The organism is Sulfolobus islandicus Y.N.15.51, assembly GCF_000022485.1.
Taxonomy (GTDB): domain Archaea; phylum Thermoproteota; class Thermoprotei_A; order Sulfolobales; family Sulfolobaceae; genus Saccharolobus; species Saccharolobus islandicus.
The window spans coordinates 2086724-2144394 of the sequence record NC_012623.1; the positions used below are offsets into that span (position 1 = coordinate 2086724).

Here is a 57671-nt window from a genome sequence, read left to right on the forward strand (position 1 = left end):
TCGATTTGATATGATAACTCTGTTATAAGTTCTTAATGAACTAATTCTTTTTTATAATATGACGTATAACTAGATAGAAATTATTAACTATCGTTAAAGCACTATTAGTATTTAGCGTCTGGGTTTAATAGTGCAACTTCTAACGAATGTATTGTCTGAAAAGTTAATATTTTCGTAAAATTCTAGCTTTTTTCTGTTGCAGAATCCTACCAGCAGAAAGCTAGAAGCCTATCAGATTTACTAACATTAAGTTAAAAAGAGCTAATGTGAGATCGCTTATAATATGTTATTTACGGGAAACAGTTACTAAGAAACTAATAATACTGCGTAAAAACTCATATTAACACCTCTGACTATCATGATTTAGTCTAACCTCTAATATAAACTATGATATATCTAAAAGCTCTTATATTGATTTAAGATAGTTATATCTAATGTTAAGGTGTGAACATATTTATTACAACCTTTTAAAAGTTTTTAACATTTCTGTCAATTAGATATGTATTACTATAATTTAGCATATATTAGTATGATTAAATATTATATATAAATTTTCATTCTAGTATATCCTTTATAATCATCACTAATCTTCTACATTATCTATAAATTTTCCATTACTTAGTATAGATTTCAGCTCTATACTAGAGTGTGTAGATAGTGCTCTCATTTAGGTATAAATTCTGTCTTTAACGTAAAAGGTACTCCGAGAATCTTAGCTAGACTATACTCCATTTAGAGGACTCCTCATTTAACAATTTGTAACTGAATGATAACACTTTCTTACATAAAACATTTTAGTCAGATCCGACTGGGGTGTAGGCCGTTGAGAATACTGAGCGTAAAGCCCATCGAGGAACTTCACACTCAATTTTAAGGCGATACCTAACATAAGATCCTATAACTACTATTAGATGAATGTTTATCTTAAAAATAAATATATATCTGAAAGCTAGTTGCATCTTAATTTTATTTAATATTTCTCTATATAGAAGTAATAAAGTAAATACTATAATGTTATTGAAATCTATATAAGCCTTAAGTGACTTTTGAAAAATTTAACTATATAATTTGACGTTTTTGATACATAAAATCTATTTCTTTTTACACAAAATGCTTAAATGTTAAGGCTTATATTTATATCTGATGTCGAAAGAAGGATCTAGTAATGAGAATATAGAGACAAATATATCTAAAGATTTAGTTACCGTTGTTTTATGTACTTTAAATGAGGAGGAAGGAATAGGGAAAGTTTTAGATGATCTGAAAGCTAATGGGTATAAAAATATTTTAGTGATAGACGGATACTCAACTGATACTACTGTAAAAATAGCTAGAGAAAGGGGAGCTAGAGTAATTTATCAACATTGGTCTGGAAAAGCAGGTGCAGTAAAAACGGCTCTTGATTACGTCGACACACCATATGTAGCATTTTTAGATGCAGATGCAACTTATCCTCCTAAAGAGTTAGATAAGCTGATTCTACACGTTCCAAAATACGTTGAAGTAATAGGTAAGAGATCTAAAGAAAATATTCCATTATTACATAGATTTGGAAATGCGCTAATTAATAAGTTATTTGCCTTGATATTCTCAGTTGATGTAGGGGATGTTCTTTCTGGTATGTATGTTCTTCATACTAATTTAGCTAAAACACTTAATCTGAATTCTAAAGGGTTTGAAATAGAAATCGAAATAGTGTCTCAGATGATACAGAGAGGGAAAGTAACATATGTGGATATAAGATATGAGAAGAGAAGAGGGAAAAGAAAACTATCTAGCTTTAAAGACGGTATGAAAATAATATCTTATCTTATAAAGATGGCAAAAGATTATAACCCAATCTTATTCTTTTCTATAATTGCAAGCATATTCTTATTTCCAGGATTAATAACTTTAGGATACACATTCATAGACTATTTACTCCACGGTATTTTCCATAGTGGATATGCACTTATGGGAACAGCACTAACATTAGTTGGAGTTCAAGGATTTTTAACTGCGGGAACAGCAACTATATTAAAACGAATAGAATATCATATTTTACATAATAATAGTAGAGTACAATAATATAATTCTACTATTAAGTTAGAGTGGAACATTAGCTCATACCCAGTTATAACATTTTGTGCTCTTGTAAAACATCAAACAAGAAAAATTTATTTCAATTATGTTTCAAGGGCGATAAGTGGTATCATCTTGATCTTGTTATCCATAAAGTTAATTAGTTATACATTTTAACATTTTAGATACTACACATGTTAATAACTACATTTTATACTATTATTATATAATAATTCGTTATAATGCTTATATGCAAAATATACATAATTAGCAAAATTTCTGAAATTTCTAGATATTCCCATATTATTTATACCTACTCCAAGACTTCTGCCCTTATAGGAGCCTTTTCTATATCTTATTACTTTTACCGGTACCTTTTCTATCATAAGTTTAAAAGAGAGATCATAATTTTCAACCCCATTTATAAAAGTTTCATCAAAAATTACGCTATTATTCTTGTTCAAAAAAGTTCTGCTAAATCCTCCAAAATCACCAAATTTTTTAATAATAAACGTATTTATGTATTCATTGAATAAATTTTCAATTATTTGTCTTATTTTATATGTTAATTTCTTATCAACTACTCTTAAATCAACGTAAGGCAAGTTAAATCTTCTTAGCAATTTATTATAGTAAATTTGAGCCCTAGCTAAAAGTAATATCAAAGATATATCAATATTCTTAGTTGACTTTCTAAATATCTCACCATATAGCAATGATAAAGAACCGAGGAAAAAACTCCTATAACCTTTTATAAATGTTGGTTTCAAAATTCTAAGTTCATTATAATGAAACTGATAATTTCTATCAGAAGGAAGAATTGCAGATACGACCTTATAATCTAGTTTTTTTAGTTCATTTCGCAAAATATAAGGTTCATCAATCTTGTATACATCATCATTCGAAAAGATAACCCATTCTGGATTATATTTCATTGCTTCCTTAACACATATATTAATGCTATGAGCATAATTAAAATATCTTCCAGAACTCTCACAGAAAATTATTTGAAATCCTTTATATATGTTCAAATCCATTTTAGCATAATCACTATTAACATTTGCGGTAGGAATTACAATTACTATATCAGTATCACCTTCCACTTCATAAATATTAACATCAGCCTTAGGTCTTCTTTTCATCCAGTCTATTAACTCTTCTGCTGAATCAAACATTTCATAAAAACGTAATACGTTCCTAGGATCATTTGAGTAATATAACTCGTCGAGTTCTAAATGAATAGTACACATTTGCGATTACATATCTTTTAACAAGATAATAAGTATTATCCTAGATTTTGTTTGTTGATTTTTTCAATTTATTTCATAAGTATAATACAACATAAGGAGAATTTTCAGTAATTAATATTTATTTCAACGTTATTCGCAAGCTCACACCCTAATACCCGGAGCTCTACCGACTAAAGAATTAGCCAAGTGAACCATCCATGCGTAAGCCCAGAACTTGGCCTCAACCACTTGCCCTAAAAAACTTGTAGCCCTAACTTGTATGTGGTTCATTTTTCTTGTATCTTTCGAAATACACTAGTTTTAAATACAACAGTTATTAAGTTTTTACCTTGATTTTTAAGGCAATACTTAACGAAAAAATCCCATAATAATTGCTACTTTCATATTAAAATGGTTATTCGACTAATATATAACCATTATAATTGAGGCTAAAATAGTAGATATATTTTTAAGCTTAATCAAGTAAGGGATAGATAATGGTAAAACTTAAAAGAAGGGATTTTATAGGCTTAACTATAGCAGGAGGCACAATTGCTGGATTAGTAAACTTCTTAGAAAACAAACCTAAAAGTAATCTAGTGCAAATAACTAATAAGAAAGCTTTTTTATATGAGTATTTTGCCATAGTCTACGGCAATCCTGAGATAGGTTACAAAGCAATTGACAATAACGGAAAAATATTATTTAATGGAAAATGTAGTGATGGAACAGGAACTTGCGGTATATATGAAGCATTAGAGTATGTAGAATCGAATTATGGATATGGAAAAATAACTATTTTTGGTAATTTCTATCCAGTCAACTCACCACCTTCTATTTCAAGTGATGTAGAAATTGAAGGAAACGCAACTATCTACGTTAATCCCAATAGTCTCCCATTTGTCTTATCCTTACGACTAAGAAAGATAAGAGTATTATGGTATAAAAATATAGGCATAATAAACAATATGTTAGCTAAAAGAAACATATTTTCTCTGAACCCCTATGTACTCTTTACCAATACATATGAAAGTCTCCTATTAAGTAATGGAGAACAAACTATTGGTGAGCCTAGTTCATTTACTATCTCAGTATGGGTATATGGAGAACAAAACCCTTATGGAGGATATATCTTGTCGTATGGCTCTCTCGAAAGGGGAATAGTATGGACTCTGCAAAGCACTCAAAACTCTATAATTTTTAGCGGAAGTTCAGGGAAAGTTTCCAGCATTGCTCCTCAATCTACGCCTTTTCACATAGGTATAACATGGAATAACGGATATACAGAGTTATATATTAATGGAAAAATGGTTAACTCAGCTGAAATTCAAATAGAATATAAAAGTCCTGCTTACATATGGATTAATAATTTTCCAATTCAGTCACAACAAAGTGGACTTAATTTACCTTCCTGGTTTTCATATGTAGAGAATATACAATTATATAATTCAGTATTATCAGAGTCACAAATATCACAATTAGCTTCATCGCCAATCCAAGATCCAGTAGATCAATCAATTATTTTATGGGCCCTTTATAGATATGTAATGTATTTAGGTGATCTTATAACCGGTAAAGGTTTTCAGAGAATAGGTGCCCTATTTTATAATGGTCCTATGTAGCAATTTGTTAAAAATCCAATTTTTATATCTTCTGATAAGACTGCTTTGAATTTTCTTAAGATATTCTACAAAGTATAAAATACCTAATTAACGTACAAAATATTTTTTAGGTAAATTTAAACTATACTTTCTAGATAAAAAGTAAAAATTTTCGAGCAATAATTAGCAATATATGGAAATTTGAAGAACTAATACTATCCTTTATTTCAATATGTATTTTTTAATGTTAGTTATAGAGATAATATATAAATTAGTATGCTAGATTATACTTTGTTGAATATCTCAATTTTCTTAGATATTAAGCTCATTAAATTTTCTTAAATTCAAAAATTAAGCGTTTATTTGAAAGTAAGTTTCACGTTAGTTTTGATAAAAATTAAAACAATCCACAAAGTAACAATTATATATATATCTATAAATTGCTTAATATCGTTAAATTTTTATAATGAAATATGATAGTTAGACCTAGTCTTCTAATGAATTCGAAGAAAAACAATATGTTAAAATTTTCAAATGTACACTAGATTTAAAAATACTAGAAACTTACGTAAAATTAGTGAGAGCGTGAATACAAAACTCATAGCTGCAATCTCAATAGCTACAGCACTAGCGACTCTATTAGTCTATCAAGCATTTGTAGTAGGTTTCGTAGTAAGCAATCAAACTACTGGATCAGTAGTTCAAATAAACGCTGAAAATGCCTTATTACAGATAGATCCAATAGAATTTACTACATTCTCTGGAAATGGAGGCCTTACTATAACATTACCTCCGATAGCACCAGGTACTGCAGATTATGCTGCAGAAATAGATCCAGGTGATTCCACTCCGACAGTGATGTATTCAGCAGCCTATTTGTTTGCAATAGCTGAAGTACAATTCAATTATCCTGGTAACAGCAATGCACAAGCAGCACTGTTCGCAAGCTTAGAAGATGTTCAAGCAAACAACTTGCCAATAACAATACTAGTATTAGCAAATCCAAGCAATAACCTAATACAAAAATTAGCAAACTTCCCTAATAACGAGATCCAAATTCAAGTAGTTAGTCCTGGTAAGGTTAATATTAATGGCCAGCAATTTTGGGTATTAGCAGCTTATGGTTTACCAAGTAATATTGCAAGCAAGATAGGAACTACATCAATTACTATAGGATCTGAGGGTGCTGGTGCAAACATTTACTTCTTAATATTGCTAGGAAGTTCTGGCACATTACCACCTCAAGGCGTAACATTTAGCGCAGCTCTAAACCTATATGGCTATCAAAGCTAGTTAGGAGGTTAGGAGTCGTTAAGTGCTTTGTGGGCTACTTCAGAATTATACAAAGATTTATAACTAATTATATCGAGTATTACCCATGGGAAAGAGTAAGTACAAGAGGGATTGGCACAAGTACGACGAGAACGTCATAACGAGATATACCCTAATGTTCCCCTTCTACGTCTTCGAACACTGGTTAACTAGCAGAGGAGAATAGGAATGCCAAGAAAACCTACAAGGCACCAAAGGAGTTCAACGAATTCCTAGCATTCCTCCACACCTACCTTATAGGGCCATAGAAGGAGTATTGAGAGCATTAGAAAGACTGAAAATCATCCCAACAAGCCTAGACTACTCAACAATATGGGAAAGAGTAAGAAACACGAACATAACATTCCCAGAGGCAAATGACGAACTTGAAGTAATAGCAGATACAACGGGAATAAGCACAAACAAGGGAGGACAATACATTATTGCCAAGTGGGGAAAAACCAAGGACTCAAAATTCCTCAAGATTGAAATAGTAATTGATAAGGACCAATTCAACGTAATAAACGCTGAAGTAACCAGCAACGAGGTTCAGACTGCAGTTAAGACGGTTAAGGATTTACAAGATAAGGGAAAGAAGGTCAAGAAGTTTTATGGAGATAAAGCTTATGATGCTAATGAGGTTTACAAGACCGGGGTTGAGGTTGTTGCCCCACCTAGGAAGAACGCTTCTACTAGGCGTGGCCATCCTGCTAGGAGAAAGGCTGTAAGGGAGTTCAAGAAGTTGGGTTATAATCTTTGGAGGGAGGAGAAGGGTTATGGTGTTAGGTGGAGGATTGAGTCCTTGTTCTCTGCTGTGAAGCGTACTTTTGGGGAATCTGTTAGGGCTACAAGGCACTACATGCTGACGCCTCTAACAAACCTATGGGGATAACGAGTCTAGCGCGTCTCCCACGTCGAAGTCCTTGACATTAACTTCCTTACCCCTAGGAATCCTAAAACTCTTCTTGACAACTCCCTTGTAAACACCGTCCTTTATAACATGATAACAAATGCTTGCAAGCTTTCCGGCAAGAGCACAAGTAGCTTGAGTAACACTCTTCCCCCTAGCAATAAGCCTCTCATAATACCCTTTAAAAGGCTCAAGACCCCTAGCAACCTTGGCAACCAAGTAGAGAGCTCTACGCAAATACTTATTACCCCTAATCATACCGGAGTGAGACTCGCTATCACCACTCTGCTTAGTTTTGGGTGCAAAGCTTGCATAAGCCCTAGCAGCCTTAGAACTGGAAAAACGGGAAACATCACCGAACTCAGCGTAAATAGTTGCAGCACTAATCAAACCAATTCCGGGGATCTTACTCAACTCAATTACTGGTTTTGGAATCTTGGAAATTATCATATCCTCAACCTCCTTAATCATTTTCTCCAAGTTTTTTAACAGTTCAACTAATTGTTTTAACGCTAGTTTTTCCGCGTCGTTTAAGTTTCTCCCTAGTTTTTCTTTTAGTTCCTCCTTCTCTTCCTTGCTTAGTCCCTCCCCCTTTACTAGCTTTTCAAGTAGTTTTCTTCCCTTCTTGTCGAATGGTTGTATTTTATATCCCGCGAATTCTAATATTTTCCTTATCTCGTTCTTTACTTGTGTTGTCTTCTCTACTAAGCTTTCCCTATATCTCGTTAGTTCTCTTAGCTCCATTATTTCTCCTGTTGGTATGTATGATCCCTTGATTACTCCGGTCATGTGTGCTACTAGTAACCTTTGTGCGTCGAGTTTGTCTGTCTTTTTCCCTAGTATTTCTGTTAGGTGTAGTGGGTTTATTACTGTTACCTTGTATCCTTTTTCCGTTAGTTTTTCGTGTAGGTAGAAGTAATATATTCCAGTTGCCTCTATTATTCCTTCCTTATATTCTCCTAGGAATTTAATTAGTTCCTCTATTCCCTCGTTGTCGTGGTTGAATTCCTTTACCTCCTTGACGTATACTGCTGATTTTTCTTGTTCTACTACTAGTTCTCCCTTTGCTGCTGTTAGTTTGCTTTGTGAAATATCAATTGCGAAGGCCTTGTTTGTAACTTTTAATTCCATGCTTGTGTATTACGCGTTTCTCGAGATATTTTTTGTTCTCATAATACCTTGTTTTCTTTGCATAGTGTTAAGTGTTTCAGCCCCTAGAGTATTTTGTTACAACCTCCTACTCGGGGGTTTTTATCCCCTCTTGTTAGATCGTTCTAGGGGCTTCACAGCTAGCCTTGTAGATGGGGTTTTATCCCCATGTTTTCTATGAGCTTATGTTGTTTTTCTCCTTACTTGTTTATTTCCTTTTCTCTTGTAATACTTGGTTTTATTCGTTCTCTTGTTTTGCGTGGATTGCCCCGTAGGAGTTTTTTAGGACAAGTGGTTGAGGCTAAGCTCAAGTTCTGGGCTTATGCATGGATGGTCCACTTGGCTAATTCTTTAGTTGGTAGAGCTCCGGGTATTAGGGTGTGAGCTTGCGAATAACGTTGAAATAAATATTAATTACTGAAAAATTCTCAGTGTATCATATCATGCTTATGAAATAAATTGAAGAGGTCAACAAAGCATGGTCAAAGAGCTTAGGAAGTTCGGAGGGAGTATTAAAGAAAGAAATGACTATATTTATACCTAATTTTAATTATTATGAAAAATTGATAAATATTACTGATAAACAATTGCAAATTCAAACGGGGGGTTATACTATAATATTAAATATTAGTTTTAATGGTATCATGAGTTATCCTTATGGTAACATACCTTTTAATGCTAATAATTCAATTCTAATATATATATATATATAGGATATCCTAACATAACTGTTAATGTAGTTAATGATCCTAAGATATCAGGTAATTTCTATAAACAAGTATATGTTAATCTTGAAAGTGGATATAATTACGCCTATTTCTATTTTGGTGGATTTCTTTTACTTCTAGGTATTGCTGCAGTTTTTATCAGATTACCCAGTATTTACGATGTTATAAGGAGGCAATCAGTAAGAGGACCTTCACCACCATCTACAAACATGTTAATAGAGATAAACAATTTGGAAGATTTCCTCAGAGTAGTTAAGCAATATGGTAAAGTTCCAATAGCTTTTGACAACGGATTTTATATAATTGATAATGACGTTGTTTATGTGTATTATAATAAAAAATCTAATTAATATTTTAAATATTAAATAATTTTTCTAATAAATAAAGATATTATAGCTTTTAATCTAATATGATTATTATAATTCTTTAAAATATTTATTTTCTATTAATATTTTCTTAATTTAATCTTAAACTTTAATATTCTTTATGAATTTGGCCTAATATGTAAAGCCAACTTTAAATGTAGTCAGTAACCTATAATATAGTAAGTCAAAACGATCTTCAGACAAAATATAATAAGATGAAGGTTGAGCACATTGTGAATTGCGTTTAAACCGTTACACTGAAGTTAGCGGAAATATCTTGACTCATAATTTATATACATTTCAGTTAGTAGGAAATTGACTTTTGCATTCGAACGTATATAAACTTACAAGTTATACTATAAAAAAGGAATTCATGAGTAAAACATTTATACATTTCAATTTTTTAGGGCTCAAGATAAATCCTCAACGGGAAAATTTCTTTCTGGTTGTTAGGGGAAATAAATGGTAACGCCAAACAGTTAATTTAAAACCATTAGAGGATTAACGTTACCTTCTACAAATGATCTAACAATTCTAACGTTAAGATAGTAACGCACTAATTAGCGAGTACAGTACATCCTAAAAATTAGCATTAAAAAGCTCAATATCACTCACTCTATTGAAAGAAAGGATAACATTTCAGACACAAATTAACACATTATTAAACTGAAAAAAAATGCATACAAGCCTTTCTAATCTTTTTTTCTTTTTTTTTTCTTCAATTCTATATAAATTCACTGAATATAAACTTTACTCTTTTCCGATACTTTTATACTAGCCTACTATTAGCTTGTATCAACCTGCTATACAATGGTAATATAGGAGCAGAAATCTATTTATAAAAATAAAGCGTTTTATACTATATGAGTCGAAAGAGAAATAGAATGGAGATAATAGCCAATATTTTAGAAGAATGTAAAGGAGGAATTAAGAAGACTAGATTAATGTATAAAACTAACTTAAGCTATGGACTATTCTGTAAATATACTAGATTACTAGAAAAAAAGGGTTTAATAACTTTTGTTGATAATGAATATAGGCTGACCGCTAAGGGATATGATTACCTAAATAGAGTAAAAGAATATATTAATCTCTTGAAAAAGCTTAAGGAGATGAGGGAATCTTTAGAGGATTTAAAGGATGAAAAACAATTAATTAAGAGATGATATATAGTAAAGAGGCTAAAAATTTTGTTTAATATATTACCTCTGACTACTTTTTTGCTTGCAATTATTTTTGGAATATTAACAGAGATAGCTATGAGAAAATATACAAAACAGATAGATAGAAAACAAAAGGAAATCAGCATGAAAAAGACTTTAGATTTTTTGATTTTCTTAACAGAGTTAGTAAGTGATAGCAACGTTACTGATTTACTCCAAGAAATAATGATATATATTACTAGTATGAAGGGAAAAGATTGGGATCAAATATATAATGCTACAATGAAAAAACTAAAACCAATTCAAGATCAATTGAATCAAATTTTAAATCAAATTGAAGAACTAATGAATATACAAAGAATAGCAAGAAAGATAAGATTTTACAATAGATTATTTAGAGAATTGCTTATCTTATTAATCTTAACTATTGCTATTTTAATACCCTTTTCAATAATTAGGAGCTTACTAAACTTCTATTTCTATGCAATATTATTAGCTATTGGTGAGTTCATAATTACATTAATAATATTTTTATTATTAATAATTAACTATAATAAATTAAATATAAATATAATTAAGGAAAATTCTAAGAAAAACACTACAATGGTATACAAGAACAGCAGTAATAATATATCATATTTTATGAATTAAATTCATTTTTCATATTTAGAATCAACACTGGAGCATAGAGTAGGAAAATAAATTAATACGCCATTCCAACTTTCCTTATGCTTTCATTTTTCACGTAATTATTCAGATAGAACCCTAATTAGTGTTACCTTCCAACTCTTTTACCTCTGTAACTATAATGAAATATATCTGGAGAAGATAAGGCAATCTTACGTACTAGGAATCTAACTCCTCGTTAATCTTCCAGAACGTTAGTTTAAAATGAGAATTTTACCTTAGGAAAATAGTAATACTACGAAATATCAATTATCGGAAATACAATTCCTTTTACTTCGTTTTTCTAGAACATAAAAGCTGACTTCTCATTTTAAGACTTTATAATCCTAATATTTCAGGAAAGTTATTAGACTTAACTAAACTCTTCATAGCCCTAGACACAGTTGTTATATAGAATCTGATCTAGGTGGAGTCCTTCAATTAATAATGATAATAAGGCTTAAGAAATTGCTGGAAATACTAACATAAATTATCTTAACACACACAAAAAACCTAACCGTTTACGAAAGGTAATACTAACCTTTTAGGATGGTATACGAATTAAAATTTATTGAATCAATTATTTCCATTTAACAGAGTAATGTCCAGTGCTAAACGGAAAGGATAGATTTAACTTAAGTGTATTATTGCTATTAAATGGACATTTTATTCTCGTATCTTCCCCATTTATTGAATAAAATATTCCATAGTCTTTGGGATTAAAATGAAATTTAACATTAAGACTAAAATTGAATATATTCGGATATAGATTATATTTTATAAATTTCCAATTATTATCTGATTCAATCAAATGAAAATATTTACTTTTAACCGATACTGTATTCCACGATGGTAAATCGTGATCTAAGCTAAAATTTTTAGTATACTTAGAATAGTTTATAATAGATTCCTTAATTCTTATTTTCTCATATCCTATTACTCTTGCTAAGATCTCCTTCACTTCTACTAGATATAATTTAGTTGTTGTGGGTATTATATTTATTAAGATTTCAGATTGAGCCCCTTCATGATCATTGGTAATATTGGTTAGTATTGAAATGTTGTATACAAAGTACTTAGGAAAATCACCTAGAAGTAATAAACGATTTCTTCTTCTTTTAACTATCTCATTCCTCGTCAAGAATTGAATAAATTTATGTATATTCTTAAGATTTTTTTCTTTAAGTTCAGAAATATCTAAATAGCCTCTCATTTTTAATTCTTCAATTGTTAGTGCACAATCATAGAGGTTCACCATAACTATATCTACTCTCGAAATATTATAAGCAATATAGTAAAACTGTCCAGAAATAGTTTATACCAAATCTCAAAATCATACATGTAATCTATTATTACATGATATAGCTTTCTATCTAGTAAAGCCAGAATATTATAAAGCAGTTATATATAGAATTTTTATTAATGAAATAAATAATTTTGGCTGTCATGCGTATACTATCTTAAAATGTAGTTAGCTTTTTCAGAAACATCTTAGCATTATTTTTAACACTGGTCCTTAGATATTATCTCCCATTTATTTATGATAATACAGGGCTTAACAATTTAGATTTTTATTACAAATTATATCTAGTTGATAAAAATAATTATAAGCAAAACGACGTTAATGTTCTTGTATAGTTCCATTAAACTACTGTTAAAAAGAGTAAATTCGAAATGAAACAAGAATTGGCTCTTCCTTTATTATTTTATCTAAATATATTAATGTAAAATTTTGTTATAAAATTATATATGAAACCAGAATTTAATTGATCTACAACTTGACAATTTGATAATCTTCACTTCATGAAATGTTTTTCCTTGCTTTTCTTCTATTATTTCGACATCAGGTGGATACTCTAGCCTAACTGATTTTATTACTCTTTTCTCGTTTTTAGTTAAGTAAGTTTTAGCACTATATGTCATAACATAATTTATAGATTCTGTGATAAAGTAATCCATAGGAGGAAAATACTTTAGATAGAACTCATATTCATAATTATAAGTTTCTCCTGGCTTAATCTCAATATCACTATCAAGGTAAAATATATAGTACTTATCTGAAATATTCTTAGTTAAATCTATTTCATAATTATTCCTGCCCTTAAATATAAACGGCATATCTAAAAGTACGTCTCCGAAAATTTTGACTATAATCCCTTTTAAAGGTAATATCGAGTTGTTATATAGCCTATTCTTGATTAAATGCTTCATTATTATATGATTATCAGTAATTTTAATTATTTCATTTATAACGCTATATTCTAAAGAAACTACAGTATTTTGTAATATTGTATAACCATTTTCTCCAAGACCCAAATCTTTACACTCAGCTATCAAACCAATTGTTTTCCCTTTTTCCAATAAGTTTGTAAGAGTTTGAGGATGAAACATTGTCTCCCTTCTTATTTGGGAAAAGGTCACACATAACGAACCATTACGATAAATTAATTTACTAATTACCTCAGCTACTTTCATCAGATTTGGCTCAACCTTTACGTAGCTCATAAATATTAATTTGTTAACTGACTATTTTTAATTTTTCGGTTATTAGGGTTTTTCTGATTGTTGATTAATCATTTTGCTATGTGACTCAATTTACCGTCTTTAAGATTGGCAACTATCTGTACAATAATCAATTTCTTGGTAATAAGAGTTAAGTTTTTATTATAAAAGTAATTTTCCAAAGATATATGATATTTCGAATTTTCTTAAAAGCAATAAATTAAACTTATTGGTAGTGTAATTATTACGCTATACATTTTGTTTTTATTTACAGGGTATATAGAAATCTTATTTTACACTTATATACTGAGAATTTATACAATAAATATATAGCTAAATGCTAAACGCTATCAAAATCAATAGTAAAATTCGCCTTATCTATACTTTTTATGGCCTACATGTTTCAGTTATAAAAATACGTACTATTATCGTTAAAGGTAATAACACGTTATTTAAAATCCTAGTTTATAACGACTTATGGTTGATTACTAACTGGTAGTACATAATATCTGAAGAATTAACGTTGCTATTCATTTTGATAAATTAATTGATATTAAGCTTTTTAGTGATAGTTCTAGAGATACTACGTACTAAGTAATTGTAGCACATTAATTTTTCCTTGAATTAGATATATATATTATTAAGTCAAAAGTATAATCTAGCTGGTAACAATTACATGATGTACTTACTATCAAATCTTTAAGGCTTCATGCGAACGCCTCTAGCAAATGTGAGGATTTGTCACCGTAGGAGTAAGTCTAAACTTCCCTACATATTCTCGTCAATAATTCACCTAAATCGAGAGGAGATATTTTATTCTAATAGCTAACGGAATTGCGTATACACTCTTGACTAATAAAGTATAAATATTTAACTAAATCTATATCCTTTTACGCTAGATTATATATGCTTAAGAGAGTCTTTGAAATATATATTATAGGAGGAAACATGTAGGTAATAAGTGGTTAAGATCTCTATTAATCAAGCTATTGATTGCTTCTATCAATCTAGTAATAGAATCGTAATAATAGTGAGATCTGGTGAATTTCAAATGAGTTCTTAGGTAATGGTATTAGAATAGTACCTATTAGTTAATATTTGGTCTAAGAAATTTCAACAATAAGACTAATTAACTTAGTGTATATTTTTATCTACATGCTTTCATCTTAGATATTTATTGGTAGTATATTCGAATCTACATGTTTGAAATACATAGCATTATAAATTGGGAGTGTTCTCATTTAGTTATCCTATTCGATATCTTATAGTAAAATTATAACAGGTTAGGAATTCTGATATTAAGAGAGCCTAAAGATGTAGACCTTAGGCGAGAAGAAACTAAAGTCTAAATTCAATTTTAATTTTTATTTAAGGGTAAAGGATTAAGTGTGATTTCATGAAAAGATGAAACCCAAATCCCTAATTTATATACCTTATAATATATTCCATTATGTAAATATATGCACATAACTAAGATAATTCTATATTTTAAAATAAAAATGTTAATTAAGTTAATATGTGTGGAAGACCTCTTATCTAACCTTTTATTTCAATACTTTCTGTTTTGCCTCTACAAACTGTTCAGCTTCAGTAGAACCTTCCATTGCAGTAGTGGACGCTTCTCCCCCAGATGCTATTGTTAACACTAGGTCGAAGTAATCTGTTCCAACCTCTCTCTGATGACTTACGGCCGTATATCCTTCTGCTTGAGCCTGGAACTCTGACTCCTGTAGTCTTACATATGCTGGCATTCCTTCGTTTCTATATGCTCTCGCCAATTTGAATGTATGGTAGTTAATTAAGTGCCAACCTGCAAGGGTTATGAATTGGAATTTATAGCCCATTTCTCCTAATTCGTTCATGAACCTACTGATTTTGGAATCATCCATAAATTTCTTCCAGTTAAATGAGGGGGATAGGTTATACGCTAACAACTTACCGGGGTAATGAGTGTGGATAGCCTCTGCAAATTGTCTAGCCTCTTCCAAATCTGGCTTAGAAGTCTCAAACCATAATAGGTCCGCATAGGGTGCATAAGCTAATCCTCTGGCAATAGCGTATTCGATACCTCCCCTAATCTCATAATATCCCTCTGATGTTCTTTTTCCAGTTAAGAATTGATTATCAGTCTCATCTACATCGTTAGATAAGTATTTCGCATTTAGTGCGTCTGTCCTTGCTATTAGTATTGTGGGTACTCCTAATACGTCAGATGCTAGTCTTGCAGCGTTTAGTACTCTTATAAATGCACTTATTGGAATTAGAACTTTTCCTCCTAAATGTCCACATTTTTTCTCCGATGCTAATTGATCTTCAAAATGTACGCCCGCAGCCCCTGCCTCTATTAAGGCTTTTGTTAGTTCGAAAGCGTGAATTGGACCACCGAAACCAGCTTCAGCATCTGCAACAATAGGCAGTAAGTAATCGATATCGCGTTTACCCTCACTCCAAGATATTTGGTCAGCCCTTAAAAGAGCGTTATTTAACCTCTTTACTAAGTTTGGAACACTGTTAGATGGATATAAGCTCAAGTCTGGATAAGTTTGATTTGATAAATTGTTATCAGCAGCTACTTGCCATCCACTTACGTAAATTGCTTTAAGGCCCGCTTTTGCCATTTCAACTGCTTGGGAACCCGTTAATGCCCCAAATGTTGCTATATAGGGCTCAGTATTTAGCAAGTTCCAAAGTTTATGAGAGGCTAATTTAGCTATACTATACTCAATTCTGATAGATCCCCTTAATTTTACCACATCCGAGGGCTTATAATTTCTCTTTATTCCTTTCCACCTTGGATCTTCGGACCACTCGTATTCAAGTCTTTTTTCCTCTTCACTCCATTTATCTCGGATGTTCATTTTTATATCCTAATCTATATACACATATTTTAATATATAAACTTTAACGTTAAAAGTATATATTCTCACGTATTTTGTTTAAAGATATTTTATTAACTTCCTGACATAGTTTAAAAAGTTTTCATATTAAAAGGGATTCATAGTTGACGTTTCCATGTAAAATTGTCAGGAAAAAAAATTTTATTACGCCCTAAAAACTGAAATTAACCCGAAGTTTTTAGCGTGATTATTAGAATTTTCTTTATCTCCAAGTGTGAAAATTAAACAGTTTTTAACTGGCTTAAAGTCATAACATGTGTCAGTCTTAACTTATGAATTTCCTTAACATAAAATTAGGGAAAATAAAAAGTATTCAAATCAAGAAGTAATGCACTAAGATAGACTTATGTAGATTTCAAACTTTATTAAAAATTATATTTACTTTAAAAAGAAAGAAAAGAAAGAGAAATTAAACTGCTTATCAGTAATTATCATAAACATAGTCATATAACTCCAATACCCACTTATCTAGTTCTCCTTTTCTTACCTTATCTTCAACCATTTTTCTAAACGAGAATATACTATCCATGACCTTTGACCTCCTCTCTGGATCTAACGGCGATAGTATGAAGAGAATCTTCCCACTATTCATAATGTACTTGGGATATAGCATCTGTTTCATTAAAATTTCCATTATTACTGGAGCCATAGCTCTGTCAAACCTTGGGGCTAAATTAATAAGCTCTTCCTCGATCTCAGAGGCGTCAGCGTTAAGAATTTTTGCCAACTTCTGTGCAGCTTCTTTAGCCGACATTTCTCTAAACGGACCTGACCTATAAGCCTCGGAAACTACCTTATATACCTCTTCTACTGTGGAAGTATTATTTGTCTTTCCAAAGGTTTCCGCTATTTTCCTAGCTGCTCTCATATCTTGTTCTTTGTAAAACTCATATGTCCAATCTAAGTGTAACTCCCATAACTTCTCGAATATGTCCTTTATCTTAGTCCCCTTTGTAACCTTTAGAACATCTTCAGCTGGAATTACACCGTCCTTAGTTAACTTTGATCCCTTAATATATCCATCCTTTGTGAAGCTAGCGTCTCTATTTATCACACTCCATAGCCAAGAAGTGAATATTCTATAGGTAGCTAGATCATTCATGAATCTTTGCTTTAATTCATAATCATCTATTGCTGCAGCTAAGTTACCATTAAGCAATTGGAAACCATAATTTGCTGCCATATAGAATGCGTGTTGAACATGCTCCGGTGTAATGTCTCCCTCTGGGATGTCATATAACGAATGCCATAGGTCTTTTCCACCCCATAATTCCTTATTAAATAGTAACTTTTCGGGAGTGTTAATCATTTCCTTAGTTATAACCCAAGGTGTTATTTTTCCTCTTTCATTAATTAGACCAAGTTTTTGGAATAATGCTCTCTCCTCTGGTGTTAGTCCACTATCCACAGTAGGTAATTTGGTTCCCTCTACTTCAATATAGTTAACTGGTGCATCAATTATTTTCTGTAATTCCTCTAGGCTTACCCTTAAAGGTTTACTCCCCGCCTCTACGTAAGCCTCTTCCTTGGTTGCAACCCAACTCTGTCTAAACATATCATAAAGTTTACCCTTTACTTTGCCATTAATTACCTCCTCTAAAGTAACTTTACCTTCAACTTTATCCTCTGCTACAAAAATAAGCCCTATTAGCCTCTCTCTTAACTTATCTAACTTCATTCCCCTTAATGCCTTTAAGTTGTATCTATTTCTCCCGAACGGATCAGTTTGAGGATAAAGCATTACTGCTGCCATACCACCTACTGGAGCTGAATCGGCTTCACCATTCTTTGCCCCAGCCAATAGCATCATAAGTGCGTTATACTTTTGATAAGCCATCATGTTTGGTGAGGTCATGGTAATGTTTTGGGGATCGGGAAGTACTTTCTCTTGTAACCACATCTCAATTAAACTTCCCAAGTAGTCCCATCTACCGTTATTTGATTTAATGAGCCTCTCACGAAATATCCACAGTATTATAGGGAAAAATCTTCCCGCATTAACCTCTTCGTAAAGGAGAGCGATCTTAAGTGTACCTATCTTAAGCCCTAGTTTAGACTCAATTCTTCTCAAGATCTTTTCTATTACCAATGCCTCATCCGGTGTCTGTGTTTTAGGCAGATAGAAATATACCCCAGAGCCTGCGCTCTTTAGGCTATTGTAATTATTTAGGGTATATATGACGGCAGAAACAATTATAGCCGGTACTGGTTTACCATTTAGCGTTATGTCAAAATCCAAGAGGTGCAATCCAGGAAGTCTGTGAAAAATCACAGGCCACTTATCTCTAGGTTTGTTTAGGCTATACGTTTTCCCCTTCTCGTAGTAAGGATTTGGAGCCTTACCGGAGAGAAAGAGTTTTACGTTCTTTCTTCCCTCCCATACGTCAGCAGTTGTTTTACCAGAACCAAAGGGAATATACCATGCGGGTGAAGCATCTTCCTCATCTTCCATAACACATGCCACGTCTGAATTTATTTGATTATATGCCCTACTTAGAGGATACCAAGGTCCAGTGATTTCTAATCCCGGGTTATTAAGGGGGTGTGCGTCTTTTGGTATAGGTACATTTTCATTTAACCTCCACCTCAGCTTCGACTGTACTCCTAGGAAATTGTCTATCATCCCTTGAATGATTTCCCTAAAGGTTCTCTTATTTCCATCAGCGTCTACAAAAACTTCGTCGAAGGATGGGAAAGCACCCTTAGAGGTAACGGGATCTTTTGATTCTAACCATTGTCTCCTTTTATTAATAACCCTTCTTATCTCATCCGAGAACTCAACTGCAAGCTCTTCAATGAGTTTTTCGACACTTACAATCCTATCGTTTATGGTCTTTTCTCCGAAGAGGTCACTATACTTTTGATATACCTCTTCAGAGATTTTAAGGCCAAAAGACATTTGATCCCCCAAATTTCAAAAGTTAGAGTATACTATTAAATTTTTCTAAAAAAGTTTCAATTAGACATATGAAGTACTTTGTGGAAGGATTTATCTCCTTTTTAAATGCGCTTCTTAAGTTTTAAAGTAAAAATTGTATCTTGCAATCTGAAGAAAACACTTTTCCTTATCGTTTGGTTTTATGCTAGCTAAATAAATTAAGAGGAAAATGGCTTCCTTGTTATCATAATTATTTATTTGGGATTTGGGCTTCATAGGATTTCATAATATTTAATATCAATCCTCAACCCTTGGGCTTCACCAAAGTCACGGGAAAACCCGCACATACTCCTCCACCTCTTTAGCGGGATAACCCCAACCCACACCCGTGGTATTTCACGGATGTGGGCTGAATCCTTTCTCACGTTAATAGAAATCTTTTTATATTTATTTATTATCAACTAATCTTGTGGAGAGACTACTGAGACCTAAGGAGGCTTGCCAACTACTCAGCATTTCATACTCAACACTCCTACGGTGGATTAGAGAAGGAAAAATAAAGGTGGTAACGACTGAAGGAGGGAAGTATAGGATACCTTACAGCGAGATAAAGAAGTACTTAGAGAAGAGGGAAGAGACGAGGGCTGTAATTTACACTAGGGTCTCCTCTACCGATCAAAAAGAGGACTTGGAGAGACAAATAAACTACCTAACAAATTACGCAACGGCAAAAGGTTACAAAGTGGTTGAAGTACTGAAAGATATTGCAAGCGGGTTAAACACACAAAGAAAAGGATTGCTTAAGTTATTCAAACTTGTTGAGGGAAGGAGCGTAGACGTCGTATTAATAACATACAAAGATAGGTTAACAAGATTTGGATTTGAGTACATTGAAGAGTTCTTCTCAACCATGGGAGTTAAGATTGAAGTAGTTTTCGGTGAGGAGCCCAAAGATGACGCACAAGAGCTAGTTGAGGACTTAATTTCCGTCGTTACATCATTCGCAGGGAAAATTTACGGAATGAGGAGTCACAAGAAAACACTCCTAGTTCAAGGCGTAAAAAAGCTAATAGGTGAGTTGAGTGGAGAGGACAGTGAAGTTAAGGGTTAGGGTTGACTATTCTACATACTCAGCACTTAAGGAGGTCGAGGAGGAGTACAGAGAGGTTCTAGAGGAGGCAATAAATTATGGGCTGTCAAACAAAACTACCTCCTTCACCAGGATTAAAGCGGGAGTTTACAAGACTGAGAGGGAGAAGCATAAGAACTTACCCTCACACTACATCTACACAGCTTGTGAGGATGCAAGCGAGAGATTAGAGAGTTTTGAGAAGTTGAAGAAGAGAGGGAGGAGTTACACTGAGAAACCGTCAGTGAGGAGAGTTACTATTCACCTCGACGATCATCTGTGGAAGTTCAGCCTCGACACGATTTCAATTTCCACAAAGAGGAGTAGGGTTTTCATTTCACCAACCTTCCCTAAGATCTTCTGGAGATATTATAACAAGGGCTGGAGGATTGCGAGTGAGGCCAGGTTTAAATTGTTGAAGGGGAATGTTGTAGAGTTCTACGTCATTTTTAAGAAGGATGAGCCTAAACCTTACGAGCCTAAGGGTTTCATCCCAGTTGATCTCAACGAGAATTCAGTCTCTGTATTAGTTGATGGAAAACCGATGCTTTTAGAGACTAACACTAAGAAAATTACTCTGGGCTATGAGTATAGGAGGAAGGCAATAACTACTGGTAAGTCAACTAAGGATAGGGAAGTGAGGAGGAAGTTAAAGAGGCTGAGGGAGAGGGATAAGAAAGTAGACATTAGGAGGAAATTAGCCAAGCTGATCGTTAAAGAGGCTTTTGAAAGTAGGAGTGTCATAGTTTTAGAGGACTTGCCAAGGAGAGCTCCGGAGCATATGATAAAGGACGTGAAGGATAAACAACTTAGGTTGAGGATTTATAGATCTGCATTTTCCTCAATGAAGAATGCTATTATTGAGAAGGCTAGGGAGTTTGGTGTCCCCGTGGTCTTAGTTAACCCATCTTATACTTCTACTGTTTGCCCAATTCATGGGGCGAAGATCGTTTACCAACTCGATGGGGGCGATGCCCCAAGGGTTGGTGTTTGTGAGAAGGGGAAGGAAAAGTGGCATAGGGATGTAGTTGCACTGTACAACTTAGCGAGGAGAGCTGGAGATGTGAGCCCCGTGCCGTTGGGCTCGAAGGAGTCCCATGACCCACCTACAGTAAGTGGGTGGTTGAGGGCTAAGTCCCTACACTCGATCATGAATGAACATAAAATGATTGAAATGAAAGTGTAGGGACAAACGGAAACCCTAGTACTTCCAGTAAGTTTTTGTATTATTACTTCTTATTTTATGATATCCAAACGAATAAGAACTTTGTGGAATTATTACCGCACGTCTTGAGGAAAATATTAAGGGATACGTTCAATTGTCTATCCAGAGTTAACCCACACTTCTCATACCTAAAAGTCCTACCTACCTTTCGGCTTAAGATTTAGGGGAATAACTTCATCATTGCCTAAAATTGTTGTGAACACAATAAATTTGTCTTAACAGTTGAATTCCATTTCAAGTTTTTCGTCGGGAAACATAAGTATTTAAATTTTAAAATAATATATTTATTTACCATGTCAAATAGTGGAGGAAAGGACTGGAGAACAGCACTAAAGGTAGCAATATCAGCCAATTTGGGTTGGGGATTTGAACTATTTGATTTAGTAGTTTACCTATATGTTGCAACTACAATATCTCCTCTATTCTTTCCTTCTTCAAGCAAAATAGCTAGCTTATTGCTTTTTTTATTAACTATAGTTATTGGATATTTTGCTAGACCTTTAGGAGGTATATTCTTTGGACACTATGGAGATAAGATAGGAAGGAAGCGAATATGGTTTGTTTCACTGCTTGGAATGGGTATTGCCACTACGCTAATAGGATTTTTGCCCACTTATAATCAAGCTGGTATACTTGCCACCTTATTACTGATTTTGTTACGAATATTACAAGGCTTTTTCTTGGCAGGAGAATGGGGAGGAGGAATGACGTTAGTTAATGAGTTTTCTCCAAGTAATTTAAGGGGATTAATGAGTGGTATACAGCAAGGAGGAGCAGCCTTGGGTTTAATATTTGCAGTAATTGCTAGTGAAATAGCTTCATCTTTAGCTCCTGGTGCTGCCTTTACTAAATATGGTTGGAGAATTATGTTCTGGTTTGGTATTATTCCATTAATAATAGCTTTAACTGTAAGATGGAAGGTTGGGGAAAGTATTGAATGGCTAACTAAGGTAGCAGATAAACCTGAAAAAATTCCTATTGCAACTGTTCTTAAGAAATGGTGGAAGCTGGTTATAATAGCTGCTGTAGTGCTGTTTAGTAGTGGATCCATATATTACGGAATTATAGCTTATATGCCCACGTTTTTTGAACTTTACACACATTTATCGATATATGAAATAGATAATATTGTATTGGCAACCAATTTAATATGGTTATTCCTATCTCCATTGACTGGTTATTTGAGCGATGTATTGAAGATGAGAAAAATACTAATAGCAATACTAGGATTCGTAATTGGTATCCTAATATATCCAATAATAAATTTGCTTTATACCGGCTCATATATCTTAAGCATCTTAGTTGGTATGCTAGTAGGATTTTTATTCGCATTTCAATATTCAATATTTCCTGCTTGGTTATCTGAAAACATAACTACTAATGTGAGATATTCATACATAGCTTTCTCAATCAATTTAGGAGTAGCACTTTCGTCTTTTGCACCGTACATAGTAACAGCGCTAGGGTTAATTTTTCATAATCCAGTTTTAGGTATTGCAATTTTTGATATATCTGCCTCAATATTGGGAGGAATAGCTGCCTTACTATCGCCCCAAGATAAAGTGGGAATGCAACTTAGTTGAAAAAGTCAACTTTTTTCTTCTTCTTTTTTTCTTAGCTCAAATCTCTTTAATTTACCAGTCTCGGTTCTAGGTAATTCCTTAACGAATTCTATTTCTCTAGGATATGCATATAAAGCTAGTCTATTTTTGACAAATTCCTGAATTTCTTGTACTAAGTTATCAGATGGCAAATATCCATCCTTTAGTACTATAAATGCCTTAATTATATTTCCTCTCAACTTATCTTGCTTACCTATTACCGCAACTTCTTGAACTGCGGAATGTTGTAATATTACGCTCTCTATCTCCTCCGGTCCTAATCTATATCCAGAAACCTTTATTACGTCGTCTCCTCTCCCTTTAAACCAAATATACCCATTTTGATCCATTAAACCTAGATCTCCCATTAAGAACCAATATCCCCTAAACTTCTTAGCAGTAGCTTCTGGATCCTTGTAATATCCTAGAAACAATACTGGGTCTTCCATCCTTACTGCTATTTCTCCCACTTGATTTATTACCTTATTGCCTTTTTCATCAATAACTGCTATCTCATGACCAGGAGTAGCTTTGCCTATAGATCCTATCTTACGCCACATGGAGTTATTTACGGTAACTAAATTAGCCTCTGTACAGCCATAAAATTCATTAACATTAGGAGACAATTTTTTGATTGCCCACTCAAGCAGATCCTCTCCCACAGCCTCTCCAGCACTACTAATTGCCCTTAATCTTAAGTCATAATCTCTCCTTGGATTAATAACTTCCCTTCTAATCATTCTTAAAGCAGTAGGAGGGATGAAAGCACAAGTAACTTTATATTTCTGCATTATGGCTAGTGCGTCTTTAGGTGAGAATTTCCCTAGCCGTCTATATGCTACTATTGGCTTCCCAAAATAGAGGCTAGGCAATAGCACGTCACCTATAGCTCCAATCCAACCCCAATCTGCGGGCGTGTAAAATACATCCTCTTCTTTTGGTGCCATTTCAAAATAGAGCTGATAAGCTGGAATATGTCCCAACAGAAACCTGTGAGCATGAAGGACTCCCTTTGGTGCCCCAGTACTACCAGATGTATAAAAGAGCTGGGCTGGTTCATCGCTCTTAGTATCTACCGCATAGTACACTCCAGAGGTCCTTTTAACCTCATCGAAATTAATTTCACTTTCATCTCTAGCACTATCAGCGACTATGATCTTAGTTATATTCCTTAATTTCTGTCTAACCTCTCTTCTTGAACCTTCAATTATTATGGCCTTGGCATCACTTTGCCTTATTCTATATTCAACAGACTCTACACCCATTAATGGTGAAATCGACAAACTAATTGCTCCAAGTCTATATAGCGATAAAATACTTATTACAGTTTCCACCCTAGGCTGTAAGTAAATACCAACGACATCCCCTCTTTTTACTCCTATTTCTCTTAAAATTGTTATTAAAGAATCGCTAAGATTCTTCAATTGAGTGAAAGTATAAGCAAAATGATTACCTTCCTCGTCTTCATAGTATATTGCGATGTTATCTCCTAACCCTTCCTTAATCTTTCTGTCTAATATCGATTCTCCTATATTAAAGTGTGATGGAATATTCCATTTGAATGTTCTTACGAGCTCATCATAACTATGAAATCTAATTTCTCTCAAATCTACCTCGAGCATAAGAAGATTATCTCAATTCCAGTATATAACTATTATTATTTATGATAGTATTAAATTGATGGCAAGTTAAGTTTATAAATATAAATTGGGAAAAGGCTTTATGTATAGGGTTATTGAGTTAGGACATGTAATTTCAGTACCATTTGCAGGAGAGATTTTGAGGCATTTAGGATTTGAGGTAATAAAGGTGGAACCACTACTAGGTGATCCAAGCAGGGCAGATGATGTTTTAGGAGATTCGATGTTTATCTTCAATAATAGAGGTAAAAGATCCATTTCCATAGATTTAAAAAAGGATAAGGGAAGGGAAGTTTTCCTAAAACTAATAGAGAACTCCCACGTTTTGATAGAGAACTTATCTCCTTATGCCATGGATAGACTAGGATTATCGGATGATGTTATATTTTCAACTAATCCTTCCTTAATATATTGCTCTGTGAAGGGATATCCTAAGGGAAAATACGAAAACTTGCCTGCTTTTGGTACTGTAATTGAAGCGGAAAGCGGAATCATGGATGCTAATGGAAAAGCTAGACTACCGGCTTCAATAACCGATATGAATGCGTCCACATATTGTGTAATTACGATTTTATGGGCACTGCTTATGAAGAAACCCGGACACTATAGGGTAGACATTATTCAAACCAATACAGTTTGGTTAGGATATTATTTCATAGCATTTCAGAAATATGGTAAGCTCTTTGAAGGAGGAAAAGACGAACTTCCCTTCTGGGCTCCTTACGAGCTATTCAAGAGTTCTGAGGGAAAGGAATTTTATCTAGCCGTAAATGACAATATAAAATTTACAAAACTTTGTAAGGCATTAGGATTAGACGATCTATTAGTTGATGGAAGGTTTAAAACTAATGCGGATAGGGTTACGAATAGAAAAATATTACATGAAAAGCTTCAACAGAAATTCAGCTCAATGAAACTGGAAGAGATAATAAACATTTTACGCTATAATGATATACCCATAGGTAAACTAAATAATGTAAAAGATCTAGTTAGTAATGAATTAGTGGAATGGGATATATTTGGAAACGTTAAGATTCCTAGCCTTCCTCTACCGGGGAGTCTGAATAACCAAGATGTACCATATTTAGGGGAAGATACTTTAAATATATTAAAGGAGCTTGAGTATTCAGAAAATGAAATAGAAGATATGATTAAGGAAAATATAATTATGCCAAATAGAGGAGAAAAGAAAGCATAAGCTAGCCAAGATGAAATCTAGGCTACAGACAAAAGGAACGTCATTTCAAGATACCCAGAAGTCAGTAGTTTCAAATAAATCGTAAGGTTTAAATTAGTTCATCACAAATTTTTATAAAATATGAAACGTAAAGAAATACGAATACGTTTAGGAATCTCATACTTACTGCTGAGAGAATACGTTAAGAAAGCTCACATAAAACCAGTTATTATCTTAAACTTTCACTTTCCAGTAGATGTAAATCCACCGTTTGTCCCTACACTTTCATTTCAATCATTTTATGATCATTCATGATCGAGTATAGGGACTTAGCCCTCAACCACCTTATAGGTGGGTCATGGGACTCATTTGAGCCCAACGGCACGGGGCTCACATCTCCGTAATCCCCTCACCCTTTTGGGCATAACCCACATCGGCGTGAGAGATCATCATTTATCAATAATTTTTTGTTATAAACAGATATAAAAAGATTTCTATTAACGTGAAAAAGGATTCAGCCCGACTAATAAAACCTATATAGGTATTAGGGGATATTGTTGAAATCAAGAATAGAAGTGAATGTAGAGAAGAAATAAGGAAACCTATTATGGTTTAATTATGCAAAACGCTAGATCAATAGAATTTGAAATTTAAATTTGTATGAAAATGTCTTTGTTCTTTACCTCAACTTTGTAAATCCTTAAATTGGATGAAAAGTACCATCCTGACGACTTTCCGTAAGGATTTAATACTAATTTCCCGTTTTCAAGACTATACTCATATCCATGTAAATCACATCTTATTTTATATCCGTCCACATCTCCATACTCCATATTTCTTCCCTTATGAGGGCAATAGGCATCAATAGCAAACACTTTATCACCAACCCTTACTATGGCTACTTCTATGCCATTTATTGAGAATTTTCTGGGTTTTTTATCTTCTAAGTCTAATAAGCTACAGACTCTCACTAACATTAAATAATCACCAATGTGGAAATAGAAACGAGAAAAAACAGTTATTATACCTTTTATTTTTTAGAATATGGAGCGTTACCTGGTGAGCTTCTTCTGAAGTGACCCGATGGCCTTCCGTATAGTAATTCTAAGAACCACGCTTCGTGTTCTATTTCCTCCTGAAGTATTCTCTGCGCTAGATCATAAGTTCTAGGATCTTTTCCGTAGGTCATATCGCACACTTCTTTCCAAGTTCTTATCGCACACTGTTCGGCTTCTAACAAAACCTTTAATATTTCTTTAGGGTCTTTCCAATTCTCTGGTAGATATGCATCAGAACAAGCCGAAATATCGGCAAGCTGCCTTATGTCTCTAGGTAAACCCCCTCCTAGTTCATAAAGCCTTTGAGTCATTAGTTCGAAGTGAAGCCTATCCTCAAGCCTAGCATCCTCAGCTATTTCCTTAAGACCCTCTCCTTCCATACCAGTTAGGTGCATTCTCAATATGGTATAGTAGTAATATGTAGTGAACTCTGCAGCTGTTGCTTTAACAAGTTTATCTACTAACTTTTTCACATCTAATCCAGATTTTTCCAGTATTTCTACTCCGACTACCTTTGGTTCTTGGGGTTTTTCTTGCATACAGACATCATCCTAATAGACTATACTCACTTCAAATTTATAAAGCTTTCTATTTGATACTAATTATAACTTGTAGTTAGAAATAACTTTAAAGTTAACTAAGCCAAATCAGAGTCTTACCTCTTAAGGTGTAGAGAAAAGATCTAGCAAAGACTCTATGAAGAAGCTACTAATTAAGAATTACTTTGAAATCAAAATCTTTATAAGTTAGGGCTCATTAGAGTATAACAGTGGTTACATAATGAATACAGCTTTTACGTTTAATCTTCATTATAATAGCTTTTTACCCAAAAAAAGAATTTATAATTACTTATGCGAGGTGTTTTGAGACGAGTATAAGAGATTCTGCAAAACTCTTTGGACCAGCCTGGATAGCATTGTTGGCAGATGCTGATGCTGCGAGTATATTAGGAGGGTTATCCACCGGAGAGGAATATGGATACAAACTAATATGGTTTGTGATGCTATTATCTCTTCCTCTCTTCATAATACAAGAGGCTTCAGGGAGATTAGGTGCCATATCTGGGAAGGGTATTGGAGAACTTATCAGAGAATACTACTCTAGGAAAGTATCAATTTTATCTATTTTCCCAATATTTTTCGTTGATTTCTTTACATATCTAAGTGAGTATGCGGGAATTGCAATTGGATGTTACTTAATTGGTATCATTCCCCTATTCGGCCTGGTAATATTTTTCATCCTTCACGTTATAATAGTGTTAACTAAAAATTACGAAATAACTGAAAGATATCTAGTAGTAGTTTCCGTAATTCTATTATTGTCAGCCTTAATTATAGTTGGGCCTAAGCTGAACTTTACCGGACAAGAAGTCTTATACTTCTCTACCTCAAAGAACTTCCTATTCTTCATTGCTGTAAACATTGGTGCAGTAGTAACTCCACCTTGTATGTTGATTTATCAAAGTTCTGCTACAGCAATTAAATATCCTAAGATAGATATTAATAATTCTAAAAAGATATCATGGATAACCATAGAGACGTTACTAGGAGCTATAATAACTGAATTGATAATAGTATTATCTGAGATGATAGGAACTTCAATTGGTAATATAGATCCTACTGATCCAGCTCAGTTACTATATATTTTAGGAAATTTTCATTATATATTTGGAATAACGTTAATAAGTGCCGGGTTCTTAACGCTTATAGTTGTATCTCTAAGTAGTGCATGGGGTCTACTAGAAGCTTTAGGGAAAAATAACTACAAAAACTCCGTGAAGATCTACATTATGGAGTCAATACCAGCTATGTTAATAGTTTCCTTAATGCTGGGTAACTATTCTTCCGTTATTAACTTCGCTTTAACTCTATTATCATTATCACCTATAGTGATTGCCATACCGGCAGTAATGGTGGGTATATTGATAAGCAATAAAAAGATCATGGGTAAATACACTTATACTAGGACTAGATTAGTAGCGTATTTCTTTACAATAGTTATGATTGTAGTAGGAGGATTTGTGGGAACACTACACTTGTAGACAATATAACTAATAGTTTAGCCCAATTATCTGAATGGCTGAAAGAGTAGAGTGTGAACTACTTCCCATTAAGGGGCATCTCCACCTCACGATAGAGATTTCCTGCTTCTCAGAGAGATCTTGATTCGTAGCTGAGGTTCCATCGAACGGAACCGTTCTTTAATGTCCCTTGTGGAAGAGAGGTTACGGAGGGGCGTTCAGTAATAAATCTTTCGATTAATTTTCAAGCATAGTGACAGTTAAGATTGGCACGTGACGTTATTCAATTTGATAGTGTCATTATTAAGCTATAAATTTATACTTTAACGTAAAAAAGGCGTCTCTGAGAATCTGAACTAGGTTATACTCTATCGGAGAATTTCTCTATTTAATAAATTTGTAACTTAATGACGATACTGTCTCCATACTCATCTTTCTTCACAATTCTCATAAGTATATGTTTGCTACTGGAGTTACAGAGGATATGCTAATTCCTCGTCATTGAATTTTGGAAAATTATAATGAGCGGAGGAATTGCACTTATGTTAGAATTTCGTTGGGCGATTCACGGATCCTAGATAAGTTTAAAGGTTTATTTCCTTGCTATACGGGGTTTGGGCTTCATTGAATTTTCATGAATTTGTATCCAATCCTCAGCCCTTGGGCTTCACCAGAGTCGCGGGGCAACGCCCCGTTCATACCCCTCCGCCCCTTTAGCGGGATAACCCCAATCCACCTACTCCCAGTGGGAGTAAGAAAGAGGTGGGGAAACCCGCACATCTTGAGGTAAATATTGAGAGATGCGTTTAGTTGCCTATCTAGAGTGAACCCACACCTCTCACACTTGAAAATCCTGCCGACCTTTCGGGAAACCCATCCACATCTGGGGCAGGACTTAGATGTGAGGTGTGGGTTCACCTCCTTAACGAAAGAACCATAAAGGGGAGCCTTGTATTTAAGCACGCGGTGTATAGTCCTCCATACAGTCCTTGAAACCTTCTTAGACAGCTTATCATCAGCGTCTTGGAACATTGACTGCTTATTCAACTTCTCGACAGCAAACATAGTGAGAGGATACATTCCCAACAGTTTGTTCACAAACTTGTGAACATAATCAAGCACGCGGTTCCTTTCACGGTGGGAGTACTTCCTCAACAATACCTTCCCCTTCCTACCGTGTTTAGAAGCGAAGGACTGTATTTTACTCCTCTTCAACTCCATACCGAACTTCAAACTATACAACTCCTTCAAAGAAAATGTGACGAACTTCTCCCCATCGTAAGCGTCTAATGTGTACAAGTTACTATCAATAGATAGAAAGTCAAGGGGAGTAAACCAAGGTAACTTATAACGAAATGGTAGGTGAACTTTATCCTCCTTTATTACTGGCTCACCCAACTCAAGCCCTTCAACCCTCCTTGAAAACCATTTGTGAGACCATGAGAAGGTGACGTATTCGTAAGGTCTTACTGTAATCCTTACACTCTCACCCTCAACCTTTCTAAGTGTCGACTTTACCCTAACGTAAACCTTCTTCAATCTAGGTTTCCTTAATGACGCTTGTCCTTTTTCAGCCCTCCTCCTCCAACTATTCAAGATTGAGTAAGCATCATTTATTGCTTTGTCAACGTAATGTGAAGCTAGATTGTTAACCTTCTCTAACTCATCCCTCAACACCTTGTAAACTTCCTTTTTCTTTGGCAAGGTTACTTTAACCTTAGCGAAAATTTTCTTGCCCTTCTTGACCTCCTTCCTCTCTATCTTAGTCCTCTCCCATAACCAGTCTAAAGCCTTCTGTAGTAGGTGTTTATAGTTCTCTAGTAATATCTTGCTCTTCACCTTCTTATTATTCTTCAGGGAGTAAGTTAGGTAAACGTATTCCTCCTCCGGTTGGAATGATTTAAGCCTTAAGCTCTTCGACACACTTCTTCACCTTCTCATATTTATGGCTCCTCATACCATACAACTTTCCGCTAAATGATACCAGTATAGAGATCAAATCTTCGATTAGTTCCTGCTCTGGTGTTTTGTCCTCCTTATTTAATACCACGAGCTCGCAGTTGTGTGCTTTGCATGCCTCCTCTATTATTTCAAAGCCGAACCTAACTAGTCTGTCTGGGTAGGCTATGACAACTTTCGATACTTCGTTGTTTAGTATCATTCTCAATAGCTTGAGGAATCCTTTTCTCTTCATGTTCAACCCAGAACCAATGTCTGTTATTACTTGGTCGTAGTCCTTAACGTTCTCCTCCAGGTACTTAACTTGGTTTATTAAGTCGTCTTTCTGTGTGTTTGATGATACCCTAGCGTATAATACTACTTTCCTCTTCCTAACAACCCCCATGAGTCTTTCGACATCCTCTTCTTTAAACCTCCATTTTCCACTCTGTAGTATCACGGGTTTTATGTAACCCTTCTTAACATAGCTCTGTAGTGTGCGGTATGATATTCCTAGTTTTTGGCACACTTCCTTAGGTTTCAGCATTGTAGTTAAACTTACATACAAAGTATATAAACTTCACGGTTTATCGGAAACTGTTGACGACGGCGTAAATCTATTTGTGGATATAAGAGATTAAGATCTTGCTACTAGTAAGAGAGCTACAACTTGCAATATCCCTACTATCAATAAAGTATAATCGTATCCATAAAACGAGTAAAGTAACGGTAGTAATAAGCCAGCCACACCATAGCCACTATCCCTATATAATCTGTAATAGCCTAACGCTTTTCCTCTTACACTCTCGTTAATCCTATCATTAACAAAAGCTATTAAATTAGGATAAATCATCCCCATACCAATACCTTCTACTATTGAAAATAAAATCGGAAATTCGGAATATTTTATGAAACCTAAAAACATCAACAAAAAACCTATTACAAGTATTAGTCTTCTTTTATTGTAAGCATCTGCTAGGTACCCGAATAATGGTTGGGAAAGTGACCAAGTAAACGTATAGCTAGATACGGTTATTCCTATCAAAAATAGTGTATAATGTTGTAATAATAGGAATGTGGGTATCAAGATAAAGAACGCAGAATCTACAAACTTCTCTAAAAGTCCTGCTATGCTTATTTTAGTAATAGAAAAGTAATTTATACGATTATTTTCCTTTTTTGATAAACCGAAATTTGATATTAATAATTTAGTCTCCATTACGTTGAAGGAAGAAATTAGCGCTATCAAGCAAATTATTCCAATGAAAATATAACTTAGCTTAAACAAATAGCTAGCGAAAAGACTTCCAAAGGAGACTCCCAAATATCCAGACATTTCATTTATTCCAGTAGCTAAGCCTGCTCTCAATTTACCGCTAATGTCTATTTGTGAAGTCATAGTAGTAGTCCACGTCAAAGCTTGAATTATTGCAAGTAAAATCGATATTATGACCACAGTATATATGTTAATTGATAAAAATAACGGGACTGACATCAACGCCACTATCCAGCCTATTATGAGTACTCTTTTTCTTCCCAAGTCATCAGAGAGTTTTCCAGCGAGAAAGTTAAACGCACCTTTTACAAACCCAAAGGCTACTAAGGGTAATAATAGGCTAAGTGTTATTGAAATGTTTAGTTGCTTCTCCAGTACCGGAATAACTATTCTTAGAGTTCCCAGATATAATCCTGTAAAAAAGACCAATATTGTAAACATAACAAATTGTCTGTTCATTAATAGCTACTAAGATTTAAAAGTAATAAAAACGATTATTCACTGTGGATAGTGAATTGGAAATTAATTTGAGAAAGTTAGGGTTTTCAGTGTATGAGGCTAAAGTTTACCTAACATTATTAAATCTTTGCAATTCCACGATGAAAGAGCTTTCAGAGAAGGCTCAAATACCTTATCAGAAGGTTTATGAAGTTGTAAAGTCTTTAGAAGATAAGGGTTTAGTTAGGGTAATTGAAGGAAGGCCGAAAAAGGTCAAACTAATAGATCCGTCAATGTCTTTAAAGGTATATAGGGACAAAATTGTAAGTGAATTAGATTATGCAATAGGTAATATTATTTCATTCTGGAATGAAAAGAGAAAAGGAGAAGCTGATCGTAGCTTGCACATCAAGGGTAAAAAGACTGTAATAAGGATGATAAGGGAGTTGACAGAGAAAAGCAACAAGATGAAGGTAGTCTGGGATAATTTGCCAGAGTGGTTAATTAAGACTCTTAAAAAGTATAAGGGTAGTTTAACTTTGATAACTTCTTCCAATAATTTAAATCTAAATGGCGATATTAGATACGTAAAAGACATGAAATCTAAGTTTATTATATTTGATGATTCAGTATTGGTTACTTTCAATAATGAATATGAGATTGTTGTGGATTCATGTAGAGGATGTGTACTCCAAGCGGAAGAGCACTTCGAGTTATTAACTTATAAGAGTGAATAACTCTTATATCTAATTATTTATTTAAAGTAAATGATGATATTCAGGCAAATTATAAGCAAAAGTGGTGGTTGTGCTACTTATATCTTTGGCTGTACTCAAGCTGGAGAATTGTTTGTAGTCGATCCTAGGTACGAGATGGTAGATGAAATAGTTAGATTAGCTCAAGACTTAGGTAATATGAAGATAGCTTATATAATAGACACACACACTCACGCTGATCACTTATCTGGTGTAAAGAAATTGCAAGCATTAACTAACGCTAACATTTACTATCATGAGGAGTCACAAGTCAAATTTAAGGTAGAGAGGATTAAGGATGGAGAGGAGATAAAGGCAGGAAATGTGAAGATAAAGGTAATTCATACTCCTGGACATACTCCAGATAGCATTTCAGTTCTAGTATATGATAAAAGGAGGGATGAGAGTTGGAATGAGCCGTGGGCTGTATTAACTGGGGATACTTTGTTCGTAGGAGGTGTTGGAAGAATTGATATAGGTGGGGAAAATGCCGAGGAGAATTTATACTATAGTCTAGCCAAGCTGAAAGGATTGCCAGATTATGTTGAAATTTACCCAACACATACTGCCGGTTCAGTATGTGGTGTTGGGATAAGTGGAAAACCTAGTTCCACAATAGGCTTTGAAAAGAGATTCAATACTTTATTTAGAATAAACGAAAAAGACGAGTTCATAAATAGAGTTAGAGAAGTTAAAATTTCTAAGCCCAAAGAGTTTGATGAGTATATAAGGAAGAATTTAGAAGGTGTAATTTGAGAGGAAAATATTTTAAAATCATTAAAAATATTTTTTAAATTATACTTATAACAGCACCTTTTGCCGGTCCAGTATCATTTCCTCTTCTTATAATAAAGGCAAATTGCCATTTAGATTAGAAAACTCTTGCAAGACCAATAAAATGGGTTGATGCAATTCTGGACTAAATACAATTAATAGGTTGGAATTGGAAAGAGCTAAGAACGTTTATGAAAGAGTAAAACTTGAATTAAGTGAGTTGGACATAGGAGTCAATCTCTAAGTGAAATTCTTTCTCAAACTATGTAAAATTAGAAAAATTTATAAGATAATCTTTTTACCACAATTAGATATATCTTATTTATGGTTAAAGTCGGAGATAAGGCACCTCTTTTTGAGGGAATAGCGGATAATGGTGAGAGGATTTCCCTATCCCATTTCATAGGGAAACATAATATAGTCCTTTATTTCTACCCTAAAGACGATACACCAGGCTGTACGAGGGAAGCTTGTGCTTTTAGAGATAATTGGGATCTCCTCAAGGATTACGACGTTGTAGTAATAGGAGTTAGTTCGGATGATATCAACTCTCACAAGAAGTTTAAAGAAAAATACAAGTTACCCTTTATTCTAGTTAGCGATCCGGATAAGAAAATAAGAGAACTTTATGGTGCTAAAGGATTCATATTACCAGCAAGGATTACTTTCGTTATTGATAAGAAGGGGATAATAAGGCATATTTATAATTCGCAAACTAATCCAGCCAATCACGTTAATGAGGCTCTTAAGACATTAAAGCAAATAAAAGCGGAAGAGATCAGCTAATCAAGGCCCTCTTTATTTCCTCTAAAGCTGATGGATTTTCTAGTGAGGAGATATCCCCTAAGGGTTTATTTAAGTATACTGCCCTTATCAGTCTTCTCATTATTTTTGCATTTCTAGTTTTAGGTAACTCCTTAACGATCTTTATTTCTGATGGTGCAAATGCTTTACCCAGTTTATCCTCTGTATATCTTATCAAGTCCTTTTCAATATCGCCAACCTTTGAGACTACGAAACAAACTATTTTCTCTCCCTTCATTGGATCTGGAACTCCGACACATGCTGATTCAACTACATTTGGAAAGGAATTTAACATACTTTCAATTTCAGCTGGACCTACTCTCTTTCCAGCGACCTTTATCGTATCATCACTTCTTCCAACAATATAAAAATACCCTTCTTCATCTCTATAAGCCAAATCTCCGTGAACCCATATATCCTTCCAAATTGACCAATAAGTCTCAATATACCTCTCGGGATTGCTCCAAAATCCCCTGGTCATACCTGGCCAAACACTCAATATAACCAATTCCCCCTCAACATTTGGTGGAGCTTCTTTTCCTTCCTCATTAAATACTGAAGCATTAATTCCCGGGGAAGGACCATTAAATGAAGATGGCTTTATTTTCTTTATAACGTAATTCCCTAAAATACCTCCAGAGATTTCAGTACCTCCAGAATAGTTTATAATGGGGTTCTTTCCACTAGCGTTAAATAGCCAATACCAGCTTTCTGGATCAATTGGTTCTCCAGTATTTCCTGTTAGCCTAACGTTTAGTTTAACTTCACCTTGACTTCTTAACGCTCTAACCAGACTAGCTGAGACTCCTAAAACATCAACCTTCATATCTTCAACGAATTTCTGTAGGACTTCCCCACCCGTATACCCTTCAATCATCCCCATTTTAGCATCTAGTAAGAGTGACCCAAATACCATCCACGGTCCCATCATCCACCCCATGTCGGTAACCCACATCAAGGTCTCATCTTTTTTCAGATCGAACTGAAAGTAAATGTCAGCAGATGCCTTTATTGGAAATCCATCGTGAGTATGAACACATCCCTTGGGTTTTCCAGTAGTTCCAGAAGTGTAAATTATCATCATTGGGTCTTCAGTACCAGTATTTTCTACATAGTCTCCACTAGTTCTTATTACATCCTTATAGTCATAAAAATCACCCTTAGTACCTCCCCTATTCAATACTACTTTAGCTATATTTAGTCCTTCCAGATTTCTCAACATACCAACTTCTTTTCCCCTTCTAATGCTCTTATCGACCGTGAAGATTACTTTAGCCTCACTATCCTCTATTCTAACTCTTATTGGCTCTGGGCCAAACCCAGAAAATAGAGGTACGAGTATCATCCCTGCTCTAACTGCACCTAACATTACCGATACTATTTCCGGTATCATTGGCATGTAAATGGCAACCCTATCTCCTTTCTTTAAACCTATTCTCTTTAACCAACTTGCAATTGACTTGCTCTCATTTAGTATTTGAGAATAGGTTACCGTTCTAGTGTTGAAGCTCTCATCCATCCACTTAATAAACACATCAGAACTATCGCGTAATTGGTCACCAATGTTTAACTTTCCCCCTATGAACCATTGAGGCCATTGCTTTCCCCTACTTAGATCTAGAACCTTCGTGTAAGGTTCTGGAAATTTCACGTTTATTAACTTTACAAACTCATCCCAAAATTCTGAATTCTCGTATGTATATTTAATGAAGTCTTCTAGCTTATCGAGGTTCTTTTCAACCATGAACTTGTATACATTGCTATTCTCTATCCATTCCTTATCTGGATTAAATACCATTAATATCTATCCCATTAATTTTTATAACTTGGGCAATTTTAAACGCTTTTATATTGCTCTCGTATTTTAAGGCTTTGATGAAAGATTCCTCGTTTATTAGACCCTCAAACGCTCCCAGTGAGTATAAAAACCCTAGGATTGCAGCATTTGCAGCCTTAATATTTCCAGCATTTACGGCTATTTGATTAGCGTCAATTACGTAAACTTTGCACCCTTTTAATTTATCGAGAACCTCTTGCAAACTAAGTAACCTAACTTTAGGTAAAACTGGCCTTACCACGTAGTTATTTATAATGATAGTGGTATGTTTTCTTGAAGCATAGTTTAAGTTTCTTAAAACCTCAGTAGCCTCTAAACCAACTAGGTAATCAGCCTTTCCTAATGGTATTAATGGAGAGTTAACGTCGCCTATCCTCACATGAATATTAACTCCTCCGCCTCTCTGCGCTAAACCATGGGTTTCTGCTATTAAGACCTTAGTATTGGAGTAGTTTCCAGCCTCAGCTATTATCTTACCAGCAGTTATTATACCTTGCCCTCCCACACCTGCTATCAGAATGTTTACCCTAGCCATAATTCGTCCCATTTTTCTGGTTTGTTACCCTTTAAGGATATTGCCTTAAATGGACAAACTGGTATACATGCCCCACAGCCTATGCACGTATAATTATCTATCTCAGCCTTCTTATCCTTTCTAGGAATTATGGCGGGGCAGGTAAAGTAGTCATAGCATATGCTGCAACCGGTACATATCTCTAGATCAACTATGGCCTTTGGTAGATTGTTCTCCTCTACGTTATCCATAACTAACAACGCACAAGCTCTTTTAGCTATGACAACTGCCGGTTGCTTATTTTCCCTAACCCACTTTAATGCATTTGATAATTCCTTTATTGAAGAATTAACGTCAAAAGGATCAACGTACTTTACATACTTTACTCCTAAACCCTTAGCAACCTCTCCTATATCTATTTCCTTAGATGGGCTTGGCTGTTGTCCGGTCATCGCAGTAGACCTATTATCTAAGACAAGCACGAGCATAGGAGTTTGAGTATAGACAGCATTTGCAAGCGCTGAAATCCCGCTGTGGAAGAAAGTAGAATCTCCAATAACTGCTATCGGTATATTTCCAGTGGCCCTATAAACGCCGTTGGCAATCCCAATACTAGAACCCATATCGGTAGAAGAGTCTTGAGTGTCGAAGGGTGGTAACAATCCTAATGTATAACATCCGATATCACCAGAGATGAACGTTTCATTAGGCTTAAAGGAAGCCATTGTAATTGCCTTCTTTAAGTCTATGAATGAACTTCTGTGTGGACATCCTGGGCATAGTGCTGGAGGTCTTGGTGGTATATCTTGGGGAACTTCTAAGTATTCCGTTACAAGGTCTAACCCAAAGAATTTGCTAAAAGCATAGTATACCTTGTCTAATGTCATCTCTCCAACTCTACTTACTAGATCCTTTCCATGTAATTCAACTCTTATCCCCTGATCATACAGCAGATCCTTTATTTGATATTCAACAATTGGCTCACCTTCCTCTACTATTAGAACCCTCTTGGAGTTGCTTACAGCCTTGAGAAACAGTCTTTTAGGTATAGGGACGGGGGTGGATAACCTTAATACATTTGCCTTAATGTCCAACTCTTTCATGGCATCAATTACGTAACCGAATGAAATACCCGAGGCAATTATTAGATTTTCACTATCGTTGTCAATTAGCCCATTTAAACCCTCTACCTCTTCTTCAATTTTTTCCCATCTCTTTAACTGTTCAACTCTATTTCTTCTAGCGTTCTCTGGGACTAACACGTAACGTTTAGGGTCTTTGATAAGTTTACCCAGGATTGGTCGAGATGGAGGCTTAAGTTCTACTGGTCCTCTAATGTGACCTATTCTGGTAGTTGATCTAAGAATTACTGGATGTTTAACTTTGTTACTTAGCTTAAAGGCCTCTATGGTTAAGTCATGAGCAGATTGTGGATCATATGGCTCTATAACTGGGATTAACGCATGTAAACCGTAGTATCTGTTATCTTGTTCGTTTTGTGATGACCACATGGAAGGATCATCGGCAGAAACTATGACTAATGCTCCTTCGACTCCAGTATATGATGAGCTCATTAAAGGATCAGCTGCCACGTTTAACCCCACATGTTTCATTGTAGTTAGGGCAAAAGCTCCGTTGATAGCCGCTCCATAAGCCGTTTCAAACGCCACTTTTTCGTTAGCACTCCATTCGGTATATATTTTTCCATATGCCATTAAAGTTTCTATTATTTCTGTAGATGGTGTGCCTGGATATCCTGCAGCTATGGATACTCCAGCACTTAATGCACCAAAAGCTATTGCCTCATTTCCCAAAATTACTCTCTTAGTTGTAGAAAGTTCAATCACATTTATAATTATAGTTCAAACATTAATAAGCGTTACTTTCTAAAGTTTAAGATCTTAATAATTTGATTAAACTTCAGAAGTAAAGTTTATTTTAGTACATATATGGTTTAATCTTTTTAATCTATCTTTGCATAATATATTGCATGGTTCAAACTCACGAAATACTAGAGAAATTCTGGGCGATTCAGGTCTCTTTTGCGAATTGTAATTTGTGAATAAGATGGATAAAACAAAGTAAACTACTGAGCGTGGATCTCCACCTAGTCAGAGCGGCGATATTTAATTAAATTCATTACGATTCTTTAAATAAACTGAATTCGCAAAGGATGCGTGAATGACCCAAATTCTTGAATAGCCTTCCTAAATTAATAATAGTGAGCGAATTATTGAATATTGAGATCGATGCAAATAACTTGGAAAAGCTTGTAAAAGTATCAAATGATATTGCAGTAGATCTATCCATAGGAATTACAAAAATTGGAGGTTAAGGGGGCGAAAAGCCTCGCCAGCGGGGATGGATAGCCCCCTTATATTTAAATAATCCTTTTTTCTGAAATTCTTTTAGTGATGCTAGCGGTGCTCCTCGCCAGCTCGATTGAGGGCTTAATGGGACTGTGGGAGGAGCATCTAGTATCTCTTCCCTTTAAGGGACTAGACGTTATGGATGAAAGTCCCCTTCTATTCAGATGGGAGTGGATCTCTGATCCACTCGACTGCCCACCAGATGAGAGAGTGTCCGGAATGTAAAAAACTGAATTTTAATTTTTGAGAATAAATTGATTCTTAGCGTTATCTTGGATTAAATTGTAGTAATACTTAAGTTATGGGAGGAGAGAGTAGTACCATGGCACGTACACTAAGACGCATCCCAAACTTAGTGTACTATTCTCTCCCCCCAACGGTAGACCCAAAATCACCTCCTTAAAAATAAATCTATAGTGTAAATAAGTGTATCTACTAGATTAAATGTAAAATTCTCTGGATTGAATAAATCAGGAAATAAAAGAATTAATAATAATCTAAACTCCTCTCTCCCCACCTCCCCCTTGACGGTAGACCCAAAATCTAATTAGTAAAAATAATTTTTATTCATTATTAGTAGTTCGTAACGATTTAATGTAATTAGTTAGATAATTATATGATAATTTTTATAAATTTCCAAGTTCCATATTAGATTTTTTATATTTCTACACAATTAACTGAGGAATATTATTATAATATTAGAAAATGATAAAGATGTATATGATAGAATCTGTTTTATTTACATTGATTATTTAATACATTATTCTTAATGCTCTTGATTATGAGTATAATAAAATATATTCTTTTATTTATTAAGAAAAAATATGAGGTTTAATGTTGAATTTATATTTGTAATATGATTTTGGGTCTACCGTTGAATATGGTATATAAGGAGTAGAGTACAAGGGCCAGCACGAAGATCAACGTGCGAAAAACAAACTTGGTGGAACTGGTGAATGGGAGAAAAGCCTTAATGTTCCTATAAGAGGTCTCTATGGGACCCCTTACCTTATTGTACAAATCCAACACTTCCCTCTTGGATAGGTCTAGGTTAGTAGCCCTAGCAAAATAAACAAGACTCTTTCTCCTCACTTCTTCCTTGCTGTACACGAGAAGCCTGAACTTGACCTGCTCATCCCTCCTATGCCTCTTACTATTAGTTGTGTAATCCCCGTCAAACTCCTCATACACCTTAACATCCCCAACAGGCACAGCAACTATATACTTAAACTGTGAAATGAAATTGAGCACATCAACAGTGTAGAAACCAGCGTCAAGAGTTATCAACCTTATCTTGAATCCCATTGCCATTACTTGCTCCACAAGAACCTTCACTATGTCGTCCTTAGTCATACCGTTCACTTGCGGAATAAAGGCAAGTAAAAGTACTTTCCCCTTATACTTGGTTGTTGCGTAGTTCCACGAGTTTCCTTTTTCAGAGCTCCCTTTCACTGGTTTCCCATACCACGTCTTGGTTGTCCAGTCTATTGAAAGATCTATCTCCTTTACCCCCTTTAATATCTCCAAGGATATTTTCCTAGCTCTTTCCAATAGCTTTTCAATCACTTCCATCCCTTGTTTCTCTACGTAATTCCTCACGGTCTGTGGGGATACGTCATACGCTCTGGACTTGTTCTCTACAGAGTCGTTCCACAAACACGCGGAGATGAGAGTTTTCGCTACCTTCTCTACCTTCTCTCCTTGGAAGTTCAGCATGGAAAGTAATTTATATCCTATTTGTTGAATGTTATTTTGGTGAGGGAGACCGGGTGTTACCATCTTCCTATGTCACGTGGTAATACTCCATCTCCCTCACCTTAAACCCTTTCTTCAATTGAATTCTTTATACTCTTATAAATTTCTTTATCTTTTATAAATTCGATATTATCCTACCAGAAATATTTTTCTAATATGATTTTGGGTCTACCGTTCAGGGCGGTGAGAAAGTCAGTGACCATCTCGTCTACCACCAAATAAAAGCTGAATTGATGATAGGGCGATAAGCTCTCTGGAGGAAATCTTAGCCCTTTTAAGACGTGAGGAAGCCGTAAAACCTATCAGTTAGTTTACGTTAACTTTTATATTTAAGCCCTTTTTTAAATAATATGTAATGTTTACTATCGCTTTAAGGGTTTTATGGAACGGAGGAGTTGCCAGAATTGCAGTGGAACAGGCTAGGAACGCTAAGGCTAAGTTATTAGTATATAGAGAATCCTTTTACAATTACGATCTCAGTGGAATATACGTTGAGTTCTTGAGAAGGAAAGGAGAGAAAGGATTCCTCACACCTCTCTTTAGGAAGATAACGGAAATTTACGCTAAAAATAGGGGTGATGAAGCAACTGTGGATTTAGATCTTATAGTTAAGGCATCTAGAATTATTAAGGAACCCGCGTTGTTTCACGATCAATTTGCTGGGATTACTGGTTATTTACGTAAGGTATTTCATGGAGAAGATTACGCGATATATCTTCATGAGACTTCTTTAACTTTAAAGGGTATTAAATATCTAATACCTAAGGTAATGGAAAGAAAAGTATTAGAAGGTGCTAAAATCATACTTACAAATTCACAATGGAACAAAAGAGTTCTAGAGGATAAAGGTACGGGAGCTGAAGTGTTATATCCAGGTTGTTACACAATAGATGAGGTTGAAGAAGATAAGGAAAATTTCGTTTTAGCGGTATCAATGTGGGATGAGGGGAGGAGACCAGAAATTTACGGTGAGATAGCTAAAAGAATAAAGGGAAGGTTAATAATGGCGGGATCCTGGGCAAGAAGGGATACTATGGAGGAGTTTAAAAGAAAATACCCAGAAGTTATAGTAACTGGTAGGATTAGTGAAGATAAACTGAGGGAACTTTATAAAAAAGCTTCCTTAACTATACGCTTTGGATTCGATGAAAGAGGACCTGGTATGGCTGTTTTGGAGTCCCTATGTAATGGTACGGCTGTAATAGTAAATGACGGAATAGGAGGAAAGGAGTTCGTAATTGAAGGGGAAAACGGTTATGTGGTAAAAGACTGGAAGGAGGCTGTAGACAGAATAAACGAGGTTTTAGAGAATCATAAGCTTAGAAGAAGTCTTTCAATTAACGCTTTAGAAACAGGTAAGAAATACTCTTGGAGAAACCACGCAATTAAGCTAACGGAAATTATGGAAAAGTTAGCTTAACTCCACGGTCTCAAACTTTTCTCCAAAAATTAGCATAAACCAGAATTTTTATGTATTTTATTCATCTCGTTTTTTACGTGAAAAAAGAGATTCTCATACTGACGAGCAGTTTTAAGGTAATTTCAAATAAATGAACATTATTGGACATAAAAAGAGTGACATGAAAAACATTAAATTATGAAGTTCTTCGTATGATTGGCATTCTATATCAGTTGTTAATCCTTTTAAACATTAAACCCAGTTATATATTTACATGGGAAGTATTAATCATGATGAGATACTTAGAAAATATCTTAAGGAATTTATTAATAATAATTATTTATCTTGTTATCTTCATGATCTCTTTAAAAGTATTATAGTGAGGGTGGACAAGAGAGAAGAGACTGTGATATTACAGCTAGTATTAGTGAGCAAACTAGTGAATTTGCTAAAAAATGTGCGTCTTAGAGACAGTCTTGAAAAACTACCCTCAATAATTTTAAATCCGATCACCTTATCTCCGATATTTTATATAGATAGTGAGGGAAACCTTTTTGTTGTTAATTTTACAGAACAATTTGAGAAACAAGCCGAGGAATATGTGAAGTACTTTCTAAACTATAAATACGGAAACAAAATATATGATAGGATTAAAGAGAAAATTATTAGATGTGCTAAAGAGAATATTAACAAATGTGAGAAGTTAAGTAGTGATGAATTCGTTGCATTAATAGACGCTAATAGGTTTATGGCTCAAAGGAGCTGGATCTCTGCAAACGATATAAGTATACATGCTCATCTGCGAGGTGCTTTATTAGCTTTACTGGATAATGTTGTATTAATTCGCTTGTATAATCCGTTTTATTCTGATTATAAGACCCTAAAGGATTTAGAGGGAGTTTATGCTATAACTAAAATATTTTTATATTATTTAAATGATTGTTTATTAAGAAAATTAGCAAATGTAAGTCTTAATGATGCTATAGAAAGAATTGCTAATGATTTACCGAAGGATAAGTATAATACACCATTAATAGATTTTTATACACCGTTTATTTTTGATGTCGATGATAAGAGTATACTATTATTTTATGTTAAAGATAGGTTAAACGATATAAGAGAGTGTGCTAGGCTGTCGTTTGTAAATACTATTAATGAGGTTATTGGTAGTTTATCCCACTCTAAAGTAAAGGAGACAATAACTCTTAGAGTGGATTTGCTTAAGGAACGTGAAAAAATACTGAGTGATCCAGAAGCTTTGAATGATTTTCTCAATATCCCAAGTTCCATTTCATTAATTGAAATAGAGAATCTAGAAGTCGAATTTAATGGTCTGGATACAACTGATGAGCTATGCAGTGTATGTAAGTTAAGGAAAGGTATTAAGGAAGAGCTAATTCCAAATGTAGTTAGCAAAAAAGACGACGAAAAGTTATGCAACATGTGTCTTACAGTCAGACTTGCACCGCATGTCGTAGGAAGGACTTCAGCATCAAAAAGAGGTGATATAGAAAACGTAGATATAAAAAATGAAGGTTGGTATAGCTTATTTAAAAAAGAAGATAGTAGTGTGGGAAGAAGTATAGATGAGTTGACTGAGGGGTACGGAGATGATGTGGTATTTCTAGGCATAAGATTAGATTTAGAAAATTGGAAGGATTTATCAATCTCTTTATTTAAAGCCTATAATGTTGATCTTAACACTTTATACAGTTTAGTTGATAATTATCTAAGAGACCTCATTAAAAAATCTTTAGATTATTTTTCAAACTTTCAAAATAATACTAGAAAAGAGAACTTAATTACGAGTATAAATATCATATTGGAATGCTATAAACAATTAAAAACTAATTCTGAAATGTTAAAGAAATTAGAAGACTCCTTCATAGACTTACTCGCAGATGCGGTTAATAGCAACAAGATAGATATAAATAGACTTGCTGAAAAGATCTTAAATACGTGCGGAAATGTAAATGATGAAAAGAGCAAACTACATAATATTATAAAAAAATCGATTACTAATCTTACGAATGATCTTAATAATTTCTTGAATAAGATAAGGTCAAATAACAGCACTTTATTAAATGCTATTTATGTAAAGAATAATATAATAAATCATGATTCGTTAGCAATTCCTAGATCATTAGACAGACAGTTCTCTATTAAACAAAGCTTTTCTATGATAATCGAATATATTATGGCTTCGTTATACATCAAAAAAGTGGATCACATAACTTTAATAGTGCCTTCGATCACTACGCCACTCTTTTTAGCGGTAATTCGTAAGAGGGATTTTAAGAAGTTATTCGAAGAAGTCTTATATCCTGTTTTCAAGATGCTTTTAGAGAACTCTAAAGCTGGCATACCAAATGCTATTTTAACATACTTCATTAAGGCTAAAGCATATACACCTATTCATATAATTAAGGAAGTTATAAATATAAAACCTAGACCTATAAAGGAATCCAGCGTATTATTAGTTCCAGTAATAGTTAATAGAAATAATTTACCTATCACAGAGTTAATAGGAGTCAATATTGATAGTTTTAAGGAAATTGCAGATTTTGTAGAAAGGGAGGTTCAAGATAAAGAATCCTTAATAAGTCTCTTAAGATCTTCTGCTGAGGATTTACCTTATCCAGCTTTTGAAGGTTGTAGTAAGTTACCAGTGATTTGCAACGATATAATAAATAAGTGGAAAAGAGGAAAAGCATTTTCTATTCATTACGACGATGATACGAAATTAAAGGGATATGTAGCGAGGTTATTACAATGAAAGTGTTTAGAATAAAATTACGTGCTTATAACGGTTTTAATAAGGAAATTTTACCATCTACGACGATTGCTGGAGGAATTACTTATGGTGCTTATCTTAATAAACATGAATTACATACTAACGTAGGTTTTACCAATTTTTATAAAAGTAATGATAGCTATAAATTATATCTCTCCAGAATTAAATTAAATAGAATTGTAAATGAATCCGAGCCGTTTTATTCCTTTAAATATGTAAACAAAGGAGAGTACTATTTAATTTATACTGGTTATGCGGTTGCAGATAAAGAAGATGATTTAATTGACCTCATTAACAAATATGGCACATATATTGGCAACTGGAACACTGTGTTTGTTTTAGATAGTATTTCTGAAGTTAATAATATTAATGATTTATGTGTTTATAATCTACCTATTACTGATCTTTCCGAGCTATTGCTGAAATATAAAGAAATAAAAGTAGAAGTTCATAAATATGTAAATTCTAATTATATTAATCTAACGCCTTGCAAGATATATTATGATCCCGTAGAAAGAAAGTTTAAAATAACTCGAGATCGTAATGTTTACCTCGCTACTTTCAAAGTTGGTGAAATGAATATAGGACATTATTACGATGAATCGGCATTAGATAATTTAAGTATATTTGATAAGATTTATGTGAAAACGGGATTCGGAGTTGTAGGTCCATGTCTATAAAGTATATTATCAATTTTAATCCTAAACGCTTTAAAATGAGATCCTACGATATGCCTAACAAAATAGAAGAGGATAAGATCGTGAATTACCTTTGGTACCTTAAAACTTTATTAAGATGCTTATTAAAGCTAAAAAACCTACAAGAAAGATACGTTTTAGGAAGTGGTAAGAGTAGTATTCCTTATATATCTAGAATATCACTTAATATTAACCAGAATAAATTAATTGTGATATGTCTTTTAGAGGATGATAGCACATGCGATTTGATATTCAAGGTTATTGAGGACGAATTTATAAGAAATAATAAATTAACTGACATGATAAGCGGGGATGAAATAATTAGGAAATGCGCTAAATAACTTCATATTCAGCCCTAATTATGCCAAACCCTCTAGATTTAAATCTACCTAATCTCACCATACCATTATTTATCTGCTCTAAGGCCTTAATTATTACATCTTTACACTCATCATCTTCACAAAGTACATCAAACTCTATCTGATCTTTACTTACCTCAACGTCTAACCCCTTACTATTTGTCTTAATATCATAACTGAACCTCAAATTACCTATCAAGTACGTATTAACGTTTTTATGGCCCATAACTATTCTCATCTTCGCTCTAGCATTTTCACTACCAAAAACTCTACATACTATACAAGGACTTGAGAATTTATCAATAATACTTTCTAAAACACTAGCATACACTTTACTCTCACAATCCTTACTTTCCCTTAGCTTCTGAAGCTCAGCACAAACAAAAGACTGCCTCACAAATTTTACACCATTTTCACACTTTTTTAGTTCCTCTTCTATTTTTTCCCCATTTAAAATAAGTATCTTTGCAGTTACCGTCTCACATACACTTTCAAAAAATGCGTAACATGCAGCAGTCCTCAAAATACCTTTAATTGATGTAGGAGGAATAAATTTAAACGAAGGATCAATACCAAAATAAAACACCACTTTTCTTTCTCTCGTCCTTAAACTGGAAGAAATATTATATGGTGTTAATGGAGTTAATTTAACGTGAATCCTAATCAAGGATCTTTCACTTGTAAATTCTTATAATCTAAAATTACTTGCAACCTTTCTAGCAATTTCTCACCAATTAGATTTTTATTTATAAAGGAATTGGCAATACATATTGCATAACTTTCCTTTCCAAGAAATTTTATTTTTACCGTTTTCATCATAGTAACATACATATTACCATCTGAAAGCCTTACTGGCGGTCCTTCAAACTCTTCCCTTGGTAAAGACCTAAATATATCATAACTTACTAGACACTCGCCGTCAAACCCCGAATCTATTTTAAACTTAACAGTAACACCCTCAACCTCTAAATCAAGATTCATGATAAAGACCACACACCCTTGATCTTTATTTCATACTTCTTATCCTTTACCTTATCCAATACCTCCTTCAATTCCTCCCCGTTTTTAGCCTCATATTCCTCACCCGTCTCAACTTTTACGATAAACGTCACCTCTCCCTCAGTAACAAGATTTAAAGAGTTTATAAACGTTTCAGGGAAGAGTTTACATATAATTTTCCTCTCACACGCTAAACCCTCTCTGGGCTCAGAGATATTTAACGCAAACTTTCCCTTAAATATCACAGAGTTAAATTCCATCACCTCCCCCGGTATGTAAAGCCTAAAGGTACCGTAGCCAGAACTCCCCCTACCGCCGATCCAAACTTCGCCTTTCCTCGCCTTGTCCCTTAATACTTTCAACATCTCGATAACCCTTTCAGTTAAAGAATCCTCTAAAACGGCAAGAAAGCCGAGGAATTTAACACCGGCAGGGATAATTTCCTCAGTAAATAGTTTTCCCTTTTCTGCGGTTCCGGTAATTCTATTTATTGCAACATGAGTGATCCTCTCCAGAAGTACTGGGAACGGGTCTACAGCTACCAAGTCGGTAAACTTTACAAATCCCCTAACCCCGGAAGTTCCCAAAACCTTACAAACCTCACATAAGTTCTTCCTCCCGGTTAACTTAATCCAAGCTTCCTTTAACTTACGCTTTTTCTCATCCTCAATTAACGCTAAGTTCTCACACCTATCCAGATCGGAAGTTACGTAACAAGCTTTATCTATTCCGTATCCGGTAATTTCCAAATACTGTTTAAAAACTTCCTCCAAGTTCTCTCCTACCTTATCTATTAACCCGCTGTATACGTATTTCTCTAATTCCTCCTTGAGATTTTCGAAAATTAACGTCCTCTCTTCATAGTTGAGGTTTTTTATGTTTTCTAAGACCTTTTGGTTACCACTCCCGCTGACATTCCCCCTCTTCTCTTTCCTTAAATACCTCTCGTATACAGAACGGAGTAATCCCTTAAAGCTAGTTGCGGATATTGCTGGAATGTAATAGTTCTCATCGTTTATTTGAAGGGGGATTTTATAAGTTACTAAATCTGCAGAAGAGTAATCGAAGTAAACTCCCGTAGTCCCTACTCTAGTTATTGAGAGTGTTTCTAATACTACAGGTAATATTTTCACGACCTCAACACCCTTATTAACTCCTCCTTAGCCTTATTAACATCTCTATAATAAAGTGCTTTTATTACTCGCTCGACATCCAATCTCTTAAACGATCTGAGCGTGAGGATTAAGTTATTTATGATCTTTTGATCGTCAATCCCAGAAATTATATACTGTTGCATGACATTTATTAAAATCTTTGCCTTTTCCATTTCATCTTCCTTACTTACCATAAAATATTTTTCCTTATTGTATCTAATAACTTTTGATGTATGAAGAGTTATTGGAATACTATGAGGCGTTAAAGCTTTGTGAGGACTGTAAGGAGATAACTACCAAGTTGAGGAGGTATTTAGAGTTAATTGAAAAGGATATGGGAGTTGCTGAGAAAGTTAGAATTATTAACACTAGAGATGAAGTTAATGTGATAAGAGAAACGCTCTTCCAATTAATATTTTATTTATGGGGGAAAGAGCAGATGGATGACTAGATGAAGTTTTAGACAAGAGATTATTTATCTCCTTATATAAAACATATTAGTCAGATCTATGTAATACTGCGTGTTACCAATTAGCGGAAAAGTTTAATAAGAAATTTTAATATATATATATACTTACAGATGTTATACCCCGCACTAATCAGTAGACCCAAAATCGCCTCCTCAAAAATAAATCTATAGTATTAATAAACATTTCTCTAATTTAACTAGATAATCCTTAAAAATGGATATACTATCAATGAGTAAAATAATGAGTAATAATCTGAAATTTTCTCTCTTCACACTACTCTTGAATATCGTAAAGAGAATAAATTAGCACTTTATAATAAGGAAGATTAATTTAGTAGTTCCGATAAATTCCTAATCAATTAATGGATAGTATTAATATTAAGCTATTAAATTATGTTACAAGTAATCCGTTATTAGAACATAACATAACTTGTGCCCTTATAAGCTCACTTATTTGTAACTTAATAACGACACTATCAATAACATCATGAATTTTTAAGTGTAATATTTAAGTTAAACGTATAGAAATTTCATTATAATATAATTTACAAGTTATTTCGCTATTAAATAAAGAATCTTAGTTATCCTCTTTAAACTAGAGGGGATAAATCCTTCAACTATCTTAACTTCTTCATTACTTATTATTCCTAACAATTTGAAACCCAAAAGAACTACTATTAATAATACTTCCCAATTTATGAAAGCTAAAAAAGATAAACCTATCAACGCAAGGCCTACAATTTCCCTCCTTTCCAGTTTGAATACACCTTGGAAATGAGAAAAGAGTAAGTAGAGAAGTGAAGTAATAATCGCGTTAAAAGCTTGAGCAATTGCCGCTCCGTAGATACCTATCCTAGGAATTAGATAATAAGACACTCCTACGACTTCTGCTGCGCTAATTATGCCTATAATTATGAAAGGCCTATAATCCTTTTTTGCGGCAATCATAAAAGTGGATAAGAGCTGTAACGGCATCGTTGAAGTTAAGGACAGAATTAACAACTGCATTGAAGGAATTCCTAAAACGTATTGAGGGAAAAATTTCGAAATGAAAAAAGGGGAAATAGCGTAACCTAAAATAGCTAAAGGTAGAGAAATTAGAGTAACAATTCTAAAACTTATAGAGGAAATCTCTTTCATGTCCTTTCCCTTTGTGTAATAATACGTCGAGGAAGGGAGAAGAGAAGAAGAGAAAGATGAGAAAAGCATTGATGGAACCACTGATGCTAAGGCTACTAACTGGTATATACCTAGATAATACGAGCCTAAAAGGAAAGCAGTAACTACCCTGTCCCCTTGACCAGAAATGAAATAAACGACGCCGGTTAAGTATATAGGAAAACCTACCTTTGCAATTTCCTTAAACGTAGTCTTGTCAAGAGAGAACTTGAATTGGAGGTAAATTTGATAGTATATGGCCCTAGAAACTGCCCCCAGAATCCAAATCAATATTAGGAGTTCTATACTATGGTAGAAAATTGCTATGATTGAAAAACCCCACCTGGAAATAGTGAAGACTGCATTACCTACATTAACTTCAGTAAACTTACCTAAACCCGTTAATAATTGGCCTTGATAGTTTGTGAAAAGATAGATCACGAAATAGGGGATAGACATCCATAAATATGACGGAAAGAACAAGAGGAAAAGGAGGAAGGGAGATACTAGGAGAGAATAAGAAAGAGATGTGTAGACGATCTTATCATAACCTTGAGAGGAAGCGTAAGAATGTGAAACTTCTCTTGTAACTAACTGGTATGGAAGGATAGAGAAGAATGCTACAGTAATGGTCTCCATAAGTTGAATTATTGCCACTTTTCCTACGAAGGATGGAGTAGCGAAGTGTCCCGCTACAAGGAAGAACGCTAGTGCAAGAACTGAGTTAAATAACGTTGTGGAAAGGAATTTCAGTGTCCCACTTAATGGATTCACATAATGTAAATACTGTGGAAATTTTTAAAGGTTTAGGTATAAAAAGTAGTCAAAATATCACTTTGTATTTAAAGATAGATTTTATATTACTATCTTATTCAATAAAAAATCTGATGAAACATCAAATAAAATATTTTTAACAATTCAAACATTATAATCGTCTTACTATTTTTATATAAGTTTATGCATTGGTCAGACAATCTGGCGATGTTAAGTCTTAATCTGACAATTTAATTATGGTTCTGCAAGATCTATACCCAAGGACTTCGTGTATGATGAATAGGTCGCCTATAATTATTTTCCAATAGTTCGAATGTTTTTCCCCTTAACCATAAGTATATATCATTACGTAACATGAGATAATATCTTAAGAAATTGGAGTAATACCCATACTTTTCACGATCTTTATCAATTCTATGTAACATGAGCTTTAGAGCCTACCAGTAATTTCCCGCATAGCCTCGAATAAAAGTTTAACTTTTCTCCAGGCTTATGTAAGATCGTTCTCTCCCTACAAACTAGAGGTAACTATCCTAATTTTTCAGCTTAATAAGTGTATTTATTATCTAATCTACAAGAAATAAACTCTCTAAGAAAGGTTGTTTTAACGCATAGTCTACATTCAATATCATACCGCTATTGACTATCCCCTAGCTGTGTAAAAGTTAGAGTTTGGAATTTCCTTAGTCTATTAGAGCATTATCTATATTCACACTTAATATTATTGGCAGTGGATCTCCCTTTTCTTTTAGCTCTTTAACTTCTCTTATAACTTTGCTGAGTGTGGTGATAGTGTCGTCATTGACCTACAAATTTCCGGAATTAATTTTCTCTCCCATAAGACTATTGCTAGAGAATCTTGATTACCTCCAAACTTCTATTTACAGCCTTTGTAGCCCTCTTAACGAGCCTATCCCTCAATTAAAGACTCATATCTTCAAAGCCTCCTCCCTAGAATGATGATGATAACTAGCATCACCCAAAAAACTTACCACAACCCCTACACAAATACTTCTGCCTACCAGCAGACTTGACGACATGATGATTACCACAAGAGGGACAAGAAATGTCTAGCCTAATTACAGACTTCCTACCAATAAGTAATTACAAGTATAAATAGGTCAATAACGACACTATCATCACACTGAACAATATTGCATAAAATTTATTTAGAGGATTTAATGAAAAGGTCTTGATGGCGGAACTGAAGAAAGTTAGCGTTATTAAACTTTTGTATTATTTGATACCTTTATTCTTAGACGCTGCGTTATTATCTACTTATCTTCAAGGTGGGATAATTTATTGGTCAGATTCAAGATTTCCATTTAATCCGATAATATGGCTCAATAAAATATTTCTAGATTATTGGAACAGTCCTTTCTTTCCTGGAGCTCCTTACGAGTATTCTCAAGATTTTCTGTTTATAGGTTTATTCATTTATTTGTTTTATGATATTTTTCATTTATCGTTATATATTTCTGAATTTTTATATCTTTTAATATTTTTTTATCTATCACAAATAGGTTTTATAAAACTATTAGGCATAATTGAAAAAATATTTGATAAAAAAACAGATAAATATACTTATATTGGGGCTCTTGCAGGAGGGTTTTTATATACATGGGGTTTTTATGCATATTCCCCTCCAATTTTAGGTGTAAACTATCCCTTCTTCGTCTTTTATTCACTTTTTCCTTTATTCTTATATTTTAGTATAAAATACGTTTTTATGGATAAAGATCACATTACATTATCCTTATTTGCAATTTATTTAATATTACTTAGTGGTACTCAATTTACAGAATTTCCATACTTGCTATGGACTATTGTTATATATGTATTGATAATGTTGTCTTTATGGAAATTAAGCAAAAAGGGTACTTTAGTTAAACTTATAAGAAGAAACGCTATAATATTTCTAATTAGTATTGTCGCTGATCTCGAACAATTGTATCAAACTATAAATGCTTCAATAAGTGCGTACCATTATGGTACTCATCAAGAATTTTTAGGTAAACCTGTAGTTATCTTTGAGACCTTGTATACTTATGAGAGTTTTCATATCCAAACAGTATTTTCTTTATTTTCAAATTATGATTTCTTAGGTCTTTTAGTATTTATATCATTAGTCGCATTTGTTTTTGGAATTAAGAAGGATAAAATTAGTAAGTTCCTCTTGTCAATATTATTTCTGTTTATATTTGTTGGGGGATTGCTAACTGGAATAATAAATGTTATTCCATTATACTCATTATCTTCAACGCCTATCGGATTTGCAGCCATCGGATTCATGTATAGCATACAATTTATTTTCACTGGTTTCGTTTTATCATTTACAAGTAGCCTCATACTTTCATACGTCATTCCCTGGGCAATCTCGTTCATAAATTCTAGTTATAAAAAAATATTAGCCATAATAGTTATATTGCTTATATTATCGTCTTACATTTACTCTTTTAGAATCGGAGAATATCATGCAGAGTTTAGCGCTTTCAATCTACCAGTAAATGCTACAAACATCTTTTATCCTCCATCTGAGTTAGTTACTACTGGCAATTATCTCAGTTCTCATGCTGCTTATTACAATATACTAAAATTCCCTCAAGAATACACTTCTGGCATGTATGACGATAACGGAACTAAGGCAGTATTGTATACATATTACCCACTTTCAGATTATATATACGGAACCGTAATAAACATTCCTGCAGTAAACGTTGTATATCCTTTATATAAATATTTCCCTAGTTGCGATTTTAAAAATATAACAAATTACTTTGTTTTATTAGGTGCTAAATATATCGTTCTTAATAAGCAAGAATACCCTGGCCCCGGTGTGCCGTTGGGTTACGCAGGAGGCTATCCTTGGAATTATACGAAGTTCATCGATGCGCTATCGAGTGCTCCAAATATAACGTTAGTAATGGAAAATAAGTATTACAATGTTTACGTGATAAACTTGAATGTAAGTTTATTATATCCATCGGAAGGACTTGCAGAAAACTTAAGCTATGATCAATTGTTCTTTCTTTACTCAAATAATACGCTGAAAGCTCAGACACAGAGCGTGATTTATGGATTAGGTGCTATAAATATAACCAATATATCGGACGTTCATATAAAAATTGTTAATAATTACTGGAATGAAATATATGAAATCCAGGTTAATGCTTCAAGGCCGTTTTATTTAGTTTTCGATGAGGGCTACTCGCAATTATGGGAAGTATTAATAAACGGTGAAGTGAATACCCATCATTATATAGCCAATGGTTACGCGAATGCGTGGCTAATGCCTGCTGGAAATTACGAAGCGGTTTTAGAGCTGAGTATAGTGAGTACAATACATTTACTTTACATAATAACATTCTCTAGCTTAATAATATTGGCATTAATTTATGTAATATATAGGTTCAAAAATTTCAAAAAGTGAGTTAAAAATGGTAAAAATAGCGGTTCTCGTAGATTATGATCCGCAAGGAGGATCGGGGTATGTTGAGAAACAGGTCAGTGGTAGACTCATGTAGTCATATGACGATAATATCAGAAATTATATATAAGAATGATTGGAGTGAAATTGATGTAACATTAAAGGAATTAAAATGCGAGAATATTAAACTGATTTTTAATTTTGATTATTGGCCTATTAATCATTATCAAGTTAATCTCTTAACCACAACCTTAAAGCTATTACTAAGTTTCCTTATCTATTGGGAGAAAGTTATTATTATGCAAAGAAATTGAAAGTAAAGAGTGCAGTACTGTTACAAGGTATGGGTCTAAACACACTCAAGTTCGGTTTACCTTATATTCTGATCAAGTATTTGAAAATGAAAAGTGAACTTCCTATCGATATATTCTTAAACACAAAAAATAAATTTATTTATACAGTTTATAAAGGATTAAGAGAGAGCTTTATTTCCAATTTTATTAAGTATTTAAACGCTATTACACCGGATTTACGATGTGTCACAAGGTCAGTTGACATCTTCGAGTCTTGTCAGATCTAAGAAAGCAATTGTGATAGATCCTCCTTTAGCTGTAGAGAAAGAACTATTGAGTAAACGGAAGGATGTAAACGGAAAGAAAGATTATTTTGTATTTTACGCCAGGTTGATCCCATTAAAAGGAATATTGGAACTTCCCTTTATCGTTAAGGAAGTTATCGCTTTAAGCGGGTATAAAGAATTGAAAGTATTTATAATGGGGAAGTTTCCCGTGGTAGATTTAAGGAATTTCTTTTTTCTCTTTAGTTAATAAATTATGTCTGGAAGAAAACATAGTATACAAAGCTTACGTAAGTAGGGAAGAATTACTTAATACCGTATCTGAAGCAAGATGCTTAGTATATCCTTCTCATGAAGACTCTTTTTCTCTGGCTATATTGGAAGCAATAACTATGGGAACTCCAGTAGTGGCATACGACATCTCTGGACCTAAATCGGTATATAGCGGATTAAGCTCTGTAAGATTCGTAGATGAGTTTAACATAAAATCTATGGCAACTGAAGTCGTAAAGATTTTAAAAATGACCGATGATGAGTACAACTCCCTTATTTATAACGACAAAATGGATAAATTCATTGAAAAATATACCGATTGGAATTTAGTAGTTGAGAGATATTACAGAAACTTAATGTCATTATTATAATAATGTTACTATTCTCTGAAAGCGTACAGTTTACCTAATATTAACCCTCTTCTAAATTGAGTATCCATTAATTCCGGTTTAGTTACTTTCACTTTAAATCCGGCATTCTCCAATTTTCTTTTCAGTAAAGAGTATCCATAGTGATATTCCATTATAATCTGGTCAGAATATTCTAATGTAGAACTGTCTTCATTTAATATGAAATCGTATTCACATACTTCGCAGTCGAGCTTTAATACACTTCCTTTCTCTATTTGGAAATTTTTTATTATACTCTTTAATGAGTACGACGGAACCGTATAACCATTATTTGTATTTATCAGCGGTGTTGGTCCGCCACCTAGCCTCGAATCCACAGTTATAAATCTATCAATTCCACAGGCTGCACTAACAATCTGGATATTCGTGAGGTTGTTGAGCTTTACGTTTTCCTCTGCAACTTTAGCTATTTTTGGATACGCTTCTATCGCAATAACTCTTTTTGCTCCTTTTAACGAGAAGTAAATTGCAGAATCTCCTATGGCAGCTCCGCAATCAATAACAGTTTTGTCTTTTACGTTTATATCCTGATAATCTTCCTTAACGTATACTCCAATAACGTCACCCGCAGTATAATCCTTAAAAATTATCTCATGAGTATCATAAATTACTTTAATAGTATTTTCATCCATGTCTATTATATTAATTTTCTTACCTTTTTTGTGACTTAAATAAAGAAAAGCGTAATAAGTAGAAGTATTATGCCCTTTTCCGGTTATTATAACTTTATCTCCATTTTTTTAGATAAGCAGTAAATGGGTAATGTCTTAATGCTGATTTAAGGGCTACAATTAGTGGATTTTTGTACGCTTTTGTATATAAAGGAAGTAATGTGTATGGATATCTATTGAAATAACTTATTAGAACCTCTTTAAATGACGCATAGTTAGTCATTATAAAAATAAATAATAGTAAGTATTATAAGTTTTGTGCTAAGATCTACAGTAATCGTTGCCGCGCACAAGAGGAAGGCGTTTATAAAAGATGCTATTAAGTCAATCAAGGAAAATTCATTAGAACCAACAGAAATTATAGTAGTGAAGAATTTCAAGGACAGTGAGATTGACTCTTTTTTAGGTACTTATCATATAAAGAATATTTACACAGACGATGAAACGTTAGGCGGAAAGATTTCATTGGGTATATCTGAGAGTTCTGGCGATATACTATTCTTTTTAGATGATGATGATTTATTTAGTAAGAATAAAATTAGAGAAGTCGTCAATAAATTCAGCGAGTATAATATAGGATTTTATCATAATGATCAAGAGATATTTTCTGATAAACCAATAAGTTCTTATTCTTCTATAGATAACCGAGGATTTATATATTACAGTGATATTGACTCGCAAAAATTGAAGAAGCTTTTGTTTAAGTTTAAAGCTGGATTTAATACAAGCTCCATTGTAA

At 33.9% G+C, this 57671-nt stretch carries 46 protein-coding genes and 8 pseudogenes (1 of these 54 cut by a window edge); 26 read left to right on the forward strand and 28 right to left on the reverse strand.

Annotation, left to right across the window (positions count from 1 at the left end):
• Nucleotides 1-1143 precede the first annotated feature (1143 nt).
• Complete coding sequence (locus tag YN1551_RS11315) at nucleotides 1144-2067, forward strand: glycosyltransferase family 2 protein (RefSeq protein ID WP_012717872.1); 924 nt, start codon at nucleotides 1144-1146, stop codon at nucleotides 2065-2067.
• A gap of 191 nt (nucleotides 2068-2258) precedes the next feature.
• Here the strand turns inward: YN1551_RS11315 and YN1551_RS11320 are convergent, their stop codons facing one another.
• Both YN1551_RS11320 and YN1551_RS16705 read right to left on the reverse strand, forming a co-directional pair.
• Entirely contained in the window at nucleotides 2259-3311 is a 1053-nt protein-coding gene (locus YN1551_RS11320; RefSeq protein ID WP_012717873.1) for a hypothetical protein, read from the reverse strand.
• Nucleotides 3312-3452: 141 nt separating this feature from the next.
• Nucleotides 3453-3566 (reverse strand): annotated as a pseudogene (locus YN1551_RS16705) (IS5/IS1182 family transposase); the annotation flags it as partial.
• Nucleotides 3567-3787: 221 nt separating this feature from the next.
• Between YN1551_RS16705 and YN1551_RS11325 the strand changes: the two are divergent.
• From YN1551_RS11325 to YN1551_RS16115, 3 genes and pseudogenes are all read left to right on the forward strand, one after another.
• Nucleotides 3788-4912, forward strand: coding sequence for a LamG-like jellyroll fold domain-containing protein (locus YN1551_RS11325; RefSeq protein WP_012717874.1), 1125 nt, complete (start codon nucleotides 3788-3790; stop codon nucleotides 4910-4912).
• A gap of 513 nt (nucleotides 4913-5425) precedes the next feature.
• Nucleotides 5426-6184, forward strand: coding sequence for a hypothetical protein (locus tag YN1551_RS11330; RefSeq protein WP_012717875.1), 759 nt, complete (start codon nucleotides 5426-5428; stop codon nucleotides 6182-6184).
• A gap of 85 nt (nucleotides 6185-6269) precedes the next feature.
• Nucleotides 6270-7094, forward strand: a pseudogene (locus YN1551_RS16115) (IS5 family transposase).
• On the opposite strand, the gene YN1551_RS11345 reads toward YN1551_RS16115, so the two are convergent.
• Nucleotides 7083-8243, reverse strand: a complete 1161-nt coding sequence (locus YN1551_RS11345; RefSeq protein ID WP_012715521.1) for an IS110 family RNA-guided transposase — start codon at nucleotides 8241-8243, stop codon at nucleotides 7083-7085. The pseudogene YN1551_RS16115 and the gene YN1551_RS11345 sit on opposite strands and share 12 nt — an antisense overlap.
• A 294-nt stretch (nucleotides 8244-8537) precedes the next feature.
• Here YN1551_RS11345 and YN1551_RS16710 point away from each other — a divergent pair.
• The 4 genes and pseudogenes from YN1551_RS16710 to YN1551_RS11365 all read left to right on the forward strand — a co-directional run.
• Nucleotides 8538-8645: pseudogene (locus YN1551_RS16710) on the forward strand (IS5/IS1182 family transposase); the annotation flags it as partial.
• 95 nt (nucleotides 8646-8740) lie between these two features.
• Nucleotides 8741-9339, forward strand: a pseudogene (locus YN1551_RS17985) (hypothetical protein); the annotation flags it as partial.
• A gap of 878 nt (nucleotides 9340-10217) precedes the next feature.
• Complete coding sequence (locus tag YN1551_RS11360; RefSeq protein WP_012717877.1) at nucleotides 10218-10520, forward strand: winged helix-turn-helix domain-containing protein; 303 nt, start codon at nucleotides 10218-10220, stop codon at nucleotides 10518-10520.
• Between the two features lie 24 nt (nucleotides 10521-10544).
• Nucleotides 10545-11168: a hypothetical protein gene (locus YN1551_RS11365; RefSeq protein WP_012717878.1), complete on the forward strand. Its 624-nt coding sequence runs from the start codon at nucleotides 10545-10547 to the stop codon at nucleotides 11166-11168.
• A gap of 595 nt (nucleotides 11169-11763) precedes the next feature.
• On the opposite strand, the gene YN1551_RS11370 is transcribed toward YN1551_RS11365, so the two are convergent.
• The 5 genes and pseudogenes from YN1551_RS11370 to YN1551_RS18120 form a co-directional block, all read right to left on the reverse strand.
• Nucleotides 11764-12441 (reverse strand): hypothetical protein, encoded by a 678-nt coding sequence (locus tag YN1551_RS11370; RefSeq protein WP_012717879.1) that lies wholly within the window; start codon nucleotides 12439-12441, stop codon nucleotides 11764-11766.
• A 485-nt stretch (nucleotides 12442-12926) separates the two neighbouring features.
• Nucleotides 12927-13688 (reverse strand): hypothetical protein, encoded by a 762-nt coding sequence (locus tag YN1551_RS11375; protein WP_012717880.1) that lies wholly within the window; start codon nucleotides 13686-13688, stop codon nucleotides 12927-12929.
• 1541 nt (nucleotides 13689-15229) lie between these two features.
• Nucleotides 15230-16543: an isocitrate lyase gene (gene aceA, locus YN1551_RS11380; protein WP_012717881.1), complete on the reverse strand. Its 1314-nt coding sequence runs from the start codon at nucleotides 16541-16543 to the stop codon at nucleotides 15230-15232.
• A gap of 460 nt (nucleotides 16544-17003) precedes the next feature.
• The gene (locus YN1551_RS11385; protein ID WP_012715705.1) at nucleotides 17004-19481 is read right to left on the reverse strand and encodes a malate synthase; all 2478 of its coding nucleotides are present in this window, start codon (nucleotides 19479-19481) and stop codon (nucleotides 17004-17006) included.
• Nucleotides 19482-19732: 251 nt separating this feature from the next.
• Nucleotides 19733-19867, reverse strand: a pseudogene (locus YN1551_RS18120) (RNA-guided endonuclease TnpB family protein); the annotation flags it as partial.
• Nucleotides 19868-19929: 62 nt separating this feature from the next.
• Between YN1551_RS18120 and YN1551_RS11390 the strand changes: the two are divergent.
• The 3 genes from YN1551_RS11390 to YN1551_RS11400 all read left to right on the forward strand — a co-directional run bounded on the left by YN1551_RS11390 (nucleotide 19930) and on the right by YN1551_RS11400 (nucleotide 23397).
• Nucleotides 19930-20571: an IS607 family transposase gene (locus tag YN1551_RS11390; RefSeq protein ID WP_012717882.1), complete on the forward strand. Its 642-nt coding sequence runs from the start codon at nucleotides 19930-19932 to the stop codon at nucleotides 20569-20571.
• Complete coding sequence (locus tag YN1551_RS11395; protein WP_012717883.1) at nucleotides 20555-21775, forward strand: RNA-guided endonuclease InsQ/TnpB family protein; 1221 nt, start codon at nucleotides 20555-20557, stop codon at nucleotides 21773-21775. Before YN1551_RS11390 ends, YN1551_RS11395 begins: the two co-directional genes overlap by 17 nt.
• A gap of 332 nt (nucleotides 21776-22107) precedes the next feature.
• On the forward strand, nucleotides 22108-23397 hold the full coding sequence (locus YN1551_RS11400) for an MFS transporter (RefSeq protein ID WP_012710757.1): 1290 nt from the start codon (nucleotides 22108-22110) through the stop codon (nucleotides 23395-23397).
• A 5-nt stretch (nucleotides 23398-23402) separates the two neighbouring features.
• Here the strand turns inward: YN1551_RS11400 and YN1551_RS11405 are convergent, their stop codons facing one another.
• Nucleotides 23403-25037, reverse strand: coding sequence for an AMP-binding protein (locus tag YN1551_RS11405; RefSeq protein WP_012715712.1), 1635 nt, complete (start codon nucleotides 25035-25037; stop codon nucleotides 23403-23405).
• A gap of 100 nt (nucleotides 25038-25137) precedes the next feature.
• Here YN1551_RS11405 and YN1551_RS11410 point away from each other — a divergent pair, with 100 nt between their 5' ends.
• Nucleotides 25138-26253 carry a CaiB/BaiF CoA transferase family protein gene (locus YN1551_RS11410; protein WP_012713404.1) on the forward strand — a complete coding sequence of 372 codons (1116 nt, stop codon included), beginning with the start codon at nucleotides 25138-25140 and terminating at the stop codon, nucleotides 26251-26253.
• Between the two features lie 629 nt (nucleotides 26254-26882).
• Here the strand turns inward: YN1551_RS11410 and YN1551_RS11415 are convergent.
• Both YN1551_RS11415 and dps read right to left on the reverse strand, forming a co-directional pair.
• Nucleotides 26883-27209, reverse strand: a complete 327-nt coding sequence (locus YN1551_RS11415; RefSeq protein WP_012717884.1) for a Rieske (2Fe-2S) protein — start codon at nucleotides 27207-27209, stop codon at nucleotides 26883-26885.
• A gap of 53 nt (nucleotides 27210-27262) precedes the next feature.
• Nucleotides 27263-27829, reverse strand: coding sequence for a DNA protection during starvation protein (gene dps / locus YN1551_RS11420; protein ID WP_012717885.1), 567 nt, complete (start codon nucleotides 27827-27829; stop codon nucleotides 27263-27265).
• A 377-nt stretch (nucleotides 27830-28206) separates the two neighbouring features.
• Between dps and YN1551_RS11425 the strand changes: the two genes are divergently transcribed.
• A complete protein-coding gene (locus YN1551_RS11425) occupies nucleotides 28207-29331 on the forward strand; it encodes an NRAMP family divalent metal transporter (RefSeq protein WP_012717886.1) in 1125 nt (374 codons plus the stop codon).
• 600 nt (nucleotides 29332-29931) lie between these two features.
• Here YN1551_RS11425 and YN1551_RS11430 read toward each other — a convergent pair.
• From YN1551_RS11430 to YN1551_RS11440, 3 genes are all read right to left on the reverse strand, one after another.
• Nucleotides 29932-31233, reverse strand: a complete 1302-nt coding sequence (locus YN1551_RS11430; protein WP_012717887.1) for an RNA-guided endonuclease InsQ/TnpB family protein — start codon at nucleotides 31231-31233, stop codon at nucleotides 29932-29934.
• Complete coding sequence (locus YN1551_RS11435; RefSeq protein ID WP_012717888.1) at nucleotides 31211-31795, reverse strand: IS607-like element ISSis5 family transposase; 585 nt, start codon at nucleotides 31793-31795, stop codon at nucleotides 31211-31213. Before YN1551_RS11435 ends, YN1551_RS11430 begins: the two co-directional genes overlap by 23 nt.
• A 90-nt stretch (nucleotides 31796-31885) precedes the next feature.
• Nucleotides 31886-32983 (reverse strand): MFS transporter, encoded by a 1098-nt coding sequence (locus YN1551_RS11440; RefSeq protein WP_012717889.1) that lies wholly within the window; start codon nucleotides 32981-32983, stop codon nucleotides 31886-31888.
• A gap of 44 nt (nucleotides 32984-33027) precedes the next feature.
• On the opposite strand from YN1551_RS11440, the gene YN1551_RS11445 reads away from it, so the two are divergent.
• From YN1551_RS11445 to YN1551_RS11455, 3 genes are all read left to right on the forward strand, one after another.
• Nucleotides 33028-33699 carry a TrmB family transcriptional regulator gene (locus tag YN1551_RS11445; protein WP_012710765.1) on the forward strand — a complete coding sequence of 224 codons (672 nt, stop codon included), beginning with the start codon at nucleotides 33028-33030 and terminating at the stop codon, nucleotides 33697-33699.
• 30 nt (nucleotides 33700-33729) lie between these two features.
• Nucleotides 33730-34473: an MBL fold metallo-hydrolase gene (locus YN1551_RS11450; protein ID WP_012717890.1), complete on the forward strand. Its 744-nt coding sequence runs from the start codon at nucleotides 33730-33732 to the stop codon at nucleotides 34471-34473.
• Between the two features lie 342 nt (nucleotides 34474-34815).
• Nucleotides 34816-35277 carry a peroxiredoxin gene (locus tag YN1551_RS11455; protein WP_012710767.1) on the forward strand — a complete coding sequence of 154 codons (462 nt, stop codon included), beginning with the start codon at nucleotides 34816-34818 and terminating at the stop codon, nucleotides 35275-35277.
• Here YN1551_RS11455 and YN1551_RS11460 read toward each other — a convergent pair.
• The 3 genes from YN1551_RS11460 to YN1551_RS11470 are packed head-to-tail and all read right to left on the reverse strand — an operon-like array spanning nucleotide 35270 to nucleotide 39493.
• Nucleotides 35270-37093: an AMP-binding protein gene (locus tag YN1551_RS11460; RefSeq protein ID WP_012717891.1), complete on the reverse strand. Its 1824-nt coding sequence runs from the start codon at nucleotides 37091-37093 to the stop codon at nucleotides 35270-35272. The two genes, YN1551_RS11455 and YN1551_RS11460, sit on opposite strands and share 8 nt — an antisense overlap.
• Nucleotides 37083-37667: an indolepyruvate oxidoreductase subunit beta gene (locus YN1551_RS11465; protein WP_012717892.1), complete on the reverse strand. Its 585-nt coding sequence runs from the start codon at nucleotides 37665-37667 to the stop codon at nucleotides 37083-37085. The genes YN1551_RS11460 and YN1551_RS11465 overlap by 11 nt, the downstream gene beginning before the upstream one ends.
• Nucleotides 37655-39493, reverse strand: coding sequence for a thiamine pyrophosphate-dependent enzyme (locus YN1551_RS11470; RefSeq protein ID WP_012715723.1), 1839 nt, complete (start codon nucleotides 39491-39493; stop codon nucleotides 37655-37657). Before YN1551_RS11470 ends, YN1551_RS11465 begins: the two co-directional genes overlap by 13 nt.
• A gap of 564 nt (nucleotides 39494-40057) precedes the next feature.
• On the opposite strand from YN1551_RS11470, the gene YN1551_RS17990 reads away from it, so the two are divergent.
• The gene (locus YN1551_RS17990; protein ID WP_048052065.1) at nucleotides 40058-40240 is read left to right on the forward strand and encodes a hypothetical protein; all 183 of its coding nucleotides are present in this window, start codon (nucleotides 40058-40060) and stop codon (nucleotides 40238-40240) included.
• 166 nt (nucleotides 40241-40406) lie between these two features.
• Here YN1551_RS17990 and YN1551_RS16735 read toward each other — a convergent pair.
• Together YN1551_RS16735 and YN1551_RS11480 are read right to left on the reverse strand one after the other, a co-directional pair.
• Nucleotides 40407-40535 (reverse strand): annotated as a pseudogene (locus tag YN1551_RS16735) (ISH3 family transposase); the annotation flags it as partial.
• A 323-nt stretch (nucleotides 40536-40858) separates the two neighbouring features.
• The gene (locus YN1551_RS11480) at nucleotides 40859-41794 is read right to left on the reverse strand and encodes an ISH3 family transposase (RefSeq protein WP_012717896.1); all 936 of its coding nucleotides are present in this window, start codon (nucleotides 41792-41794) and stop codon (nucleotides 40859-40861) included.
• 331 nt (nucleotides 41795-42125) lie between these two features.
• Here YN1551_RS11480 and YN1551_RS11485 point away from each other — a divergent pair, with 331 nt between their 5' ends.
• The 4 genes from YN1551_RS11485 (at nucleotide 42126) to csx26 (ending at nucleotide 47002) form a co-directional block, all read left to right on the forward strand.
• A complete protein-coding gene (locus YN1551_RS11485; RefSeq protein WP_012717897.1) occupies nucleotides 42126-43190 on the forward strand; it encodes a glycosyltransferase family 4 protein in 1065 nt (354 codons plus the stop codon).
• Nucleotides 43191-43443: 253 nt separating this feature from the next.
• Complete coding sequence (locus YN1551_RS11490) at nucleotides 43444-45945, forward strand: hypothetical protein (RefSeq protein WP_012717898.1); 2502 nt, start codon at nucleotides 43444-43446, stop codon at nucleotides 45943-45945.
• Nucleotides 45942-46643 carry a hypothetical protein gene (locus YN1551_RS11495; protein WP_012717899.1) on the forward strand — a complete coding sequence of 234 codons (702 nt, stop codon included), beginning with the start codon at nucleotides 45942-45944 and terminating at the stop codon, nucleotides 46641-46643. The genes YN1551_RS11490 and YN1551_RS11495 overlap by 4 nt, the downstream gene beginning before the upstream one ends.
• Complete coding sequence (gene csx26, locus YN1551_RS11500; protein ID WP_012717900.1) at nucleotides 46634-47002, forward strand: type III-G CRISPR-associated protein Csx26; 369 nt, start codon at nucleotides 46634-46636, stop codon at nucleotides 47000-47002. Before YN1551_RS11495 ends, csx26 begins: the two co-directional genes overlap by 10 nt.
• On the opposite strand, the gene YN1551_RS11505 is transcribed toward csx26, so the two are convergent.
• Genes YN1551_RS11505 through YN1551_RS11520 form a run of 4 tightly spaced genes read right to left on the reverse strand, consistent with a single transcriptional unit; the run spans nucleotide 46995 to nucleotide 49367 of the window.
• Nucleotides 46995-47687: an RAMP superfamily CRISPR-associated protein gene (locus YN1551_RS11505; protein ID WP_012717901.1), complete on the reverse strand. Its 693-nt coding sequence runs from the start codon at nucleotides 47685-47687 to the stop codon at nucleotides 46995-46997. The genes csx26 and YN1551_RS11505 overlap by 8 nt on opposite strands.
• Nucleotides 47684-48001, reverse strand: coding sequence for a clan AA aspartic protease (locus YN1551_RS11510; RefSeq protein WP_012717902.1), 318 nt, complete (start codon nucleotides 47999-48001; stop codon nucleotides 47684-47686). Before YN1551_RS11510 ends, YN1551_RS11505 begins: the two co-directional genes overlap by 4 nt.
• The gene (locus YN1551_RS11515) at nucleotides 47998-49152 is read right to left on the reverse strand and encodes an RAMP superfamily CRISPR-associated protein (protein WP_012717903.1); all 1155 of its coding nucleotides are present in this window, start codon (nucleotides 49150-49152) and stop codon (nucleotides 47998-48000) included. The genes YN1551_RS11510 and YN1551_RS11515 overlap by 4 nt, the downstream gene beginning before the upstream one ends.
• Complete coding sequence (locus YN1551_RS11520) at nucleotides 49149-49367, reverse strand: hypothetical protein (RefSeq protein ID WP_012711054.1); 219 nt, start codon at nucleotides 49365-49367, stop codon at nucleotides 49149-49151. The genes YN1551_RS11515 and YN1551_RS11520 overlap by 4 nt, the downstream gene beginning before the upstream one ends.
• A 35-nt stretch (nucleotides 49368-49402) precedes the next feature.
• Between YN1551_RS11520 and YN1551_RS11525 the strand changes: the two genes are divergently transcribed.
• Complete coding sequence (locus YN1551_RS11525; RefSeq protein WP_012717904.1) at nucleotides 49403-49624, forward strand: hypothetical protein; 222 nt, start codon at nucleotides 49403-49405, stop codon at nucleotides 49622-49624.
• A gap of 570 nt (nucleotides 49625-50194) precedes the next feature.
• Here YN1551_RS11525 and YN1551_RS11530 read toward each other — a convergent pair.
• The 3 genes and pseudogenes from YN1551_RS11530 to YN1551_RS16740 all read right to left on the reverse strand — a co-directional run.
• Nucleotides 50195-51574 (reverse strand): oligosaccharide flippase family protein, encoded by a 1380-nt coding sequence (locus tag YN1551_RS11530; protein ID WP_012717905.1) that lies wholly within the window; start codon nucleotides 51572-51574, stop codon nucleotides 50195-50197.
• Nucleotides 51575-51791: 217 nt separating this feature from the next.
• Nucleotides 51792-52353 (reverse strand): annotated as a pseudogene (locus YN1551_RS17635) (glycosyltransferase); the annotation flags it as partial.
• Nucleotides 52354-52506: 153 nt separating this feature from the next.
• Nucleotides 52507-52672 (reverse strand): annotated as a pseudogene (locus tag YN1551_RS16740) (IS1 family transposase); the annotation flags it as partial.
• Between the two features lie 97 nt (nucleotides 52673-52769).
• Here YN1551_RS16740 and YN1551_RS11535 point away from each other — a divergent pair.
• The 3 genes from YN1551_RS11535 (at nucleotide 52770) to YN1551_RS17645 (ending at nucleotide 56222) form a co-directional block, all read left to right on the forward strand.
• A complete protein-coding gene (locus tag YN1551_RS11535; protein ID WP_012717906.1) occupies nucleotides 52770-55004 on the forward strand; it encodes an energy-coupling factor transporter transmembrane component T family protein in 2235 nt (744 codons plus the stop codon).
• Between the two features lie 533 nt (nucleotides 55005-55537).
• Entirely contained in the window at nucleotides 55538-55828 is a 291-nt protein-coding gene (locus tag YN1551_RS17640) for a hypothetical protein (RefSeq protein ID WP_238527831.1), read from the forward strand.
• Nucleotides 55829-55850: 22 nt separating this feature from the next.
• On the forward strand, nucleotides 55851-56222 hold the full coding sequence (locus tag YN1551_RS17645) for a glycosyltransferase (protein ID WP_238527882.1): 372 nt from the start codon (nucleotides 55851-55853) through the stop codon (nucleotides 56220-56222).
• A gap of 8 nt (nucleotides 56223-56230) precedes the next feature.
• On the opposite strand, the gene YN1551_RS11550 is transcribed toward YN1551_RS17645, so the two are convergent.
• Entirely contained in the window at nucleotides 56231-56893 is a 663-nt protein-coding gene (locus tag YN1551_RS11550) for an FkbM family methyltransferase (RefSeq protein WP_012717907.1), read from the reverse strand.
• A 94-nt stretch (nucleotides 56894-56987) separates the two neighbouring features.
• The gene (locus tag YN1551_RS17650; RefSeq protein ID WP_238527832.1) at nucleotides 56988-57155 is read right to left on the reverse strand and encodes a hypothetical protein; all 168 of its coding nucleotides are present in this window, start codon (nucleotides 57153-57155) and stop codon (nucleotides 56988-56990) included.
• Between the two features lie 35 nt (nucleotides 57156-57190).
• Between YN1551_RS17650 and YN1551_RS11555 the strand changes: the two genes are divergently transcribed.
• Nucleotides 57191-57671 carry the 5' portion of a glycosyltransferase gene (locus YN1551_RS11555; RefSeq protein ID WP_012717908.1) on the forward strand. The gene runs 479 nt beyond the window's last position, so the window shows 481 of its 960 coding nt (coding positions 1-481); it begins with the start codon at nucleotides 57191-57193; the stop codon falls past the right edge of the window.

Excerpts from the sequence above, each read along its gene's own strand:
- csx26 (WP_012717900.1), top strand. The coding sequence starts at position 46,634 with ATGTCTATAAAGTATATTATCAATTTTAATCCTAAACGCTTTAAAATG.
- dps (WP_012717885.1), bottom strand. The coding sequence starts at position 27,829 with ATGCAAGAAAAACCCCAAGAACCAAAGGTAGTCGGAGTAGAAATACTG.
- YN1551_RS11535 (WP_012717906.1), top strand. The coding sequence starts at position 52,770 with ATGGCGGAACTGAAGAAAGTTAGCGTTATTAAACTTTTGTATTATTTG.
- YN1551_RS11525 (WP_012717904.1), top strand. The coding sequence starts at position 49,403 with ATGTATGAAGAGTTATTGGAATACTATGAGGCGTTAAAGCTTTGTGAG.
- YN1551_RS11400 (WP_012710757.1), top strand. The coding sequence starts at position 22,108 with ATGTCAAATAGTGGAGGAAAGGACTGGAGAACAGCACTAAAGGTAGCA.
- YN1551_RS11440 (WP_012717889.1), bottom strand. The coding sequence starts at position 32,983 with ATGAACAGACAATTTGTTATGTTTACAATATTGGTCTTTTTTACAGGA.
- YN1551_RS11370 (WP_012717879.1), bottom strand. The coding sequence starts at position 12,441 with ATGGTGAACCTCTATGATTGTGCACTAACAATTGAAGAATTAAAAATG.
- YN1551_RS11320 (WP_012717873.1), bottom strand. The coding sequence starts at position 3,311 with ATGTGTACTATTCATTTAGAACTCGACGAGTTATATTACTCAAATGAT.
- aceA (WP_012717881.1), bottom strand. The coding sequence starts at position 16,543 with ATGAACATCCGAGATAAATGGAGTGAAGAGGAAAAAAGACTTGAATAC.
- YN1551_RS11345 (WP_012715521.1), bottom strand. The coding sequence starts at position 8,243 with ATGGAATTAAAAGTTACAAACAAGGCCTTCGCAATTGATATTTCACAA.
- YN1551_RS11410 (WP_012713404.1), top strand. The coding sequence starts at position 25,138 with ATGTATAGGGTTATTGAGTTAGGACATGTAATTTCAGTACCATTTGCA.
- YN1551_RS17650 (WP_238527832.1), bottom strand. The coding sequence starts at position 57,155 with ATGACTAACTATGCGTCATTTAAAGAGGTTCTAATAAGTTATTTCAAT.
- YN1551_RS11405 (WP_012715712.1), bottom strand. The coding sequence starts at position 25,037 with ATGCTCGAGGTAGATTTGAGAGAAATTAGATTTCATAGTTATGATGAG.
- YN1551_RS11490 (WP_012717898.1), top strand. The coding sequence starts at position 43,444 with ATGGGAAGTATTAATCATGATGAGATACTTAGAAAATATCTTAAGGAA.
- YN1551_RS11325 (WP_012717874.1), top strand. The coding sequence starts at position 3,788 with ATGGTAAAACTTAAAAGAAGGGATTTTATAGGCTTAACTATAGCAGGA.
- YN1551_RS11435 (WP_012717888.1), bottom strand. The coding sequence starts at position 31,795 with ATGCTGAAACCTAAGGAAGTGTGCCAAAAACTAGGAATATCATACCGC.
- YN1551_RS11360 (WP_012717877.1), top strand. The coding sequence starts at position 10,218 with ATGAGTCGAAAGAGAAATAGAATGGAGATAATAGCCAATATTTTAGAA.
- YN1551_RS11315 (WP_012717872.1), top strand. The coding sequence starts at position 1,144 with ATGTCGAAAGAAGGATCTAGTAATGAGAATATAGAGACAAATATATCT.
- YN1551_RS11495 (WP_012717899.1), top strand. The coding sequence starts at position 45,942 with ATGAAAGTGTTTAGAATAAAATTACGTGCTTATAACGGTTTTAATAAG.
- YN1551_RS11385 (WP_012715705.1), bottom strand. The coding sequence starts at position 19,481 with ATGTCTTTTGGCCTTAAAATCTCTGAAGAGGTATATCAAAAGTATAGT.
- YN1551_RS11465 (WP_012717892.1), bottom strand. The coding sequence starts at position 37,667 with ATGGCTAGGGTAAACATTCTGATAGCAGGTGTGGGAGGGCAAGGTATA.
- YN1551_RS11510 (WP_012717902.1), bottom strand. The coding sequence starts at position 48,001 with ATGAATCTTGATTTAGAGGTTGAGGGTGTTACTGTTAAGTTTAAAATA.
- YN1551_RS11375 (WP_012717880.1), bottom strand. The coding sequence starts at position 13,688 with ATGAGCTACGTAAAGGTTGAGCCAAATCTGATGAAAGTAGCTGAGGTA.
- YN1551_RS11450 (WP_012717890.1), top strand. The coding sequence starts at position 33,730 with ATGATGATATTCAGGCAAATTATAAGCAAAAGTGGTGGTTGTGCTACT.
- YN1551_RS11520 (WP_012711054.1), bottom strand. The coding sequence starts at position 49,367 with ATGGTAAGTAAGGAAGATGAAATGGAAAAGGCAAAGATTTTAATAAAT.
- YN1551_RS11550 (WP_012717907.1), bottom strand. The coding sequence starts at position 56,893 with ATGGATGAAAATACTATTAAAGTAATTTATGATACTCATGAGATAATT.
- YN1551_RS11330 (WP_012717875.1), top strand. The coding sequence starts at position 5,426 with ATGTACACTAGATTTAAAAATACTAGAAACTTACGTAAAATTAGTGAG.
- YN1551_RS11415 (WP_012717884.1), bottom strand. The coding sequence starts at position 27,209 with ATGTTAGTGAGAGTCTGTAGCTTATTAGACTTAGAAGATAAAAAACCC.
- YN1551_RS11455 (WP_012710767.1), top strand. The coding sequence starts at position 34,816 with ATGGTTAAAGTCGGAGATAAGGCACCTCTTTTTGAGGGAATAGCGGAT.
- YN1551_RS11460 (WP_012717891.1), bottom strand. The coding sequence starts at position 37,093 with ATGGTATTTAATCCAGATAAGGAATGGATAGAGAATAGCAATGTATAC.
- YN1551_RS11485 (WP_012717897.1), top strand. The coding sequence starts at position 42,126 with ATGTTTACTATCGCTTTAAGGGTTTTATGGAACGGAGGAGTTGCCAGA.
- YN1551_RS11480 (WP_012717896.1), bottom strand. The coding sequence starts at position 41,794 with ATGGTAACACCCGGTCTCCCTCACCAAAATAACATTCAACAAATAGGA.